Annotated in this window: 46 protein-coding genes (1 of these 46 running past the window's edge); 24 read left to right on the top strand and 22 right to left on the bottom strand. The window is 69.0% G+C overall.

Features of this window, described 5'->3' with window-relative positions; genetic code table 11:
• Both BN948_RS06865 and BN948_RS06860 read left to right on the top strand, forming a co-directional pair.
• On the top strand, positions 1-1,543 hold the 3' portion of the coding sequence (locus tag BN948_RS06865; protein WP_009517189.1) for a UvrD-helicase domain-containing protein. 821 nt of this gene lie to the left of the window's left edge; 1,543 of the gene's 2,364 nt are visible here — the last part of the coding sequence; its start codon lies off the left edge, out of view; it ends in the stop codon at positions 1,541-1,543.
• A gap of 6 nt (positions 1,544-1,549) precedes the next feature.
• On the top strand, positions 1,550-2,320 hold the full coding sequence (locus BN948_RS06860; protein ID WP_009517190.1) for an NUDIX domain-containing protein: 771 nt from the start codon (positions 1,550-1,552) through the stop codon (positions 2,318-2,320).
• A 10-nt stretch (positions 2,321-2,330) separates the two neighbouring features.
• Here the strand turns inward: BN948_RS06860 and BN948_RS06855 are convergent, their stop codons facing one another.
• Entirely contained in the window at positions 2,331-3,449 is a 1,119-nt protein-coding gene (locus tag BN948_RS06855) for a TIGR03364 family FAD-dependent oxidoreductase (RefSeq protein ID WP_009517191.1), read from the bottom strand.
• A 57-nt stretch (positions 3,450-3,506) separates the two neighbouring features.
• On the opposite strand from BN948_RS06855, the gene BN948_RS06850 reads away from it, so the two are divergent.
• On the top strand, positions 3,507-4,067 hold the full coding sequence (locus BN948_RS06850; protein ID WP_238327226.1) for an HD domain-containing protein: 561 nt from the start codon (positions 3,507-3,509) through the stop codon (positions 4,065-4,067).
• Between the two features lie 70 nt (positions 4,068-4,137).
• Here BN948_RS06850 and BN948_RS06845 read toward each other — a convergent pair whose 3' ends face one another.
• The 4 genes from BN948_RS06845 to asd form a co-directional block, all read right to left on the bottom strand.
• Positions 4,138-6,309 (bottom strand): PhoX family protein, encoded by a 2,172-nt coding sequence (locus BN948_RS06845; RefSeq protein WP_009517193.1) that lies wholly within the window; start codon positions 6,307-6,309, stop codon positions 4,138-4,140.
• A gap of 106 nt (positions 6,310-6,415) precedes the next feature.
• Positions 6,416-7,834 carry a HipA domain-containing protein gene (locus tag BN948_RS06840; RefSeq protein WP_009517194.1) on the bottom strand — a complete coding sequence of 473 codons (1,419 nt, stop codon included), beginning with the start codon at positions 7,832-7,834 and terminating at the stop codon, positions 6,416-6,418.
• On the bottom strand, positions 7,815-8,111 hold the full coding sequence (locus tag BN948_RS06835) for a helix-turn-helix domain-containing protein (protein ID WP_236953918.1): 297 nt from the start codon (positions 8,109-8,111) through the stop codon (positions 7,815-7,817). Before BN948_RS06835 ends, BN948_RS06840 begins: the two co-directional genes overlap by 20 nt.
• 164 nt (positions 8,112-8,275) lie before the next feature.
• Positions 8,276-9,193 carry an archaetidylserine decarboxylase gene (gene asd / locus BN948_RS06830; protein ID WP_009517196.1) on the bottom strand — a complete coding sequence of 306 codons (918 nt, stop codon included), beginning with the start codon at positions 9,191-9,193 and terminating at the stop codon, positions 8,276-8,278.
• A gap of 56 nt (positions 9,194-9,249) precedes the next feature.
• Between asd and BN948_RS06825 the strand changes: the two genes are divergently transcribed.
• On the top strand, positions 9,250-10,902 hold the full coding sequence (locus tag BN948_RS06825; RefSeq protein ID WP_009517197.1) for an aminotransferase class III-fold pyridoxal phosphate-dependent enzyme: 1,653 nt from the start codon (positions 9,250-9,252) through the stop codon (positions 10,900-10,902).
• Positions 10,903-11,220: 318 nt separating this feature from the next.
• On the opposite strand, the gene BN948_RS06820 is transcribed toward BN948_RS06825, so the two are convergent.
• Positions 11,221-11,823: a hypothetical protein gene (locus BN948_RS06820; protein ID WP_009517198.1), complete on the bottom strand. Its 603-nt coding sequence runs from the start codon at positions 11,821-11,823 to the stop codon at positions 11,221-11,223.
• 172 nt (positions 11,824-11,995) lie between these two features.
• On the opposite strand from BN948_RS06820, the gene BN948_RS06815 reads away from it, so the two are divergent.
• Positions 11,996-13,231 carry a glycosyltransferase family 4 protein gene (locus BN948_RS06815; RefSeq protein ID WP_009517199.1) on the top strand — a complete coding sequence of 412 codons (1,236 nt, stop codon included), beginning with the start codon at positions 11,996-11,998 and terminating at the stop codon, positions 13,229-13,231.
• 111 nt (positions 13,232-13,342) lie between these two features.
• A complete protein-coding gene (locus BN948_RS06810) occupies positions 13,343-15,292 on the top strand; it encodes a PhoX family protein (protein ID WP_009517200.1) in 1,950 nt (649 codons plus the stop codon).
• Between the two features lie 33 nt (positions 15,293-15,325).
• On the opposite strand, the gene BN948_RS06805 is transcribed toward BN948_RS06810, so the two are convergent.
• From BN948_RS06805 to BN948_RS06795, 3 genes are read right to left on the bottom strand one after another with little or no spacing between them, the layout of a single operon-like run.
• Entirely contained in the window at positions 15,326-16,138 is an 813-nt protein-coding gene (locus BN948_RS06805; RefSeq protein WP_009517201.1) for a BPSS1780 family membrane protein, read from the bottom strand.
• Positions 16,135-17,139, bottom strand: coding sequence for a homoserine kinase (locus BN948_RS06800; protein ID WP_009517202.1), 1,005 nt, complete (start codon positions 17,137-17,139; stop codon positions 16,135-16,137). Before BN948_RS06800 ends, BN948_RS06805 begins: the two co-directional genes overlap by 4 nt.
• 1 nt (position 17,140) lies before the next feature.
• Complete coding sequence (locus BN948_RS06795; RefSeq protein WP_009517203.1) at positions 17,141-17,464, bottom strand: DUF2782 domain-containing protein; 324 nt, start codon at positions 17,462-17,464, stop codon at positions 17,141-17,143.
• A 99-nt stretch (positions 17,465-17,563) separates the two neighbouring features.
• Between BN948_RS06795 and polA the strand changes: the two genes are divergently transcribed.
• From polA to BN948_RS06780, 3 genes are all read left to right on the top strand, one after another.
• Positions 17,564-20,353 (top strand): DNA polymerase I, encoded by a 2,790-nt coding sequence (gene polA, locus BN948_RS06790; protein ID WP_009517204.1) that lies wholly within the window; start codon positions 17,564-17,566, stop codon positions 20,351-20,353.
• Positions 20,354-20,430: 77 nt separating this feature from the next.
• Positions 20,431-21,330 (top strand): dienelactone hydrolase family protein, encoded by a 900-nt coding sequence (locus tag BN948_RS06785; protein ID WP_009517205.1) that lies wholly within the window; start codon positions 20,431-20,433, stop codon positions 21,328-21,330.
• Positions 21,331-21,467: 137 nt separating this feature from the next.
• Positions 21,468-22,277, top strand: a complete 810-nt coding sequence (locus BN948_RS06780) for a ZIP family metal transporter (RefSeq protein WP_009517206.1) — start codon at positions 21,468-21,470, stop codon at positions 22,275-22,277.
• A 30-nt stretch (positions 22,278-22,307) separates the two neighbouring features.
• On the opposite strand, the gene BN948_RS25500 is transcribed toward BN948_RS06780, so the two are convergent.
• Genes BN948_RS25500 through BN948_RS06760 form a run of 4 tightly spaced genes read right to left on the bottom strand, consistent with a single transcriptional unit; the run spans position 22,308 to position 27,856 of the window.
• A complete protein-coding gene (locus tag BN948_RS25500; RefSeq protein WP_051755960.1) occupies positions 22,308-24,905 on the bottom strand; it encodes a PAS domain S-box protein in 2,598 nt (865 codons plus the stop codon).
• Positions 24,905-25,756: a sulfurtransferase gene (locus BN948_RS06770; RefSeq protein WP_009517209.1), complete on the bottom strand. Its 852-nt coding sequence runs from the start codon at positions 25,754-25,756 to the stop codon at positions 24,905-24,907. The genes BN948_RS25500 and BN948_RS06770 overlap by 1 nt, the downstream gene beginning before the upstream one ends.
• Positions 25,757-25,801: 45 nt before the next feature.
• On the bottom strand, positions 25,802-26,692 hold the full coding sequence (locus BN948_RS06765) for a DMT family transporter (RefSeq protein ID WP_009517210.1): 891 nt from the start codon (positions 26,690-26,692) through the stop codon (positions 25,802-25,804).
• A gap of 3 nt (positions 26,693-26,695) precedes the next feature.
• Positions 26,696-27,856 carry an aromatic ring-hydroxylating oxygenase subunit alpha gene (locus BN948_RS06760; RefSeq protein ID WP_009517211.1) on the bottom strand — a complete coding sequence of 387 codons (1,161 nt, stop codon included), beginning with the start codon at positions 27,854-27,856 and terminating at the stop codon, positions 26,696-26,698.
• 261 nt (positions 27,857-28,117) lie between these two features.
• On the opposite strand from BN948_RS06760, the gene xseB reads away from it, so the two are divergent.
• From xseB to dut, 7 genes are all read left to right on the top strand, one after another.
• Positions 28,118-28,369 carry an exodeoxyribonuclease VII small subunit gene (gene xseB, locus BN948_RS06755; protein ID WP_035620911.1) on the top strand — a complete coding sequence of 84 codons (252 nt, stop codon included), beginning with the start codon at positions 28,118-28,120 and terminating at the stop codon, positions 28,367-28,369.
• Positions 28,366-29,349, top strand: coding sequence for a polyprenyl synthetase family protein (locus BN948_RS06750; RefSeq protein ID WP_009517215.1), 984 nt, complete (start codon positions 28,366-28,368; stop codon positions 29,347-29,349). The genes xseB and BN948_RS06750 overlap by 4 nt, the downstream gene beginning before the upstream one ends.
• A gap of 33 nt (positions 29,350-29,382) precedes the next feature.
• Positions 29,383-31,290 carry a 1-deoxy-D-xylulose-5-phosphate synthase gene (gene dxs, locus BN948_RS06745; RefSeq protein WP_009517217.1) on the top strand — a complete coding sequence of 636 codons (1,908 nt, stop codon included), beginning with the start codon at positions 29,383-29,385 and terminating at the stop codon, positions 31,288-31,290.
• Positions 31,291-31,461: 171 nt separating this feature from the next.
• Complete coding sequence (locus tag BN948_RS06740) at positions 31,462-32,541, top strand: TRAP transporter substrate-binding protein (protein ID WP_009517219.1); 1,080 nt, start codon at positions 31,462-31,464, stop codon at positions 32,539-32,541.
• A 147-nt stretch (positions 32,542-32,688) separates the two neighbouring features.
• Positions 32,689-33,285 (top strand): TRAP transporter small permease subunit, encoded by a 597-nt coding sequence (locus tag BN948_RS06735; RefSeq protein ID WP_009517220.1) that lies wholly within the window; start codon positions 32,689-32,691, stop codon positions 33,283-33,285.
• Between the two features lie 11 nt (positions 33,286-33,296).
• Complete coding sequence (locus tag BN948_RS06730) at positions 33,297-35,096, top strand: TRAP transporter large permease (protein ID WP_009517221.1); 1,800 nt, start codon at positions 33,297-33,299, stop codon at positions 35,094-35,096.
• Positions 35,097-35,109: 13 nt separating this feature from the next.
• A complete protein-coding gene (gene dut / locus BN948_RS06725; RefSeq protein WP_009517222.1) occupies positions 35,110-35,559 on the top strand; it encodes a dUTP diphosphatase in 450 nt (149 codons plus the stop codon).
• Positions 35,560-35,674: 115 nt separating this feature from the next.
• Here dut and BN948_RS06720 read toward each other — a convergent pair whose 3' ends face one another.
• Positions 35,675-36,214: an FKBP-type peptidyl-prolyl cis-trans isomerase gene (locus BN948_RS06720; RefSeq protein WP_050980624.1), complete on the bottom strand. Its 540-nt coding sequence runs from the start codon at positions 36,212-36,214 to the stop codon at positions 35,675-35,677.
• A gap of 38 nt (positions 36,215-36,252) precedes the next feature.
• Between BN948_RS06720 and BN948_RS06715 the strand changes: the two genes are divergently transcribed.
• Together BN948_RS06715 and BN948_RS06710 are read left to right on the top strand one after the other, a co-directional pair.
• A complete protein-coding gene (locus BN948_RS06715) occupies positions 36,253-37,401 on the top strand; it encodes a JmjC domain-containing protein (RefSeq protein ID WP_009517224.1) in 1,149 nt (382 codons plus the stop codon).
• 16 nt (positions 37,402-37,417) lie between these two features.
• Positions 37,418-37,942: a hypothetical protein gene (locus BN948_RS06710; protein ID WP_009517225.1), complete on the top strand. Its 525-nt coding sequence runs from the start codon at positions 37,418-37,420 to the stop codon at positions 37,940-37,942.
• Here the strand turns inward: BN948_RS06710 and bamC are convergent, their stop codons facing one another.
• The 4 genes from bamC to BN948_RS06690 form a co-directional block, all read right to left on the bottom strand.
• Positions 37,943-39,037, bottom strand: coding sequence for an outer membrane protein assembly factor BamC (bamC, locus tag BN948_RS06705; RefSeq protein WP_009517226.1), 1,095 nt, complete (start codon positions 39,035-39,037; stop codon positions 37,943-37,945).
• Between the two features lie 32 nt (positions 39,038-39,069).
• Positions 39,070-39,957, bottom strand: coding sequence for a 4-hydroxy-tetrahydrodipicolinate synthase (gene dapA / locus BN948_RS06700; protein ID WP_009517227.1), 888 nt, complete (start codon positions 39,955-39,957; stop codon positions 39,070-39,072).
• Between the two features lie 69 nt (positions 39,958-40,026).
• Positions 40,027-40,581 (bottom strand): class I SAM-dependent methyltransferase, encoded by a 555-nt coding sequence (locus BN948_RS06695; protein WP_009517228.1) that lies wholly within the window; start codon positions 40,579-40,581, stop codon positions 40,027-40,029.
• 121 nt (positions 40,582-40,702) lie between these two features.
• Complete coding sequence (locus tag BN948_RS06690) at positions 40,703-41,938, bottom strand: MFS transporter (protein WP_009517230.1); 1,236 nt, start codon at positions 41,936-41,938, stop codon at positions 40,703-40,705.
• Between the two features lie 168 nt (positions 41,939-42,106).
• On the opposite strand from BN948_RS06690, the gene BN948_RS06685 reads away from it, so the two are divergent.
• Genes BN948_RS06685 through BN948_RS06670 form a run of 4 tightly spaced genes read left to right on the top strand, consistent with a single transcriptional unit; the run spans position 42,107 to position 47,768 of the window.
• A complete protein-coding gene (locus tag BN948_RS06685) occupies positions 42,107-44,074 on the top strand; it encodes a DNA topoisomerase IV subunit B (protein ID WP_009517231.1) in 1,968 nt (655 codons plus the stop codon).
• Positions 44,074-46,419 carry a DNA topoisomerase IV subunit A gene (parC, locus tag BN948_RS06680; RefSeq protein WP_009517232.1) on the top strand — a complete coding sequence of 782 codons (2,346 nt, stop codon included), beginning with the start codon at positions 44,074-44,076 and terminating at the stop codon, positions 46,417-46,419. The genes BN948_RS06685 and parC overlap by 1 nt, the downstream gene beginning before the upstream one ends.
• Before the next feature lie 36 nt (positions 46,420-46,455).
• Positions 46,456-47,586, top strand: coding sequence for a DNA glycosylase AlkZ-like family protein (locus tag BN948_RS06675; protein WP_009517233.1), 1,131 nt, complete (start codon positions 46,456-46,458; stop codon positions 47,584-47,586).
• Positions 47,587-47,588: 2 nt separating this feature from the next.
• Positions 47,589-47,768, top strand: coding sequence for a hypothetical protein (locus BN948_RS06670; protein ID WP_009517234.1), 180 nt, complete (start codon positions 47,589-47,591; stop codon positions 47,766-47,768).
• Here BN948_RS06670 and BN948_RS06665 read toward each other — a convergent pair whose 3' ends face one another.
• From BN948_RS06665 to BN948_RS06650, 4 genes are all read right to left on the bottom strand, one after another.
• The gene (locus BN948_RS06665) at positions 47,769-48,239 is read right to left on the bottom strand and encodes a RidA family protein (RefSeq protein WP_009517235.1); all 471 of its coding nucleotides are present in this window, start codon (positions 48,237-48,239) and stop codon (positions 47,769-47,771) included.
• Between the two features lie 69 nt (positions 48,240-48,308).
• Positions 48,309-49,277: a transglutaminase family protein gene (locus BN948_RS06660; protein ID WP_009517236.1), complete on the bottom strand. Its 969-nt coding sequence runs from the start codon at positions 49,275-49,277 to the stop codon at positions 48,309-48,311.
• A 6-nt stretch (positions 49,278-49,283) separates the two neighbouring features.
• Positions 49,284-51,872, bottom strand: coding sequence for a circularly permuted type 2 ATP-grasp protein (locus tag BN948_RS06655; RefSeq protein ID WP_009517237.1), 2,589 nt, complete (start codon positions 51,870-51,872; stop codon positions 49,284-49,286).
• A 46-nt stretch (positions 51,873-51,918) separates the two neighbouring features.
• Positions 51,919-55,320, bottom strand: coding sequence for a transglutaminase family protein (locus BN948_RS06650; RefSeq protein ID WP_009517238.1), 3,402 nt, complete (start codon positions 55,318-55,320; stop codon positions 51,919-51,921).
• A 66-nt stretch (positions 55,321-55,386) separates the two neighbouring features.
• Between BN948_RS06650 and BN948_RS06645 the strand changes: the two genes are divergently transcribed.
• Both BN948_RS06645 and BN948_RS06640 read left to right on the top strand, forming a co-directional pair.
• Positions 55,387-56,217: a ComEC/Rec2 family competence protein gene (locus BN948_RS06645; RefSeq protein WP_081921892.1), complete on the top strand. Its 831-nt coding sequence runs from the start codon at positions 55,387-55,389 to the stop codon at positions 56,215-56,217.
• A 723-nt stretch (positions 56,218-56,940) separates the two neighbouring features.
• On the top strand, positions 56,941-57,228 hold the full coding sequence (locus BN948_RS06640; RefSeq protein WP_035620902.1) for a hypothetical protein: 288 nt from the start codon (positions 56,941-56,943) through the stop codon (positions 57,226-57,228).
• Positions 57,229-57,671: the final 443 nt, after the last annotated feature.

Genomic DNA, 57,671 nt, shown 5'->3' with positions numbered 1-57,671 from the left:
GGGCAACATGGCCGACTTCGTGCGCGAGTACCGCGTGCCCCAGAAGAACCAGATCAAGCTGGAGCAAAACTACCGAAGCGTCAGCAACATCCTCGACGCGGCGAACCACCTCATCGGCCACAACCAGCGCCGCCTGGGCAAGAACCTGCGCACCGAGGCCGGCGCGGGCGAGCTGGTGCGCATCAACGAATCGGTGAGCGACTTTGCCGAGGCGCAGTGGATCGTGGACGAGATCAAGGCGCTGGTGCGCGAGGAAGTGCCAAGGTCGGAGATCGCCATCCTCTACCGCAGCAACGCGCAGAGCCGCGTGGTGGAAACCGCGCTGTTCAACGCCGGCCTGCCCTACCGCGTGTACGGCGGCCTGCGCTTTTTCGAGCGCGCCGAGGTCAAGCACGCCCTGGCCTACCTGCGCCTGATCGAGAACCCGCGCGACGACACCAGCTTCCTGCGCGTGCTCAACTTTCCGCCGCGCGGCATCGGCGCGCGCAGCGTGGAGCAGTTGCAGGACGTGGCCCGCGCGGCTGGCTGCTCGCTGCACGACGCGGTGAGTGCGGTCACCGGCCGCGCGGGCACGGCCATCGCCGGCTTCGTGGCCAAGGTCGACGTGATGCGCGAGCGCAGCGAGGGCAGCAACCTCAAGGACATCGTCGAGCTGGTGCTGGAGCACAGCGGCCTGGTGGAACACTTCCGCCAGGAACGCGAGGGCCAGGAGCGTGTGGAAAACCTGGAGGAATTGGTCAACGCGGCCGAGAGCTTCGTGATGCAGGAAGGCTTCGGCCGCGAGGCGGTGGCGCTCACGCAGAGTCCGGCGAGCCAGGGGCTGGACCTGAACGCACCGGTGCTCGACCAGCCGCTGGCGCCCGACGCCGACACCGGCGAGACCCTGAGCCCGCTGGCGGCCTTTCTCTCGCACGCCGCGCTCGAATCGGGCGACAACCAGGCCCAGGCCGGTCAGGACGCGGTGCAGCTCATGACCGTGCATGCGGCCAAGGGCCTGGAGTTCGACTGCGTGTTCATCGGTGGTCTGGAGGAAGGTCTGTTCCCCCACGAGAACGCCATGAGCGACCGCGACGGCCTGGAAGAAGAGCGTCGCCTGATGTACGTGGCCATCACGCGCGCCCGCAAGCGCCTGTACCTGAGCCATTCGCAGACGCGGCTGTTGCACGGCCAGACGCGCTACAACCTCAAGAGCCGCTTCTTCGACGAGTTGCCCGAGCACTGCCTGAAGTGGCTCACGCCGCCGCAGGCCTCGGGCTGGGGCGGCATGGGCAGCGCCGGCTGGGGCGGGCACCGTGCGATGGGTGCGCCAGTGCCACAGCCCGCGTGGTCGCCGGCATGGAAGGCCACCAGCGCACCGCCGCCCGAGCCCGACCGCGGCACGCCCATCAAGAGCGGCATGGCGGTGTTCCACAACAAGTTCGGCGAGGGCAAGGTGCTGGCTGTGGAGGGCGCGGGCGATGACGCGCGCGCGCAGGTGAGCTTCCCGCGCCACGGCACCAAGTGGCTGGCGCTCAGCGTGGCCAAGCTCACGCCGATCGAATAAGCGTCGATGGACTCGGTAGACAAGGCACTGCCGAGTTGGCTGAGCGCATGCGCGGGCCGCTTCGCTCAGGTCGCGGACGCGCATCGCGTGCCGCTCGAGTGGCACGGCCGGCGCATCGGCTCGGTGCACCCCGCGCTGTGGCCGGACGTGGCGCCGCACTGGACAAACAGCGACGATGCCGTCGCCACCCTGCAGGCGCTGGCGCGGCACCTGCGCGGCATCGGCCGCACGGGCCCCTGGCGCGACGAGGCGGTGTCGGTGCGCGACGCCGAGGGCCTGGTGGTGGGCGCGATCGAACGCGGCGTGGTGCGCGTGCTCGGCATCGCCACCGAGGCCGTGCACCTGGTCGGGCTGGCGCCCGATGGCCGCGTCTGGTTGCAGCAGCGCGCGTTCGACAAGGCCAACGACCCGGGCCGCTGGGACACGCTGATGGGCGGCATGGTGGCGCACGGCGAATCGCTGGACGACACGCTGGCGCGCGAGACCTGGGAAGAGGCGGGGCTGCGCATCGCCGACCTGCGGGACCTTCGCTGGGGCCGGGCCTTCCGCATGGGCAAGCCCACCGAGGACGCCGGTGGCCTGGGGCAACTGGTCGAAACCATCCACTGGTGCGTGGCCACGCTGCCGGATGGTGTGGTGCCCGACAACCAGGACGGCGAAGTCGCCGGCTTCGAGTGCGTGGAGCGCGACGAGGCCGCGCGCCGCGTGCTGGCCGGTACCTGCACCGACGAAGCGGCCTGGGTGCTGGCGCTCGCGCTCGGCTGGCCGGTGCCCTGATCAGCCCCGGTCACCAGCCCGCGAACACGTCCTCGGCAATGCCGAACGAGGTGCTGGCGCCGGTGCCGCTGGTCACCAGCACCAGGCGCAGGTGGTCGGCGGGCGCGTGGATCAGCGCGTCGCTGGTGTGGCCCGTGGGGTAGACGCCCGTCCAGCGCTCCAGCACCTCGCAGTGGTCCAGGCCCACCACTTCGTGCAGGTGGCGCAGGATGCGATCGTCCACGGCCTCGCTGGCGAAGGGCTCGGGCGTGGCGTGTGGGTGGTGCGAGTCGCCCACCACCAGCGTGCCATCGGCGCTCTGCACGGCGATCAGGTGGATGCCGTCGTCCAGGCTCTGGCCGCACTCGGCGCGCAGTTGTTCGAGCAGCGGGGCCGAGCTCGCGAGGTCGGCGTAGCCGTGGTAGCGCACCAGGCTCAGGTCGCTCATCACCGCCGCGCCGAGCGTGAAGCCCGCGTGCGGGCGCACGCGCAGCATCTGCAGGCGCGTCAGGCGCAGTTCGTGATCGGGCAGCAGACGCCGCGCCACGCCGTTGAGTTCGGTGCCGGGGCAGACGACGATGCGTTCGGCCGTCCATTCACCGGTGGCACCGTGCACCGTGTGGCCCTCGATGCCCAGCACCTCCTGGCCCCAGGTGAATTGCACGCCCTGCGCCTGCAGCCAGCGCGCGATGGCGGGGATGGCCTCGCGCGATTCGACGCGCAGCTCGTGCGGGCTGTACAGCGCGCCGGCGGCACCGGCGGCCTTGAGGGCGGGCATGCGCGCGCCCCAGGCGGTGCCGCGGTGCAGCTCGCAGGCCGCGCCCATGTCGGTGCCCGCGAACTCGGCCAGCACGTCGAGCGCGCGCGGGCGCTGAGCCACCACCCACAGGCCGCTGTGCACGACGGGAATGCCCGCTTGCGGCGCCAGCTCGGCCCACAGGTCGCGCGAGCGGCGCGCGCGCCGCCAGGTGTCGCCGGCACGCTGCCCCGTGACGGTCACGAAGCCGAAGTTGCGGATGGAGGCGCCCACGCAGCGGTGGTCGCGCTCGATCACCGCCACGCGCAGGCCGCGGCGATGTCCCATCCAGGCGTGGGCCAGGCCGGCAATGCCGCTGCCCACGACGATCAGGTCGAAAGACGAGTTGCTCAAATCAGGTCTCGGGTGTGACTTCGAACCGTCATGGTCCTTGCACACAATGAAAGCCCGGTGACAGTCACATCGCACATGATCCCTTCCTTCGACGACCTCTGGGCCCTGCTGGGCGCGCGCGGCCACGAGCGCTACACGGGCGAATCCGTCACGCACCTGGAGCACGCGCTGCAGACCGCCGACCTCGCGCGCCGCGGCGGTGCGGGCGACGCGCTGGTCATTGCCGCACTGCTGCACGACGTGGGCCACCTGATCCACGGCATGGCCGGCACGCTCAGCGCCGAGGGCATCGACGACCGCCACGAGGCGATCGCGGCCGGCGCGCTGGAGCGCCTGTTCGGCGCCGCCGTGAGCGGCCCGGTCGGCCTGCACGTGATGGCCAAGCGGCGCCTGTGCGCCGACCCGCGCTACCTGCGCGCGCTGTCGGACGATTCACGCCGCAGCCTGGTGCTGCAGGGTGGCCCGCTGGACGCCGCGGGCTGCGAGGCCTACGACGCGCTCGCCCATGCGCAGGACGCTCTGCGCCTGCGCCGCTGGGACGACGCGGCCAAGCGCCCGGCGCGCGAGGTGCCGCCTTTGCAGAGCTACCGCGCGATGGCCGAGGCCCTGCTGCGCTGAACCGCGCGCGACAAGAAAAAGGCCCTCCGGCTCACGCCGAAGGGCCCGCAGGGTGCGATGGCGAGCGGCTTCAGGTGCCGATCACCCCGCCATCGTTCTTCGTGATCACGACCGTGGCCGAGCGCGGGCGCTGGCCAGCGCCATACCCCGCGCTGCTCGGCCAGCGGCTCTCGTACTTCGCCGGGTCGCCGACGTCGGCCATCTTCGTGTTCTCGCCCGCGTGCTGGATGTTCACGAAGATCGCGCGGCCGTCCGGCGTCTCGGTGATGCCCGTGATCTCGGCGCCCTTGGGGCCGACGAGGAAGCGGCGCAGCGTGGCCGGCGTCTGCGGCTTGCCGACGTGCGTGGTCACGTCCTTGTTGCCGGACTTCACCGTGCGCGCGCCGCCGTCGCCCACCTGGCCGGGCAGGGCGGCCAGCAGCATGCAGTTGGTCTTGTCGGTGTAGGCGCCGTCGTCGGTCTCGATCCAGCAGATGCCGGTGGCCGGGCTGAACACCAGGCCGTCGGGCGAGGACAGGTCGTTCTGATCGCTCAGGTTGGAGAGGTTGATGTTGGCCTTGTCCGCGTCGGCTTCGGACGCGAAGAGGTAGATGTCCCAGCGGAACGTCGCTTCGGCGGGCGTGGCCTCGGCCAGGCGCACGATGTGGCCGTGCACGTTGCCTTTCTGCTCCTTGCTGCCCTTCATGTCGCTGTAGGTGCGCGGGTTGGCGGCGTCCACGGTGGCCTCGGTGCGTGCGCTGTTGTTGGTCAGCGTGATGTAGACCTCGCCGTTCTTCGGGTTCACGCCGGTCCACTCGGGGCGGTCCATCTTGGTGGCGCCCGCCGCGTCGGCGGCCAGGCGGGTGAACACGCAGACGTCGGCCTGGGTCTTGAAGTCGAAGCCCTTGAAGCCGCTGATGGCGGGGTTCTTGGGCGAGAGCTCCAGCCACTCGCCGCTGCCGTCGGCGTTGAAGCGCGCCACGTACAGCGCGCCGGCGTCCAGGTATTTGTCGCCCGCGGCCAGGCGGTTGCGCGGGTTCGCGTCGGCCGGGTCCCACTTCTCGGCGGAGACGAACTTGTAGATGTACTCACCGCGCGCGTCGCAGCCCATGTAGGCCACCACAGGCTGGCCGGCCACGGGTTTGGCGAAGCTCACGTTCTCGTGCGCGAAACGGCCCAGCGCGGTGCGCTTGGTCAGCAGGGTGTTGGGGTTGTAGGGGTCGAGCTCGACCACGTAGCCGAAGGTGTGGAACTCGTTGCGGTAGTCCTCGCGTGCGCTCGCACCGGTGGCGCCGGTGTTCCAGCGCTGGAAGCGGTCGTCGCTGCCGCCCGATTCCCAGCCGTGGCGGCTGGCCGCGCCCGCGTTGCGGCCGTAGCGCTTGAAGGCGGCGGTGATCTTCGGGTCGTTGCGGCGCGCGTCGTCCTGCGCGTCGCGGAAGAAGTAGCCGTACCAGTTCTCTTCGCCAGACACCAGCGTGCCCCAGGGCGTCTTGCCGGTGCCGCAGTTGTTGACCGTGCCGCGGCCCTTGGTGCCGTTGGGGCTGTACTTGGTGGCCAGGTGCGCGCTGCCGGCGGCGGGGCCGGTGAAGATCGCCTCGCTCAGGGTGGTGATGCGGCGGTTGTACGGCGAGGCGGGCTGCGTGGCCCAGCGGCGTCCGTCGCGGCGCACCTCCACCACGGAGATGCCATGGATCATCAGCTCCTTGTCGATCTCGGCCGCCGGGCGCGGCAGCGTGGCCGTGCCGCCGTTGGCGTGGATGAAGAAGGAGGACAGCTTTTCGTCGGTGGTGGCCTCGTGGTTCATGGCCAGCAGGCCGCGCGAAGTGAAGCTGCCCGAGGGCTGGTTCTGCGCGTCCAGGCCGAACCATTCGATGCCGTCGTGGTGGTCGCCTGCGCGGCGGCCCCACTGCTCGTCGCTGCCGTCGTTGCGAAAGGCGGGCACGTCGGCGCCCAGTGGGTCACCACCGGCGTAGAGCACCTGCGCGGTGTAGCCGGGCGGCACGGTCACGGTGTCGGCGGTGGTGCGGGCCACGGGCGTGAAGCCGAGCTGGGTGGCCGCGCCGGGGGCGCCGCCCGACGAGGCCGGTGTGGCGCAGCCCGCGAGCGCGGCGCTGCCCACCACAGCCGCGCCAGCGCCGCCACGCAGCAGGTGGCGTCGGCTCAGGCGGGTGGCGAGCACGCTGTCGAAGTGGGGGTTGTCGCTGCGGTTGGAGTCTTCGTCGTTGAAGACCTCGCCGGGTCGGCGGGTGTTCTGTTCGCTCATGCCTGTCCTCGTGGGGTGTTGTGTGGCACCCCGAATCGTTCACACGCGGCGTGACGATCGCGTGACAGTCATGTGGCGAAGTCAGGCTTGTCGCGCATGCATGGGCCTAGAACAAGTCCTTGTCGAAACGCGGAATCGCATCGGCCATGGCGTCGAGCCGCTGCGCACGCGTGATCACCGCGTGCGCGATCGCGATCACGGTGTCTCGCTCGGCGTCGGTGTAGATCGGGTCCTGTGTCGCCACCATGGCTTCCTTCTGCGCCAGCCGACACAGTTGCCGGAGTTCCCGAGCGAAGAAGCGCCGGTCGATCCCGCACCGTTCGCAGTGGTCCGCCAACGCGAACGGCGCCACGTCCAGGAAGTGGAAGGCGTCGCCAAAGGCCATCGCGAACTCGTGGTCGATCTGGCCACCATCGAAGTGCAGCACGCTGACGAGGTCGTACAGCGGACATGGGCTCAGGCCCGCCGGCCCGACATGGAACGACAGGTTCTTGCCATGGGCGTCGCTGTTGCCCAGCAGCAGCGTGAGGATGGACCAGAAGCCCATGTGCCGCAGGCCGGTTGCCGGGTGTTCGAGCCGGGGGCGCAAGGCATGCAGGCGAGCGAAGCTGGCGCCATCCCGGATGTGGGCGACGTCCCTGCCACTGCCGATGTTGCGTTCGTATTTCATGGCCACCGGCAGGTCCAGCGCCTGGCAACCGTCGATGACGTGCCGGCGTTGCACGCGTGGCAGCGCGCTGTCGGCCACGCCGGCCGAGCCAGCCACTGCCAGCCCGGGCAGTTCAGCGCGATCGAAACGGCGCACGCACAGCACCGGATCGGGCACACGAAGAATGTCCACATCGGCCACCAAGGCCTGGCGATAGGCGAGCTGCCCCAGGCGGGCGGCCAGGCGCATGCAGTAGTGCTCATTGGCCACCATGTGCTTCAGGTAGGGCCTCAGCGGTTCTGGCTTGAGGATGTGTGTGGATGACAGCGAGCCATCCACCAGGAACAGGCGCTCGCCGACCTTCTGCACCAGCAGCTTGTCCTGCTGGCCCGCCACCGACAGGCGCACCTTGCCGTCCCAGACGGTGAAGGGCATTTGGTCGCGGCGAGTGATGCGGTCCTGCAGTTCCTCCCTGGTGATCTCGCGCGCACGGGGCGGGATGTCCCCGGGCGTCTGCCCCGGCGACAGGAAGCTGAGGGCGCCGGTGGTCTCGCGGCCCAGGTGGCGGATCAGGCCGAAGACATTGCCCTTGGAGATGGCTTCCACGCGCGACAGGTCGTCGAGCGCATCGCCCTCGGGCAGCAGGTTTTCCAGGAAGCGGCGAATGGCGGCCGACGCCGGTGGGGTCTGCAGGGGCAGACCGGGTGCCAGGGGAAAGCCGAGCCCGGAGTCCACCCAGTCGTGCCGGTAGTTCAGGCTGAAGCTGCCTTCCAGGGGGTTCTGGACGAGTTCACCAACGGGTGTGTCGCCTGCGAAAACATGCAGGGTGTAGTCGGCCTTGCGATAGACGGCCGCTTCACCCGTGATCGTCGCCATGGCGGGCCTCCGTCGGGTTCGCCGTGGTTTCCTGTTGCACCACGCGCAGCGCTTGCGACGCTTGGGCGTGCGGCATCACCAGCATGGTCAGGCCCATGGTGTCGAGCAGTTTGAACAGCTTGTCGGTCGTCACCGGCTTGCCGTTTTCGAGCCGCGAGACGAGGTCGCTGGACACGCCCGCGAGCTGGGCGGCGTCGTCGATCCGGAAGCCTCCGTGGGCGCGTGCGTTGCGCACGATGAGGCCCAGCGCGGAAACTCCCCCGGCCAGGGGGGACACATCGGGGTCAACGGGGGGGAGTTTTCTTGCCATAGTTCCGTCAAACCGAAATTAATCAAGCGCCAGGGACTGGGCCATGGATTTCTTCGGCAATACCGGAATTATTCAGAAAAAGACCGAATGACGCAATATAGTTCCGCTATTGCGTAATTATGGCGCCCGACTCAGGCCTGTGCGCGCAGCAGCAGCGGCCGGCCCATGCGGATGGGCTCCCCCGGCACCGCGCCCGCCGCCAGCGCGAAGCCCGGGGGCGCCAGCACGATGACCGTGGAGCCGTGCTCGAAGTGGCCCATTTCCTGTCCGCGCGCGTAGGCCGCGTCGCAGGGCAGTTCGTCCGGCCCGCGGTAGCGCGTGTTCAGCGCCTGGGGCAGCGCGCGCAGGCGCAGGCTGGCCACCAGAATGGCCGCCACCGGCACCAGCACCAACGGCGTGCCGTCGGCCAGCCGCGTGAACAGCGCGGCGCGTTCGTTGCGGCAGAACAGGCGCTCCACGCGCTTGAGCGCGATGGGGTTCACGTTCCAGGTGTCGCCGCTGAAGTGCGTCACGTGCTCCAGGCGCAGCGCCTCGGGCGCGTGGAAGCGGTGGTACATGGCCGAGGTCAGGCGCAGCGTCACGAACTGGCCGCCGCGCAGCGTGTCGATGGCGGCCTGGCTGCGCGGCGAATCACCGAGCAGATCGGTGAGCGCGTACGGGAAGCCCTTGGCCTGGAACACCTGGGCCTGCGCGTCCTCGCCGATGCGCCCGCTCGCGCCGACGATGGCGTCGCAGGGGCTCACCAGCACGGCGGGGTTGGGGTCGATGGGCCGCGCGCCTTCGCGCAGTTCGCGCGTGAAGCAGTCGTGCAGGCTGTCGAAGCGCTGTTGCTTCGCATCGCTCAGGTCGAGGTCGGTGAAGGCCTTCCACACGGCCATGGAGGCGTCGCGCACCAGCGGTTGGCGGATGCCGCTGAACCAGCCCATGAAGCGCGTGAGCGCCAGGCGCGGCACGCGGTTGGTGAGCAGGAAGTTCAGGTCCTCGCTGAGCGCCAGGCGGCGCAACTGGCGTTGCACGAAGCCGTGATCGTTCTGTCGCAATGTTTTCATCGTTGGGTCATCCGGGGGCCATACAAGTGCGGGAACACCACGACGCCCCGAACGCCATGTCCCTTCTGCCTTACGCCTTGCCCGCCGGTTCCCTGCTGCTGGCCCTGCCTTACCTCAGGCAGCGTCTGGCCTTGTCGCGCGCCAAACACCGCTCGCTCGCGGGCCACTCGCGCATGGCCAAGCGCCTGGCGGGCTGGCTGCCGGGCTACGCCTTCGACGAGTCGAGCTTTTTCCAGGCCGACGGCGCCGACGGCGCGCTCGCCGCGCAGCGCCGCGCCGCTTTCGAGACGTTGTGCGCCGGCTACGCCGAGCGCTATGCGAAGTCCCTCGCACTGACCGCCGAGGCGCGCGAAGGCCTGGCCGATCTGCAGCTCACCGGCGCCTACCGCGTGCCCTTTCCCTTTAGCCCCTACCTGCGTGAGCGCCTGAAGGTCGGCGCCTTCGTGCGATCGGCCGGTGGCGTGGAGGTGGAAGACCTCGACGGCAACCGCTTCCTCGATCTCACCGGCTCCTACGGCGTCAACGTCTTCGGCGTGGACTTCTACAAGGCCTGCATGGAAGAGGGTGCGGCCATCGGCCTGGAACTCGGCCCCGTGCTCGGCGCCTACCACCCGGTGGTGGCCAGCAACATCGCGCGCCTGAAGACCATCTCTGGTCAGGACCAGGTGTCCTTCCACATGAGCGGCACCGAAGCCGTGATGCAGGCTGTGCGCCTGGCGCGTTACCACACGAGAAAGAAGAACCTGGTGCGCTTCTGCGGCGCGTACCACGGCTGGTGGGAGGACGTGCAGCCCGGCCCCGGCAACCCCATGCCCCCGCGCGAGACCTACACGCTCAAGGACATGGACGACAGGAGCCTGCAGGTGCTGCGCACGCGCCGCGACATCGCCTGCGTGCTCATCAACCCCTTGCAGGCCCTGCACCCCAACCGCAACGCGCCGGGCGACTCCACCCTCATGAACGGCCTGCGCAGCGCCGGCTACGACCGCGCGGCGTACACGCAGTGGCTCAAGCGCTTGCGCGAGGTCTGCACCGAGCGCGGCATCGTGCTGATCTTCGACGAGGTCTTCCTGGGATTCCGCCTGGCGCCCGGTGGCGCGCAGGCGTACTTCGGCGTGAAGGCCGACATGGTGACCTATGGCAAGTCGGTGGCCGGTGGCTACCCGGTGGGCGTGGTGTGTGGCCGCGCCGATCTGATGAAGCGCTTTCGTGCCGACCGACCCGCGGACCTGTGTTTCGCGCGCGGCACGTTCAACTCGCACCCGCACGTGATGGGCGGCATGCACGCCTTCTTCCAGCGCCTGGACACGCCCGAGGTGCAGGCGATGTACGCCGGCAGCGACGAGCGCTGGAATGCGCGCTGCGAGCGCTTCAACGCGGCGATGGCCGAGGCGGGCCTGCCGGTGCGAGCGGCCAATCTGCACAGTGTGTGGACACTGGGTTACACACAGCCGGGGCGTTATCACTGGATGTACCAGTACTACCTGCGCTGGCATGGCCTGGCCTTGAGCTGGGTGGGCACGGGGCGTTTCATCTTCGCGTTGAACTTCGACGACGCGGCGTTCGATGAGGTGGTGCAACGCTGCGTGGCGGCTGGCAAGGACATGCAGGCTGCCGGCTGGTGGACGCTGCCTGAGGGCGTGGATGCCAAGGCCATTGGCAAGCAACTGCGCAAAGAGACCTTGTCGGCGTTTTTCGGGAAGCACTGAGTCTTTCTCCGTGGGGGCCGGTCGTCGGCGCTCGGGTGTCCGGCTCCGCGACTGTCCCCCGGAACGGAGCGCTGGCGCGCTCCGTTCCTCCTCCTTTATGTCGCTACGCCGGACACCCGAGCGCCGACGACCTCGTTGGCACTCGGTCTGTTGGTGCGCCACCGCTCCTTTTGCTCGCGGACGCTGGGTGCACTGCGTAGCGAAATAAAGGAGGAGGACGGCGCAGCCGTCCGGGGGACATTCGCGGAGCAGTGCACCCAGCGGCCGCGAGCTTCGCGAGGTGTTCGAGCGAAACGCATCGAACACCAAAAACCTATGTCAGCGATGCCCCACCCCAGGGTCGATGAGCTGACCGCGCAGCAGGAACAGCGGCGCCTTGTGGTACAGCTTGATGTCGTGGAACGGGTCGGTCAGGATCTTCGTTGCCCACACCAGCCCCGTCTGAATGTCCTGCAGGAAGAACAGGTGAATGGTGCGGAACAGCAGCCCGCCAATCCCCAGCCCCAGCCACAGCGTGCCCACGTGGCGGATGTACCCCCAGTTGTCGTGGTGTGGCTCGAACAGCCCCATCACCGCGGGGTCGATCCACACCAGCACCGGCGCCAGCGCCCACAGACTCATCAACACCACCTTGCGGCGCAGGTTGTAGCCAACCTTGATCTCTTCCTTGTACTCGTGCGTCGCCTGGTTCACGTGGTCGTAGCCCTTCGGCTCGAAGAAGAAGTGGCCGGCCTGGCGCGAGGTCATCGACACCAGCCACGCGATCAGCGCCGAGATGATCGGATCGAACCACAGCATCACGTACGCGATCACGAAACTGATCGCGCTGATCAGGTGCAACGTCTGGTTGATGCGGCTGTGGTGGTAGTAGCGGTGGTCGTCCCAGCGCTGGATCTCCAGGGTCTTGAAAAAGTCGTTCAAGGCAGACGCTCCATCGTCGAAGTGAAGGGAATCGGGCAGAAAACCCGCGCATGGTCGGACGGGTCTGTGAAATCACGGTGACAACAGCGCGCCGTCACCGGCGTGGCACGGGCTTGTCACCGCGTCGTCGCCCTGTCATGAAACTGCCGCGAAGCGGCATGAGCATGCGCCCATGAGCAGCGCGAACGCCGAACCCATACTGGTCGAGGAATTCCCGGCGGCAAGGCCGTCGCTTCGGCTGTCCGTGGTGACGGAAACCTGGCCACCGGAGATCAATGGCGTCGCGCTCACGCTCTCGCGGCTCGTGCAGGGCTTGTGCGCGCGCAACCATCAGGTGCAGTTGATCCGCCCACGCCAGGCGCGCGAAGAGGCGGCTCGCCATGACCTGGGCTTCCAGGAACTCCTGATGCGCGGCATGCCGATTCCGCGCTACCCCGACCTCAAGCTCGGTCTGCCGAGCAAGGGAGCGCTGGTGCGCGCCTGGACGCTGCACCGACCCGATCTCGTGCACATCGCGACCGAAGGTCCGCTGGGCTGGTCGGCCTTGCAGGCCGCGCGGCGCCTGCGCCTGCCCGTCACCTCCGACTTTCGCACCAACTTCCACGCCTACAGCCAGCACTACGGCGTGGGCTGGCTCAAGACGCCCATCGTGGCCTACCTGCGCAAGTTCCACAACCTCACGCGCTGCACCATGGTGCCTACGCAAGGCCTGCGGGCGGAACTTCAAGCCATCGGGTTCCAGAACGTGCAGGTCGTCGCGCGCGGCGTGGACACGCAGCTCTTCAGCCCGGCGCGCCGCGACGAGGCCTTGCGCCAGTCGTGGGGCGCCGGCCCGGATGACCTCGTGATGGTGGCGGTGGGGCGCCTGGCGGCCGAGAAGAACCTGGAGGTGGTCATCCAGGCCTACGAAGCGATGCGCGGTGCACGCGAGGACGTGCGCCTGGTCTTCGTGGGAGACGGCCCGCAGCGCGCCGCGCTGCAACAGCGATGTCCGGCCGCGCACTTCGCCGGCATGCGCCGCGGCGAAGACCTGGCCGCGCACTATGCCAGCGCCGATCTGTTCGTCTTTCCGAGCCTGACGGAGACCTTCGGCAACGTCACCATCGAAGCGCTGGCCAGCGGCCTGCCGGTCCTTGCGTTCGACACCGCTGCGGCGGGTGATTGGGTGAGCCCGGGACACAACGGCTGGCTCCTGCCCGTGGACGACGCGCGGGGCCTGGCGCAACAGGCGCTCGTGCTGGCCCGCGACCCTGCCCAGGTGCGGGCCGCGGCGGCCCACGCGCGCGCACAGGTCGCGCAGCTCGACTGGCAACAGATCGCGCGCCAGGTGGAAGACATCTTTCTGCGCACCGCCGGCTGGTCGAGCCCTCCGCCGGCCGCATCGCCGCAGCCGTCGCTCGCTGTCTGAACCGCGGTGATGGGCCGGGCCTGACATCGTCGCGTCACATCGGGTTCACGGATCGGTCACCTTGCGTGAATAGCCTTGCAGGCTCCCACGCAACCTCCCTGAAATCTTCCGATGAAACACGAGATCGACAGCGAAAACCTGCCCACCAATACCAGCCCCAACGAACACTTCCAGACGGTCGTGAACCGCGCGGTGAGCCGGCGCGGCTTTCTGCTCAAGACGGGTGTCGGCGCGGCGGCCGTGGGCTTCCTCTCGGCCGGCCTCACCGGCTGCGGCGGCGGTGGCGATGGTGGCGAGCCGGCCACTCCCGGCACGCCTGCGCCCACCCCGCCCGGCGAGCTGCTGGGCTTCACCCCCATTCCCACCGACACGGCCGATCGCGTCACCGTGGCACCGGGCTACACCGCCAGCGTGCTGGCCCCCTGGGGCACGCCGCTGTTCACCACTGGCCCGGGTTCGAACTGGGTGGGTGACGGCAGCGAAGACGCCGCCGCGCAGGCACGCCAGATGGGCGACAACCACGATGGCATCCACTACTTCGCCATCGCCGGCAAGAGCGACGAAGGCCTGCTGGTGATGAACCACGAATACACCAACGTGCAGTACCTGTTCACCAACGGCATGGTCGACAGCCTGGACGACGCCAACAAGGACCTCAACGCGCACGGCGTGTCGGTGGTGCACATCAAGCGCAGCGGTGGCGCCTGGAACATCGTGCGCGACTCGCTGCTCAACCGGCGCATCACGGGCAGCACGCTCATGCAGCTGACCGGCCCCGCGGCGGGTGACGCCCTGCTGCAGACCTCGGCCGACCCGACCGGCACGGCGGTGTTCGGCACGCTCAACAACTGCGGCAACGGCTGGACGCCCTGGGGCACCTACCTCACCTGCGAAGAGAACTTCAACCAGTATTTCGGCACCACCGACACCGCCAACCCCGGCCAGGTGCGCGACGCCAACATGGTTCGCTACGGCCTTGCCAGCGGCACCACCGCGCGCCGCTACGAGACCTACCACGACCGCTTCGACTGGCAAAAGGAACCCAACGAATCCAACCGCTTCGGCTGGATCGTCGAGATCGATCCCTTCGATGCTTCCTCCACCCCGAAGAAGCGCACCGCCCTGGGCCGCATCAAGCACGAGAACGCGGCCTACGCCATCGCCGCCGATGGCCGTGTGGTGATCTACATGGGTGACGACCAGGCCAACGACTACATCTACAAGTTCGTGACCACCGGCCACTACATCGCCGGCGATACGGTGAACAACCGCAACCTGCTGGACAGTGGCACCTTGTACGTGGCGCGCTTCAACGACGGCGCCGCCACGGGCGACATGATGGGCACCGGCGAATGGCTGCCCATGACCACGGCCAACCCCGCGCTGGCGGGCTTCGCTTCCCTGGCGGACATCCTGGTGCACACCCGCCAGGCCGCCGACGCCCTGGGCGCGACGCCGATGGACCGCCCCGAGTGGGTGACGGTGCATCCGCAGACCAACGAGGTCTATGTGACGCTGACGAACAACTCGGGACGCGCGGCCACCGACGACGCCAACCCCCGCCCGGCCAACATCTACGGTCAGATCGTGCGCTGGCGGGAGGCCGGCGGCGATGCCGCGGCGCTCACCTTCGAGTGGGACATCTTCGTGCTCGCCGGCAACCCCACCATCGCCCAGGCCAACCCGCTGGACAGGGGCACGTCCAACGTGAACGTGGACAACACCTTCAACAGCCCCGACGGGCTGGGCTTCGACAGTGCGGGCCGCCTCTGGATCCAGACCGATGGCAACTACAGCAACGCGGGCCGGTACGCCAACCAGGGCAACAACCAGATGCTGTGCGCCAACCCGGTGACCCGGGAGATCCGCCGCTTCTTCGTCGGTCCGGTGGAATGCGAGGTGACCGGCCTGACGTTCACACCGGATCACAAGACCCTGTTCATCAACATCCAGCACCCGGGTGAAGGCGGCAACAGCCACTGGCCTGAAGGCGGCAGCGCGCTGCCGCGCTCGGCCACCATCGTCATCACCAAGGACGATGGCGGTGTGATCGGTACCTGATGGGCCGCGCGGACGGCGCGAGCGCGGGGATCCTCAGAAGGGGTCCGCCGCGGAGGCTGGCTGGTCAGCGCCGTCCGCTCCCTCGAACCGGAAGCTGTCGCGGAAGGTGAACCACAACGAGGTGTGGAACATCGAGGCCATGAACAGCACGATCGGGTAGACCACGATCTGCATCACCTGAGGCCCGCCGACGATGGAGCCCAGCAGGCCGAGCAGCAGGCCGGTGATGATGAACACGCCCGCCCAACCCAGGGTGAACAGCAGCAGCGCGCCCTTGTTGTTCCAGCAGGCCACCAGGCTGAAAAACAGGCTCTTCACCGGCGACACGCCGTGCCAGAACACCAGCGCCGGTGCGTGCCAGAAGGCCATGAGCACAGGCAGATAAGCCAGTAGGGCCACGCCCATGCCAGGGCGGCCAATGGCGGCGCTCATCGCTTCGGGTGTGACCTCGGTGCCGTCGGCGATGGGGGCGGCCGCCGGCACGTCGCCCGCGAACAGCGCCGCGATGCCCATCACCAGGAACAGGCCCGCCGCGTATAGCGCGCCCAGCACCAGCATGTTGCGGGTGCGCGCGCTACCGCCTCGAAAGGCGGTGAGCAGCAGCGAGGGCATGGGAAAGCGTCCCTGCTCAGCTTCGCGCGTGGCGGCCATGAGGCCCAGCGTGGCCGCGGGCACCAGGGCGACCGCCACGGCCGTGCCCAGCACGGGCACGATGGACAGCACCGACACCAAAGCCATGAACATGAAGAACAGGCCCGACATGGCCAACGGCTGGCGCAGGAAGGTGCGCATACCCAGTTTGACCCATTGCCAGCCGGTGCCAGCCTTGTTGATCTGAACCCTCATGCGGGCACGGCCTCCTGCGCCATCGGTGGGTTCACGGAGATTGTGTTCGGCAGCCGCGCGCGCAGCACGCGCTCGAAATGGCCCGGGTCGTGCGCCTGCAGCATGGCGGCCTCGCGCGGCAGGTGCAGGTCCCACAGGCGCGAAAGCCAGAAGCGCAGCGCGCCCGCGCGTTTCATGGCCGGCAGCAGGCGCCGCTCGGGAGGGCTCAGCGGGCGCACGCTCTCATAGGCCTGCAGGAAGGCCTGCTCCAGCACCGGGTCGGGCTGGCCGTCGGTGTCACCGCCGTGGCGCACACACCAGTCGTTCAGGCACACGGCGATGTCGAACAGCCAGGTGTCCACGCCCGCGAAGTAGAAGTCGAAGAAGCCGCTGACGGCGCCGTCCTCGAACATGACGTTGTCGCGGAAGAGGTCGGCGTGGATGGGGCCGCGCGGCAGGGCCCGGTAGGCGCTGCTCTCGGCCACGTGGTTCTGGTAGGCGAGCTCGGCACGCAGCAGCGCGGCCTGTGCCTCGTCGATGAAGGGCAGCACCACGGGCACGGTTTCGTTCCACCAGGCCAGGCCGCGCAGGTTGGGTTGGTGGTGGTCGAAATCGCGGCCCACCAGATGCAGGCGCGCCAGCAGCGCGCCCACCGCGGCACAGTGCGCGGCCGTGGGCGCCAGTTCGCTCGCGCCGCGCAGCTTGTCCACCACGGCGGCGGGCTTGCCCTGCAGCGTGTGCAGGATCTCGCCCTTCGCGTCGGCCGCCGGCTCGGGCACCGGCACGCCGTGCGTGGCCAGGTGCTTCATCAGGTGCAGGTAGAACGGCAGTTGCTCGGCGCTCAGGCGCTCGAACACGGTGAGCACGTGCTCGACCGTCTGGCCGTCGCGTTCGCTGGTGACGAAGTAGTTGGTGTTCTCGATGCCGCCCTGGATGCCGCGCAGCTCGGTGAGGGTGCCCAGGTTCAGTCGTTCGATGAGGGCGGCGGCGTCGGCGAACGGGACCTCGGTGTAGACGGCCATGTCAGAAATCGAAGAGGCGCCAGCTGCTGCGGCCACTGTTGCCCGAGGGGCGGCCCGCGGTTTCACCGGGGGTGTTGGCCGCGCCGCGCGGCTGGATCTGGTATGCCGGCGCGCCGTTCTTGGGTTGCACCTGGATGGACTGGGTCTGGCCGTCCACGCGCAACTCGTCGATGCGGGTGAGCGCGTCCTCGTGCGTGATGCGCTCGATGCGGTCGCCCGGGGCGTGCTGCAGGGGCGCGGGGTCGGCCGGCGGCTGTTGGGCCAGGGCCGGCGCGGCCAGCGCAGCCAGCAGGGCGGCGCCGAAGAGGGAGGGGGTGGAGGCCATTCGCGCATTGTAGGCACCGGGGTGTTGGCAGCGCTGCCGCCGGGCCATGTCCGGCGCCGGCCGACGCCCGGCCTTCACGCCTTCCTACACAATGGCGGGATGACCCAGGACGCCGCCCGAACCCTGCTGCTGATCGACGGATCCAGCTACCTGTACCGCGCCTACCACGCCATGCCCGATCTGCGGGCCGTGCCCGGCGACCCGAACAGCCCCGCCACCGGGGCCATCCGCGGGATGATCAACATGATGCAGAGCCTGCGCAAGGAGGTGCCCGCGGTGTTCGCGGCCTGCATCTTCGACGCCTCGGGCCCGACCTTCCGCGACGCCCTCTACACCGAGTACAAGGCCAACCGCAGCCCCATGCCGGACGACCTGCGCGCGCAGATCCCGCCCATCCACGAGGTGGTGCGCCTGCTGGGCTTCCCGGTGATCGACGTGCCCGGCGTGGAGGCCGATGACGTGATCGGCACGCTCGCGCGCGCGGCGGCCGAGCAGGGCTTCGACGTGATCGTCAGCAGCGGTGACAAGGACCTGGCCCAGCTCGTCAACGAGCGCATCGCCATCATCGACACCATGAGCGGCAAGCGCCGCGACATGGCTGGCGTGCAGGCCGAGTTCGGGGTGCCGGCGAACCTGATGATCGACTACCAGACGCTGGTGGGCGACACGGTGGACAACGTGCCGGGCGTCGACAAGGTGGGCCCGAAGACGGCGGCCAAGTGGCTGCTGGAGTACGGCTCGCTCGACGCCCTGGTGGCGCGCGCGGGCGAGGTCAAGGGCGTGGCCGGCGAGAACCTGCGCAAGGCGCTGGACTGGCTGCCCACGGGCCGCCAGCTCGTCACCATCAAGACCGACTGCGACCTCAACGGCTTCGTGCCCGGCCTGCCCGCGTTGGACGCGGTGCGCATGAAAGAGCCCGACAACGAAGCCCTGCAGGGCTTCTACGAAAAGTACGGCTTCAAGACGCTTGCGGCCAAGGCGTCGGTAGGCAAGGAGGCGCCCGTGGCGCCGAACGCCACCGCGGTGGAGCCCGGCCTGACCGAGGGCCTGTTCGACGAAGCGGCAGCGCCGGCCGAGCCGCGCCCGGCGTTGAAGTACGACACCATCCTCAGCTGGGACCTGTTCGACACCTGGCTCGAACGCTTGCACGCCGCCGAACTGGTGGCGCTGGACACCGAGACCACCTCGCTCGACGAGATGGTCGCCGAGATCGTGGGCATCTCCTTCAGCGTGACGCCGGGCGAGGCCGCCTACGTGCCGCTGCGTCACACGGGCCCCGACGCGCCCGAGCAATTGCCCTTCGACGAGGTGCTGGCGAAGCTCAAGCCCTGGCTGGAAGACCCGACGAAGCCCAAGCTGGGCCAGCACGTCAAGTACGACCGCCACGTTTTCGCCAACCATGGCATCGAGGTGCGCGGCTACGAGCACGACACCATGCTGCAGAGCTACGTGCTGGAAGTGCACAAGCCGCATGGGCTGGAAAGCCTGGCCGAGCGCCACACCGGCCGCAAGGGCATCAGCTACGAGGACATCTGCGGCAAGGGCGCGCACCAGATTCCTTTCGCGCAGGTGGATGTGGCCAAGGCCGCCGAGTACTCCTGCGAGGACAGCGACCAGACGCTCGACGTGCACCGCGTGCTCTGGCCGCGCCTGCAGGCCGACGAGAAGCTGCGCTTCATCTACGAGCTGGAAATGGCCAGCAGCGAGACGCTTTACCGCATCGAGCGCAACGGCGTGCTGATCGACGCGCCCACGCTGTCGACACAGAGCCACGAACTGGGTCAGCGCATCGTTGCGCTGGAGCAGGAGGCCTACGCCATCGCTGGCCAGCCCTTCAACCTGGGCAGCCCCAAGCAGCTCGGCGAAATCTTCTTCGACAAGCTCGGCCTGCCCGTCATCAAGAAGACCGCCACCGGCGCGCGCAGCACCGACGAGGAGGTGCTGGAGAAGCTGGCCGAGGACTATCCGCTGCCGGCCAAGATCCTGGAGCACCGTGGCCTGTCCAAGCTCAAGGGCACCTACACCGACAAGCTGGCGCAGATGGCCAACCCGCGCACCGGCCGCGTGCACACGCACTACGCGCAAGCGGTGGCCGTCACGGGTCGCCTGTCCAGCAACGACCCGAACCTGCAGAACATCCCCATCCGCACGCCCGAGGGCCGGCGCGTGCGCGAGGCCTTCGTGGCGCCGGCGGGCAGCGTCATCGCCAGCGCCGACTACTCGCAGATCGAGCTGCGCATCATGGCCCACATCAGCGGCGACGAGGCCCTGCTGCGCGCCTTCCACGAGGGCCAGGACGTGCACCGCGCCACCGCGGCCGAGGTGTTCGGCGTGGAGGTGGCGCAGGTCAGCAGCGAGCAGCGCCGCTATGCCAAGGTGATCAACTTCGGCCTTATCTACGGCATGAGCGCGTTCGGGTTGGCCAAAGCGCTGGGCATCGACAACACGGCAGCGAAGAACTACATCCAGCGCTACTTCGAGCGCTTCGTGGGCGTCAAGCGCTACATGGAGCAGACGGTGGAGTCCGCGCAGAGCAAGGGGTACGTGGAAACCGTGTTCGGGCGCCGCCTGTACCTGTCGGAGATCAGAGGCGGCAACGGCCCACGCAAGAAGGCGGCCGAGCGGCAGGCCATCAACGCCCCCATGCAGGGCACGGCGGCCGACCTCATCAAGATGAGCATGGTGGCCGTGCAGGCCGCGCTCGACGACCAGGAGCGCCGCACCAAGATGATCATGCAGGTGCACGACGAACTGGTGTTCGAGGTGCCCGAGGCCGAGGTGGAGTGGGTGCGCAGCGAGGTGCCGCGCCTCATGGCCGCCGTGGCCGAGCTCAAGGTGCCGCTGCTGGCCGAGATCGGCGTCGGGCCGAACTGGGACAAGGCCCACTGACCCGCGGGCGGGCGCTTGAACTTCAGGCCCGCCCCGGAATCTGCATCACTTCCAACCACCACCCAAGGAGACCCGCGATGCTCGAACACGACATGACCCGCGATGCCGAAGCCCTGCTGGGCGGCAGCGCCGACCAGTCCGGCGCCACCCGCCGCACCGCCCTCAAGGCCGCTCTGGGCGTGGGCTACGCGGCCGCTGCGGCGCCGCTGATGGCGCAGACCGCCATCCGCACGCCCTCCGACGGCCTGACCGTGGGCGAGGTGATGATCGACGTGAACGGCTTCAAGATGCCGGCCTACCGCGCCGCGCCCGCCGGCAAGACGGGCCTGCCGGTGGTGCTGGTGCTGTCCGAGATCTTCGGCGTGCACGAGTACATCGCCGACACCGCACGCCGCTTCGCCAAGGCCGGTTACCTGGCCATCGCACCTGAGCTGTTCGTGCGCCAGGGCGATGCGCAGAGCTACGGCGAGGTCGCCAAGCTGATCTCGGAAGTGGTCAGCAAGGTGCCCGACGCGCAGGTGCTGGGCGACCTGGACGCCACGGTGAAGTGGGCGGCCGCCAACGGCGGCGACACCAGCAAGCTGGGCATCACCGGCTTCTGCTGGGGCGGGCGCCAGGTGTGGCTGTACACCGCGCACAACCCGGCGGTGAAGGCCGGCGTGGCCTGGTACGGCCGCCTGGTGGGCCAGCAAAACGAGCTGACACCGAAGAACCCGATCGACATCGCCGGCCAGTTGCACGGCCCGGTGCTCGGCCTCTATGGAGCGGCCGACACCGGCATCCCCCTTGACACTGTTGATAAGATGAAATCAGCTTTGGCGGCCGGCAATGCGGCGGCCAAGGCATCGACCTTCGTGGTGTACCCGGACGCGCCGCACGCCTTCCACGCCGACTACCGGCCGAGCTTTCGCAAGGAGCCGGCCGAGGATGGATGGAAACGCGCGCTCGCCTGGTTCAAACAGCACGGCGTGGGTTGACCGAGACACCCCCGCCGCGCTTCGCGCGTCCCCCGCGAGGGGGCGACACCTGCGGCCCGGCAAAGCCGGTTCCGCGGTGTCACTCGGTTCGACCACCCGTGCGCCGCAGGTCTTCTACCGAGTAACAGAGTACTGATATGACCTTGTTGGCGATCCTGATCGGCACCATTGCCGCCGGCGTGGGCAGCGTGTGGGTGGCGGCGCTGCTGGGCTACGCCATGATGGCGCGCTACACGCAGCACATGCTGAGTCTGGCGGCTGGCGCGTTGATGGCCACGGCCTTCATGCATCTGCTGCCCGAGGCCTTCGAGAGCGCGGCCGGTGCGCACGAGCTGTTCGCGCTGCTGCTGGGCGGCCTGGTGTTCTTCTTCCTGCTCGACAAGGCCGAGCTCTGGCACCACGGCCACGAGCACGGGCAGGAGGCCGACGAGGACCACGCCCATCACCACCACGGCCATGGGCACCACCATCACCACGGCCACGGGAACGAGCCCCGCGCCGGCGGCTGGGCCGTGCTGCTGGGCGACAGCGTGCATGCCTTCGGTGACGGCATCCTGATCGCCTCGGCCTTCGTGGCCGATGTGCGCCTGGGCGTGGTGGCCTCGCTGGCCGTGCTGGCGCACGAGGTGCCGCACCACATGGGTGACCTGGTGGTGCTGCGCCAGACCTCGCGCACACCACGCGCGGCGCTGCTCAAGGTGTCGCTGGCGGGCACGGTCACCGCGCTGGGCGGCATCGTGGGTTACCTGCTGCTGGCCTCGCTGGACGACTGGCTGCCGTACTTCCTGGTGGCGGCGTCCAGCAGCTTCGTCTACGTGGCCCTGGCCGACCTGATCCCGCAGTTGCAGAAGCGCCTGAGTCTGCGCGAAACGGTGGCGCAGATCGTGTGGCTGGCCGTGGGCATTGGCATGGTCACGCTGGTGAGTGGGCTGGCGCACGGGCACTGAGCCCGCGCGGGCCGCGCAGCCCGCGGCCGCTCACAGCTTCTGCGACTCGCTCTCGCTCCAGCGCGGCGGGCTGCCGAAGCTGAAGCGGAACGTGGCACCCTGGCCGACGACGCCCTCGGCCGAGATGCGGCCATCGTGCCGCTCGATGATGCGGCGCACCGTGGCCAGTCCGATGCCCGTGCCCTCGAACTCGCTGGGCCGGTGCAGGCGCTGGAAGGGCTTGAAGAGCTGGTCGACGTACTTCATGTCGAAGCCCACGCCGTTGTCGCGCACGAAGAAGTGCGGCACGCCGTCGTCGTCGACGCCGTCGAGGCCGAACACGACGTGCGCCTCCTCTCGGTCGCGCGTGTACTTCAATGCGTTGCCGATGAGGTTTTCCAGCACGATGCGCGCGAGGTGCGGGTCGCAGTCGGCCTCCAGGCCCTGCGCCAGTTCGGCGCGCACGCGGCGCTGCGGGGCACGCGCCAGTTCATGCTCCAGCACGCTGCGCGCCAGTTCGCTCAGGTCGATGGGGCCGCGCTGCAGCACACCCTGGCTGACGCGCGCCAGCGCCAGCAGGTCGTTGATGATGGCGCCCATGCGCTGAGACGACTGCAACACGCGGTCGAACAACTGCTGCGTGTCCTCGTCGAGTTTGCCGTCCAGTTGCTCCTGCATGAGGCGCGTGAAGCCGTCGATGGCGCGTAGCGGCGACTTGAGGTCGTGCGAGACGGAGTAGGCGAAGGCGTCGAGCTCGGCGTTGAGCTTCTGCAGTTCGGCGGTGCGCTCGCGCACGCGCTGCTCCAGGGTTTCGTTCAGGCTCACGATCTCGCGCTCGCGGCGCAGGCGCAGCAGCTCGGCGTTGGCGCGGCTGGCGAAGATGGAGATGAGCGCCTGGACGTCGGCCTTCACCTCCACCGGCGTGCGCCACATGGCGATCAGCATGCCGGTGGCCTGGCCGTCGGGGTCGCGCAGGGCCTGGCCCAGGTAGGCCTGGAAGCCCTGGGCGCGCAGTTGCGGCGCGTTGGGGTAGTTCTCTGCCAGGCCAGCCGTGCAGGTCATGAGCCCGTGCTGGCGCAGCGTGTCGGCGCAGGGCGTGCCCGCCACGCTGAAACGGAAGTTGCGCGCGGCGCGGCCGTCTCGCCACACGCCCAGGGTCTGCAGTTCGCCCTCGTCGGTGGTTTCGGCCAGGGCCACCAGGTTGGCGCCGATGGCGTTGCTCAGGGTTTCGGCGAGCGCGGCGAAGAAGGCCTCACCCGTCTCGGCGGCCACGCCCTTGGCCACGTCGAGCAGCAGGGCTTCGCGGCGTTTTTCCTCGCTGACGTTGAAGCTGGAGGACAGGATGCAGGGTTCGCCGTCGATGTCGATGATCTCGGCCCAGATGCGCGAGTCGACGAGGGTGCCGTCCTTGTGCCGCATCTGCGTGTCGTAGCCGTCCACGCGGCCGTCGCGCCGGATGCGCTCGACGAAGCGCTCGCGGTCCTCGGGCGTGAGCCAGGAGCCGACCTCCACCGAGGTGCGGCCCAGCAGTTCATTGGCCTCGAATCCCTGGGCCTTGTCCTCGGCGCGGTTCACTTCCAGGAATCGGCCATCGGACAGGCGCGTGATGGTGAGGTTGAGCGGCGCGAAGTGAAAGGCCTTGGAGAACAGCGCCTCGGAGCGCTGCAGGCGGCGGATGAGCTCCTCGCGGCCGGTCATGTCGCTCACCGTGGTGATGATCAGGCGATCCTCGTCGTCGTTGCCCATTTCGCTGGACACCATGGCGTCGAACTCGCTGCCGTCGGCGCGGCGGCCCCTGCCGCGGTGTTGGGCGATGTGGCGCTCGACGATGAGGCGCTCCATGTAGCGCTCGCGCTCCATCGGGTCGGCCCAGAGGAAGGTGTCCTGGCGCCCCAGCACCTGGCTGCGGCGGTAGCCGTAGCAGCGCTCGAAGGCGGGGTTGACGTCGAGGATGGCGCCGGTGCGCGCGGACTGCGCGACCATGGGGCTCGGGCTGGACCGGAAGATGCGCGTGAAGCGCTCCAGGCAGCGGTCGCGCTCCTGCTCGGTCTGGCGGCGCCGCTCCAGTTCGTGTCGCAGCCGCTGCAGCGCGCGGTGGGTGACGGCGCGGCTGTGCATGACGACCAGCCCGACCACCACGATGGTGGTGGCCTGGGTGAGCCACACCCGCACGTTGACGGAAAAATCCGGTGTGGGGCCGAAGCCTTCGCGCGCCTCGATCCAGTTCAGCAGGCCCAGCAACGCCACGGTGGCCAGCACCGCGAGCACCAGCGCGCGCCGGCCCAGGAAGATGCCCGCGCCGACCACCGCACCCACGAACAGGAAGTTGACCGCTGTGCGCACCGACCCATAGGTCACCACCGAGAGGGTGGCCGTGGCCAGCACGCCCAGGATCACCAGCGCGGCCACGGGTTCGGGCGAGAGACGGCGCGTGCGCAGCGCCAGCCAGCAAGCCCAAGCCACCGCAGCCAGGGTGCCGGCGATCAGCGCCTCGCTGCGTTCGGGCGCCGCCAGCAGCAGGTCCAGGACAGCAATGCCCAGTGCCGCGAAGCCGACCAGCAGGCAGACCCACAAGAGTGTCTTGCGCAGGTCGGCCGCGTCGGGGGTGTCGGCCTGCACCGACAGGCCAACCGATTCAGGCCCTTGCATCAGCCTCTCGCACGCGGCGTTCCTTCGGTGTTGCACCAGGCGCTCCAGCTGCCCGGGTACAGGGTGGTGGTGCCCAGGCCGGCGATGGCCATGGCCAACAGGTTGGGCACGGCGCTCACCCCGCTGCCGCACTGGTGCACCACGCCGGCGGGGGCGCGCCCGCCGAGCAGGGCCTCGAACTCCTGGCGCAATTGCGCGGCGGGCTTGAAGCGGCCATCGGCCTGCAGGTTGTCGTTGAAGGGGCGGTTGAGCGCGCCGGGCACGTGGCCGGCCACCGGGTCCAGCGGCTCGACCTCGCCGCGAAAGCGCGCACCCGCGCGGGCGTCGATCACCGTGGTGTCGGCGCGGCCGAGGCGGGCCAGCAGGCCGGCGGTGTCCAGCGTGGGCGCGAGCGAGGGGCCGGCGCGGAAGGTGCCGGCTGCGCGAGGCTGGGCGGGGCCGCTCTGCAGCGCGCCGCCCGCGGCCTTCCAGGCGGCCAGGCCGCCGTCGAGCACGGCCACGGCCTCGTGGCCGCACCAGCGCAGCATCCACCACAGGCGGCCACAGAAGTTGACGCCCTGGCGGTCCATCACCACCACCTGCGTTCCCGGGCTCAGGCCCAGTTCGGCCAGGCGGGCGGCGAAGCGCTCGCGCTCGGGCAGGGGGTGGCGGCCGTCGCTGGCGGGCCGGCCCTTCTGGCTCAGGTCTTGGTCCAGGTCCACATACACCGCGCCGGGCACATGCTCGGCTTCGAACTGCTCGCGGCCAGCGGCAGGGTTCATCAGGTCGAAGCTGCAGTCCATCACCAGTACCGGGGTGCCCGCATCGAGCAGGGCCTGCAGTTCGCGAGCTTGTATCAACAAGTTAAGCATGCACACATTGTGGAGCAGATCGCATGCGTTTCAGGAGATGCGGCACTAGGGTTCTTCCGCAGGCACCTGCGGCACCGTGCGCGAGCGAAGCACCGTGGCCGCGATGCCGCTGACGATGATCAGCCCCATGCCGACCCAGCCGATCAGCGGGATGCGGTCGCCGAACACGGTGAGGCCGAACAGCGCGGCAAAGACGATGCCCGAGTAGTGCAGGTTGGCCACGACCATGGTGGCGCCCTGTGCGTAGGCGCGCGTGAGGCACAGTTGTCCGCCCACCGCGAGCAGGCCGATCGGCAGCAGCCACAGCGCGCCGGGCCAGCGCAGCGGGCTCACGCCCACGAACAGCATGCCGATCAGCCCCGCAAGCGCCGAGCCCAACGAGAAGTAGAAGACCGTGCGGCTCTCGGGCTCACCCACCTTGGCGAGCGCGGCCACCTGAAGGTAGGCCAGGGCCGCGAACACGCCAGACAGCAGTCCCACCAGCCCCGCGAAGGCCTGCTCTTCGTTGAAGCTGGGGCGCAACAGCAGGGCCACGCCCAGGAAGCCCGCGATCACCGTCAGGAACAGGGGCGCCTGTTCGCGCATCTGCTCGCCGCGCGCCTGTGTGAGCACTGCGCCGCCGAGCAGGAAGGTGGCGATCCACACGCTGCTCATGTAGTTGAGCGTCATGGCCGTGGCCAGGGGCAGCAGGGCGATGGCGTAGAACCAGGCCGTGAGCGAGATGGTGCCCACCAGGCTGCGCCAGGCGTGCATCATGGGCACGCGCGTGGCGAGCGACACTCCCTGCCAGCGCGTCAGGCCCCACAGGAACAGCATGCCCACGACGCCGCGGTAGAACACGGTCTCGAAGCTGTTGAAGTGGGCGGCGGCGAACTTGATGCACACGCCCATGCTCGCGAAGAAGAAGGACGCGAGCAGCATCCACAGTGCTTGCATGGCTCAGCCGGTGAAGGTGTTCCCCATCGTCTTGCGGTACCACTCGTGGAAGTGTTGCATGCCGTCTTCCATGGGGCTCTGGTACGGGCCGACCTCGTTGTCGCCGCGCGCCAGCAAGGCCTTGCGGCCCGCGTCCATGCGCTCGGCAATCTCGTCGTCCTCGATGCAGGTCTCCATGTAGGCGGCGCGCTGCGCCTCGACGAACTCGCGCTCGAAGGCGGCGATTTCCTCGGGGTAGTAGAACTCGACCATGTTCAGCGTCTTGTCCACGCTGACGGGATGCAGCGTGGAGACAGTCAGCACGTGCGGGTACCACTCGACCATGATGTGGGGGTAGTAAGTGAGCCAGACCGCGCCATGCGCGGGCAGCTCGCCCTGGCGGTAGGCCATCAGCACCTCGTGCCAGCGCTGGTAGGTCGGGCTGCCGGCGGGCTGCAGCAGGTTCTGCGCGCCCACGGTCTGCACCGAGTACTCGGGCCGGAATTCCCAGCGCAGGTCTTCGCAGGTGACGAAGTTGCCCAGCCCCGGGTGGAAGGGACCGACGTGGTAGTCCTCGAGGTAGACCTCGATGAAGGTCTTCCAGTTGTAGTTGCACTCGTGCAATTCGACGTGGTCGAGCACCATGCCCTCGAAGCTCAGCAGCTCACGCGGGCCCATGCCGGCCAGGTCGGCCTCGATGTCGCGGCCGTTGTCCTCGAACAGCAAGCCGTTCCACTCGCGCAGCCGGTAGTTGTTGAGGTTCAGGCAAGGGTCCTGCTGGAAGTGCGGCGCGCCAAGCAATTGGCCGGCACGGCCGGCCCCGGCGGGTGTGTTGGTGCCGCTGTACGTCCAGCGGTGCAGTGGACACACGATGTTGCCGCCCGCGTGACCGGGCCCGTGGCCCTGCAGGTTGCCGCGCCCCTTGAGCATCACGGCCTGGCGGTGGCGGCAGACGTTGGAGACCAGTTCGATGCCCGAGGGCGTGTGCACCAGGGCGCGGCCCTCGCCTTCCTGAGGCAGGGCGTGGTAGTCGCCGACGTTCGGCACGGAAAGAGCGTGCCCCACGTAGCGGGGCCCGCGCTGGAAGATCGTCTCCAGCTCGCGCTGGAACAGCGCCTGGTCGAAGTAGCTCGACACCGGGAATTGGCTTTTGGCCTGCTGAAGTTGAAGACTCAAATCAGACATGCTTGTCCTGACCTAAAGACTCCCCCTATGAAGGGGCAGGGTAAGCGCTGTGCTCGTCAGACGAATTCGCGCGGGAAGGGTGAAGTGGTGCGTCCCTCCGGACCCGAAGGGCCCGTCGTTTGGGAAAAAAAGAGCGCGGATTGTACCCCCGGGGTGCATCACGCACGGGTCAGCGGAAATGCCTCATCGCTAAAATGCCTCATTTGGCCGGAATGCCCCCAGGGGGTTCCCTTGACCGCCGGCATTTCCCTCACGAGGCCCATGACGCCACCGCCCGCCCGTTCGGCCGCCGCCGACACACCGCCCGTGGCACCCAGCTACGAGGCTGCGCTGCAGGAACTCGAGCAGCTCGTCGCCCAACTCGACGCCGGCCAGTTGCCCCTTGATCAGTTGCTCTCGCGCTACCAGCGCGGGGCCGAGTTGCTGGCCTTCTGCCGCGACCGCCTGCAGGCGGTGGAACAGCAGATCCAGGTGTTCGAGGCCGGGCAAAGCAAGCCCTGGGTTGACGAATGAACATGGACCCCCACGCTCCGTCGCTGCGCGAGTCGATGCCCCCCGAGGGGGCTGAGCCGCCTTGGGGCGGCCCGGCGGCGGCTCGCCTCGTGCAGGAGCAGACCTTCGTGCAATGGCGCGCCGTGCAACAGGCCGCGGTGGAGCAGGCCCTCTCGCGCTGGGTGCCCAGCGACGCGCCCGCCGGCCTGGGCGACGCCATGCGCTACGCCGTGCTCGACGGCGGCAAGCGCCTGCGCCCGCTGCTGGTGCTGGCCACTTGCGAAGCCGTGGGCGGTCAGGCCGACGCCGCCATGCGCGCGGCCTGCTCGGTGGAGCTCATCCACGCCTACTCGCTGGTGCACGACGACATGCCCTGCATGGACAACGATGTGCTGCGTCGGGGCAAGCCCACGGTGCACGTGAAGTTTGGCGAGGCCCAGGCCTTGCTGGCCGGGGACGCCCTGCAGGCCCTGGCCTTCGAACTGCTGGTGCCCGGCGATGGCAGCCTGGCCGATGCCATGAGCGCGCGCCTGTGCCGCCTGCTGGCCCTGGCGGCTGGCGCCGATGGCATGGCCGGTGGCCAGGCCGTGGACCTGGCCAGCGTGGGAATCGCCCTCGACCTGGCGGCGCTGGAGGCGATGCATCGCCGCAAGACTGGCGCGCTGCTGCAGGCCAGTGTCACCATGGGCGCGGCCACCGGCGTGGTGGCGCGCGACACCCTGGCCGCGCTCACCGAGTACGGTGCCTGCGTGGGACTGGCCTTCCAGGTGGTGGACGACATCCTTGACGTCACCGCCGATTCCTCGACGCTGGGCAAGACGGCGGGCAAGGACGCCGCGGCGGACAAACCCACTTTCGTGTCGCTCATGGGTCTGGGCCCGGCCCAGGCGTATGCCGACAATGTGCTGGCGCGTGCCCACGCCGCCCTCGGGCGCAGCGGGCTCGAGCGGCCGGGCACGCTGCATGCCCTGGCCGACTGGGTGGCCCAGCGCGCCTCTTGATGCGCCAGCACCGTTCGTGAACGACGACGCCCCATGACCGTACCGATCACCACCTTGCTCGACAACGTCCACTCGCCGGTTGATCTGCGCCGCCTCGCGCGCCCGCAGCTCAAGCCGCTGGCCGACGAATTGCGCCAGTTCCTGCTGAACAGCGTGGCCCGCACGGGCGGGCACCTCAGCTCCAACCTGGGCACGGTCGAACTCACCATCGCGCTGCACTACGTGTTCAACACGCCCGAGGACCGGCTGGTGTGGGACGTGGGTCACCAGACCTACCCGCACAAGATCCTCACCGGCCGGCGCGATCGCATGGACACGCTGCGCCAGCTTGGCGGCATCAGCGGCTTCCCGCGACGCGACGAGAGCCCCTACGACACGTTCGGCACCGCGCACTCGTCCACCAGCATCTCGGCCGCGCTGGGTATGGCCATGGCCGCCAAGGCCAAGGGCGAGGACCGCCGCGCCGTGGCCATCATCGGCGACGGTGCCATGACCGCCGGCATGGCCTTCGAGGCGCTGAACAACGCCGGCGTGGCCGACGGCAAGCTGCTGGTCATCCTGAACGACAACGACATGTCGATCTCGCCCCCGGTCGGCGCGCTCAACCGCTACCTGGCGCAGCTCATGAGCGGGCAGTTCTACGCCGCCGCCAAGCACATGGGCAAGCAGGTGCTCAAGGGAGCCCCGCCACTGTTCGAACTGGCCAAGCGCTTCGAGCAGCAGGCCAAGGGCATGGTGGTGCCGGCCACGCTGTTCGAGAAGTTCGGCTTCAACTACATCGGCCCCATCGATGGCCACGACCTTGACTCGCTGATCCCCACGCTGGAGAACATCCGCCAGCTCATGGACGCGCACGAGGGCCCGCAGTTCCTGCACGTGGTGACCAAGAAAGGCCAGGGCTACAAGCTGGCCGAGGCCGACCCCGTGGCCTACCACGGCCCCGGCAAGTTCGACCCGGCCGTGGGCCTGACCAAGCCCGCCACGCCGCCCAAGACCACCTTCACCCAGGTCTTCGGCCAGTGGCTGTGCGACATGGCCGCGGCCGATCAACGCCTGGTGGGCATCACGCCGGCCATGCGCGAAGGCTCGGGCATGGTCGAATTCGAGCGCCGCTTTCCCGACCGGTACTTCGACGTCGGCATCGCCGAGCAGCACGCGGTGACCTTCGCCGCCGGCCTGGCCTGCGAGGGTTTGAAGCCCGTGGTGGCGATCTACTCCACCTTCCTGCAGCGCGCCTACGACCAACTCATCCACGACGTGGCGCTGCAGAACCTGCCCGTCGTGTTCGCGCTCGACCGCGCCGGCCTGGTGGGTGCCGACGGCGCCACGCACGCGGGCGCCTACGACGTCGCCTACCTGCGCTGCATTCCGCAAGTGTCGGTGGCCTGCCCGGCCGACGAGGGCGAGTGCCGGCAATTGCTGTCCACTGCCTTCGCGCAGAACCACCCGGTGGCCGTGCGGTACCCGCGCGGCGCGGGCGTGGGAGCGGCCCAGCCCGAGGGGCTGCAAGGCCTGCCCTTCGGCAAGGGAGAACTGCGCCGCAAGGGGCGGGGCGTGGCCATCCTCGCCTTCGGCACGCTGCTGTACCCGGCGCTGGCCGCGGCCGAGCGCCTGGGGGCGAGTGTCGCCAACATGCGCTGGGTCAAGCCGCTCGACATCGAGCTGCTGCGCGAGATCGCGCGCACCCACGTGGCCATCGTCACCGTGGAAGAGGGCTGCACCATGGGCGGCGCGGGCAGCGCCGTGATGGAGGCCCTGCAGGCCGAGGGCCTGCAACTGCCCGTGCTCGCGCTCGGGCTGCCCGACGACTTCATCGAGCACGGCGACCCGGCCAAACTGCTGGCCCTGCAGGGCCTGGACGCGGCGGGCATCGAACGCAGCGTGCGCGAGCGCTTCGGTGCGCTGCTGGATGGTGCCTCGGGCCTCAAGGTAGTGGCCTGATCCCTCGCGCCGGGCAAGCCTGACGCGAGGCTGAACGCCCCCCTGGGGCAAGCCCTCGGTTCAAGGGAAAACCCCCGCGAGGTCGCACCCACCGGTTCCTAGAATTTCGTGGCCTTCACGGGCGCCCGCACGCAGTGGCGGGCACACATAACCACCACGGAGTTGAAACACATGGACCGTCGCTCTCTCATCCGGCATGCCGGAATCGCCGGCGTGCTCGCCGCTGGCGTCGCACCCTCGGTGCACGCCCAGGCCGCCATCCGCTGGCGCCTGACCTCCAGCTTCCCCAAGGCCCTGGACACCATCTACGGCGCGTCGGACGTCTTCGCGTCCAGCGTGAAGGCGATGTCGGGCGGCAAGTTCGAGGTCAGCGTGCACGCGCCGGGTGAACTCGTGCCCGCGCTCGGCATCGTCGACGCGGTGCAGGCAGGCACCGTGGAGATGGGTCACACGGCACCGTACTACTTCTTTGGCAAGGACCCCACCTTCGCCATGGCCACGGCCATTCCCTTCGGCCTGAACAGCCGCCAGCTCACCGCCTGGATGTACGACGGCAACGGCATGAAGCTGTTCCGCGAGTTCTACGACCAGTACAAGATCGTGAACTTCCCCGGTGGGAACACCGGTGCGCAGATGGGCGGCTGGTACCGCAAGGAGATCAAGACCGCGGCCGACATGAAGGGCCTGAAGATGCGCATCGGCGGCTTTGCCGGCCAGGTGCTCACGCGCATGGGCGGCGTGCCGCAGAACATCCCCGGTGGCGAGATCTACCAGGCGCTGGAGAAAGGCACCATCGACGCCACCGAATGGGTGGGCCCGTACGACGATGAGAAGCTGGGTTTCCAGAAGGTCGCCAAGAACTACTACTACCCCGGCTGGTGGGAAGGCGGCGCGCAGCTCGAGTTCTACGTCAACAAGGACGCTTACAACGCCTTGTCGGCCGAGCACAAGGCGATGGTCGAGAACGCCGCCTCGCACGCGCACACGGTGATGCAGGCCCGCTACGACGCGCGCAACCCGGCGGCCCTCAAGCGCCTGGTGGCCGGTGGCGCAAAGGTGCTGGCGTTTCCGAAGGCCATCATGGACCTGGCCTACAAGGAATCCATGGCGCTGTACAGCGAGCTGTCGGCCAGCAACCCGCACTGGAAGAAGATCTACGCCGACTATTCCAATTTCCGCCGAGACCAGAACCTGTGGTTCCGCTTCACCGAGGCGCAGTTCGACCGGTACATGCAATCGGCTAAGCTCTGAGACCCGCTGGCCTTGCGCCGGCACCCCGCCGCGGCGGGGTTTTTTTCTCGGGCCTCGCCGGCCCGTGTCGCGTGGGTGACCCGCCCGCGCGGCACCCCGGTCGCACGGAGTCAGCCGCGCGGCCACACCCATACCCATGGGGTTCACATGCAAGCCTTACTCTCGATCTCCCGACTCATTGACGCCATCAACGACCGCATCGGCCGGCTCATGATGTGGTTCGTCCTCGCGGCCACGCTCATCAGCGCCGTCAACGCCATCATCCGCAAGGTGTTCGGCAACAGCTCCAATGCGTGGCTGGAGGTGCAGTGGTACCTCTTCGCCGCGGTGTTCCTGCTGGGTGGCGGCTACGCCTTCCTGCGCAACGCGCACGTGCGCATCGATTTCCTGTCGTCGAAGTTCAGCGCGCGCACGCGCAACTGGGTCGACATCGTGGGCGTCGTGGTGTTTCTCACACCCCTGTGCCTGTTGCTCATGATCGAGGGCTGGCCGGTGTTCGCGCGCGCCTGGGCGTCGGGGGAGATGTCCTCCAACGCGGGCGGGCTGATCCGCTGGCCGGTGTACCTGCTCATTCCGCTGGGCTTCGCCATCCTGCTGCTGCAGGGCGTCTCCGAGATCATCAAGCGCGCGGCCTTTCTCACGGGGCAGGGGCCCGACGTGCTGGCCCACAAGGAGCCTGAAGAGGCCGACTTCCTGGTGCGCGAAATGGCCGATGACCAACCGGCCTCCACGAACAAGGCCTGAGCGAGCGCACCATGATCGAGTTCCTCACCAACAACTTCGTGCCGCTGCTGTTCGGCGGCCTGCTGGTCTTCCTGCTGTCGGGCTTCCCGGTGGCCTTCGCGCTGGCCGCCACCGGCCTGTTCTTCGGCTACATCGGCATGGAGATCGGGCTCTTCCCCCCGAACCTGTTCCAGGCCCTGCCGCTGCGCGTGTTCGGCATCATGCAGAACGAGACGCTGCTGGCGATCCCGTTTTTCACGCTCATGGGCATCATCCTGGAGCGCAGCCGCATGGCCGAAGCCTTGCTGTCCACCGTGGCCCAGGTGTTCGGCCCCGTGCGCGGGGGCCTTGCCGTCGCGGTGATCCTGGTGGGCGCCCTGCTGGCGGCCACCACCGGTGTGGTCGCCGCCGCCGTCATCTCCATGGGCCTGATCTCGCTGCCCATCATGCTGCGCTACGGCTACAACCGCACCATCGCCATGGGCACGATCACGGCCTCGGGCACGCTGGCGCAGGCCATTCCGCCGTCGCTGGTGCTGATCGTGCTGGCCGATCAGATGGGCCGCTCGGTGGGCGACATGTACGCCGGTGCGCTGGTGCCGGGGCTGATGCTGGTGGGCCTGTACCTTCTGTTCGTCGCGGGCGTGGCCATCGCGCTGCCCAAGTGGGTGCCCGCGCTGCCGAAAGAGGCGCGCATCTATATCGAACCCAGTGGCGCCTCGGGCCACCGCTCGCTGCTGGTGCTGCTGGCCATCAGCGCGGTGGCTGGCTGGCTCTGGAGCCAGAACCACGCGGCCATCATCAACCCGCTGATCGAACGCCAGATGGCGCCCGGTGGCGATGAAGTGGTGATCATGTCCATCAGCGTGGCGTCCGTGCTGGCGCTGGTGCTGGCGCTGCTCAACCGCCTGTTCCGCCTGCGCCTGCTCTCGCGACTGGCCGAGCAGGTCACCTTCGTGCTGATCCCGCCGCTGGTGCTGATCTTCCTGGTGCTGGGCACCATCTTCCTGGGCGTGGCCACGCCCACCGAAGGTGGCGCGATGGGCGCACTCGGCGCGCTGATCATGGCTGCGAGCCGGCGCACGCTGAGCCTCAAGCTGATGCACGAAGCGCTGGAGAGCACCACCAAGCTGTCGATCTTCGTGCTGTTCATCCTGATCGGCTCCACGGTGTTCAGCTTCACCTTCAATGCGGCCGACGGCCATGTCTGGGTCGAGCACCTGTTCGACAAACTGCCCGGCGGGCAGATGGGCTTCCTGCTGGTCGTGAACATCCTGGTGTTCATCCTGGGCATGTTCATCGACTTCTTCGAGATCGCCTTCATCGTCGTGCCGCTTCTGGTGCCGGTGGCGCAAAGCCTGGACATCAACCTCATCTGGTTCGGCGTCATCCTGGCGATGAACATGCAGACCTCCTTCCTCACGCCGCCCTTCGGCTTCGCGCTGTTCTACCTGCGCAGCGTGGCCGCCCGCCAGGACTACACCGACAAGGTCACGGGCAAGCTGATCCCGGCCGTCACCACGGCGCAGATCTACAAGGGCTCGATCGCCTTCATCGTGCTGCAGCTCATCATGGTGGCGGTGGTCATGCTCAACCCGGGCATCGTGACGGGCAGCCTGGGCGCGCCGGTGAAGGTGGACAACGAGGCCGTGCAGGACTTGCTGCGCGACATGGCGCCGCCGTCCGAAGGGGGCGGTTATGGCACCGAAGAGGAGGAACAACCGGCCGAGGAGCCGTCGGCTGACGAACTCAAGCCCGAGGCCGAAGAGGCCGCGCCGGCCGAGGTCGACCCGAACAAGGCGCTGCAAGACGCGCTGAAACCCAAGAACTGAGCCCGAACGCAACATGCAGATCGACGTCAAGATCCTCGACCCGCGCATGGCGGAGCAGTTGCCCGCCTACGCCACGCCGGGCAGCGCCGGGCTCGACCTGCGCGCCTGCCTGGACGCGCCCTTGCGGCTGGAGCCCAACGCCTGGCAGCTCGTGCCCACCGGCCTGGCCATTCACCTGGCCGACCCGGGCTACGCGGCGCTGATCCTCCCGCGCTCGGGCCTGGGCCACAAGCACGGCATCGTGCTGGGCAACCTGGTGGGGCTGATCGACAGCGACTACCAGGGCCAGCTCATGGTGAGCGCGTGGAACCGCAGCGACGTGGCGTTCACCATCGAGCCCATGGAGCGTCTGGCGCAGATGGTCATCGTGCCCGTGGTGCAGGCGCGCTTCAACGTGGTTGAGGACTTCGCCGCCGAGAGCGCGCGCGGCGCGGGCGGCTACGGTTCAACTGGACGAGGTTGACACGTTTCTGGCGCGCCGACCACGCAACCAAGAGGTGCCGCGGAACCGGCTTTGCCGGGCCGCAGGCGCCGCCCCCTTGAGGGGGTGACGCGAAGCGGCGCGGGGGTGCTTCTTTTCAATGCAGGGTGGGGGGCACCGGCGGTGACTGCGCCGGGTCTGTCACGTCGAGCTGCGTGCGGAAGAAGCCCGTGCCCAACGTGCCCCGGCCGATCTCGTCCTCTGTGGCTTCGCGCACCGCGTGCAGCTTGAGCTTGATGCGGATCGCGATGCCCGCCAGCGGGTGGTTGCCGTCGAGCACCACGTGGTCGGGGTAGATGTCGCTGACGAAGAACAGGCGGTCGCGCGGTGCGGCCGGGTTGCAGCCGGGGGGCAGGCCTTCGAAGCCCATGCCTTCCTCGAGCTGCTCGGGAAAGCGCTCGCGCGGTTCCAGGAACAGCAGCTGGTCGTCGTAGTCGCCGAAGGCGTCGAGCGGCTCGAGGTGCAGCTCCAGCGTGTCGCCCGGCACATGGCCTTGCAGGGCCTCTTCGATCTTGCCGAGCAGGTCGCTGCCACCTACCAGGAACTCCACGGGCTCGTCGAGCGTGTCGAGCTCGTCGCCCAGCGTGTCCTTCAGGGTCCAGGTGAGTGCCACGACGCACTGGGGCGTCACGGCCATGGGGGAAGCGGCATCGGATTTCATCGGACAATTCTCCCATGAGCCCCATGACCAGCCTGTTGCCAGGCCTCCTGCCCGACGAACCGCTGGCCCTGCTCGGCGGCCTCAGCCCCATGCGCTTCATGCGCCGGCACTGGCAGAAGAAGCCTCTGCTGATCCGCCAGGCCATCGCCGACTTCCAGCCGCCGCTGGACCGCGGCGCCCTGTTCGATCTGGCCGGGCAGGAGGGCGTCGAGTCGCGGCTCATCGAGCACGCGCGCGCGGGCTGGTCCCTGCGCCATGGCCCATTCGCGCGGCGTGCGCTGCCGCCGCAAAGCCGCCCGCGCTGGACCCTGCTGGTGCAGGGTGTGGACCTGCACCACGATGCCGCGCACGCGCTGTTGCAGCGCTTCCGCTTTGTGCCCGACGCGCGGCTGGACGATCTCATGATCTCCTGGGCCAGCGAGGGCGGCGGCGTGGGGCCGCACTTCGACAGCTACGATGTCTTCCTGCTGCAAGCCACGGGCCGCCGGCGCTGGCGCATCGGCCGCCAGAAGGACTTCAGCCTGCAGCCCGATGTGCCGCTCAAGATCCTGCAGCACTTCGAGCCCGAAGAAGAGTTCGTGCTAGAGCCCGGCGACATGCTCTACCTGCCGCCGCGCTGGGCGCACGATGGCGAGGCCGTAGGCGGTGATTGCATGACCTGCTCCATCGGCTTTCGCGCCCCGCAGCGCGGTGGACTCGCCGGCGAGCTGCTGCAGCGCATGGCCGACGCGCTGGAAGACGACACGCTCTACCGCGACCCGCAACAAGCCGCCACCGTCCAGCCCGCGCGTCTGCCCGAGGGCCTGCAGGCCTTCGCGGCCGATGCCCTGCAGCGCCTGCTGGGTGAACGCGACGCGCTGGCGCTGGCATTGGGTGAGGTGATGACCGAGCCCAAGCCCCACACCTGGTTCGACGAACCGGCCGGGACCTGGGCGCCCGGCGCCTTGCGGCTCGATCGGCGCACGCGCATGATGTATGACGACCGCCACGTGTTCATCAATGGCGAGGGCCTGCGAGCCGGCGGCGCCGACGCGCGCCTCATGCGCCGCCTGGCCGACCAGCGCCACCTGAGCGCAGGCGAGGTGCGGCGCGCAAGCGCCGATGCCGTGGCCGTGCTGGGGGATTGGTTCGAGGCCGGCTGGCTGCACCTCGAAGCGGAGTGAAACCACAGGGGAGTCCATGTCCGACGCCGAATCCACCGACAACGCCGAGTCCGCCCCGGTCGAACTGCCCGAGGGCAGGCTGGTCGGCCGCGTGGCCTTCACGGATGCGGTGCGTCAGGCCATCGGCGCCGCGGCCTCGCGGGGCTGGCCCATGCTCTGGCTGGTGGACGACGACTTCGCGGACTGGCCGCTGGGCGAACGCGCGGTGATCGCCGGCCTGAACGCCTGGGCGCAACGGGGGCGCCGCTTGCGCCTGCTGGCGCGCGATTTCAGCGCCGTGCGCAGCCTGCACCCGCGCTTCGCGACGTGGTGCACCACCTGGTCGCACCTGGTCGAGGCGCACGCCGTCCCGCAGGCCTCACCGCACGAACTGCCTGGCGTGATCTGGACCGCGAGCTGGACGCTGGAGCGCCTGGACCCGGTGCGCAGCAGCCTGGTGGCCAGCCACGCGCCCGAGCGCCGCGTGGCGCTGCACGAGCGGCTGGACGAGTGGTGGATGAAAGGGCGGCCGGCCTTCGCGCCAACCACCCTGGGGCTTTGATCAGAGATCCGCGGCCAGCAGCTGCACGATGCGCTGCGCGTTGGCCGACCCATCCGGCTGGCCTTGCGCATCGAGCACCGACACCGTGGTCAGATCGGCCTCGCTCTTGACGACGATGCGGTAGCGCTGCGGCGTGGGCTGCTTGTCGTCGGCGCCGAACATGCGGCTGAAGAAGCCGGGCTTTTCACCGGGCTTGGCGGGTTCCACGTAGCGCACGAAGTAGGTGCCTTCGCTGCGGTTGCGGTCTTCCACCGTGAAGCCGCTGCGGTCGAGCGACAGGCCCACGCGGCGCCAGGCGCGGTCGAAGTTGTCGTTGAACTGCAGCGCGGGGCGGTTGTTCACCGTCGTGACGCGCGCGGCCTGCGACTGGGCCGGCGCCGTGGCCGCCACCGCCTGCGCCTGGGTTTCGCTCACGCCCAGCTTGACCATCAGGCGGCGCAGGAATTCGGCTTCCAGCTCCGGGTCGGACGGGCGCGGCTGCCACGCGGTCTGGTTCTCGCGCTGGTTGGCGTAGACCTCGACCATGCCGCGGTGGGTGATGTAGACCTCGGTGCCGCCGCTGGCGTTGCGCTCCAGGCGGGTGCGGAACTTGTCGTACTCGCCGGTGGAGTACAGGCTGTCGAACAGGCGGCCAATGGTGCGGCGGATGATGTCCTGCGGCAGCTTGGCACGGTTCTCGGCCCAGTCGGTTTCCATGATGCCCAGGGTTTCCTGGTCCGTCTCGAGCAGGAAACCGTTCTCCTGCCAGAAGTCGCGGATGGGGCCCCAGAGCTGGCCGGCCGGGCGGTTGACCACCAGCCAGCGCTGCGCGCCGGCGCGCTCGATGCGCACGTCGCCGACCTCCACCGTGGCGGTGCCGCTGCCCTGGGCGGCGGCGGCATTGGCCTGCCCCGCCTGATAGCCGCTGGCCGTGACGGCCGAGCCCGGCACCACGTAGCGCGATTCGCGGCTGAGCTGCGTCAGGTCGGGCGGCACGTCCAGCCGCTTGCCCTCCTGCGCGGTCTTGTAGTCGATCTTGTCCTCTTTGAGGATGGAGCAACCGGTGGCGAGCAGCGCGGCGCAGGCGATCAGGCCCAGGCGATGGAATTGACTCATGGAGGAGCGGGGCATCAGAAGTGAACGGAGGATCAGCTCAGCAGGCCGGACTCGCGCAGGGCGGCCTCGACTTGCGGCACGAGCTGGCGCGACATGGGCGTGAGCGGCAGGCGCATGGTCTCGCCGCACAGGCCCAGGCGGGCCATGGCCCACTTGAGCGGAATGGGGTTGGATTCGCAGAAGAGCTGCTTGTGCAGGGGCAGCAGGCGCTTCTGGATGGCCATGGCCTTCTTCGCATCGCCCGCGACGGCGGCCACGCACAGGTCGTGCATGGCGCGCGGCGCGATGTTGGCGGTGACGCTCACGTTGCCGTGGCCGCCGCAGAGCATGAGGGCCACGGCCGTGGGGTCGTCGCCGGAGTAGATGGCGAAATCGGCCGGTGCCTCGCGGATGAGCCACTGGGCGCGTTCGATGTTGCCGGTGGCTTCCTTGATGCCGACGATGCCCTTGACCTCGGCGACGCGCAGCACCGTGTCGACCTGCATGTCGGCCACGGTGCGGCCGGGCACGTTGTAGAGCACGATGGGCAGATCGCCCGTGGCCTCGGCGATGGCCTTGAAGTGCTGGTACTGGCCCTCTTGCGTGGGCTTGTTGTAGTAGGGCACCACCTGCAACTGGCAGTCGGCACCGACGCCGCGCGCGAACTTGGCGAGGTTGATGGCTTCGGCCGTGGAGTTGGCGCCGCAGCCGGCCATGATGGGCACGCGCTTGTTGGCCTGCTCCACCGACACGCGGATGATCTCGCAGTGCTCTTCCACCGTGACGGTGGGCGATTCGCCCGTGGTGCCCACCACGCCGATGCAGTCCGTGCCTTCGGCGATGTGCCAGTCGACCAGCTTTCGCAGGCCGGGGTAGTCGACACTGCCGTCGGGATTGAAGGGGGTGGCCAGGGCCACGATGCTGCCGGTGATCATTTGCATGGCGGATCGTTGTGTCAGCGGCCTCATGCGCGCGCTGGACGCCCTCCGGGGGCGGATAAGCGGAGCATTCTACCCAGCGGCATCGAGCCGATGCCGGGGCGGCGATGCGCCGTCGGAGCGGGATTCGCGCACCGCCGCCAGGCGCTGCACGAAGCGGTCGGGGTCGCCGCAGAAGCCGTCCTCGTAGGCCACGGTACGAAGACCGCCGGCGGCCGTCAGCAGTTCCCCGGGCCGCAGCAGGAAATCGGGCCGCGAGGGCTTGCCGACGGTGGCGTGGTCGATGGCGAAGGTTTCGTAGATCAGCACACCGCCCTCGGCCACGCTGCGCACGATGGCGGGCAGCAGCGGGCGCCACAGGTAGTTCGTGACGACAACGCCCGCGAAGCGCTGGCCCTCGAAGGGCCAGGGGCCGTTCTCGATGTCGGCCGTCACGGCGCGGCCCAGGCCCTGGACGGCGGCGATGGCTTCGGGGTCGCGGTCCACACCGGTGACGGGGTGGCCGCGCCCGGCGAACCAGCGCAGGTGCCGCCCGCGCCCGCAGGCCACGTCGAGCACCGCGCCGCCCTCGGGCACCAGGTGCGACCAGCGCCTCACCCAGGCCGAGGCCGCTTCGGTGCCGTGCATCAGAAGCAGCTCCAGACGCGGTCGGCGAGGTTCACGAGAAAGTCCGGGCGCTGGTACAGGGCAAACGTGGCCAGCAGGGCCGCCACGGCGGCGGCCCACACAGCGGCACGTCCCATCAAGCTCATGCGGGGGCCCCCACGCGCTGAGGCGCGCGCATGATCGGCGCCTCGCGCACCGGCAGGTTCACGATCGCCGCGAACACGCCCAGCGCGATGGCGATGTACCAGACGATGTCGTAGCTACCGGTCCGGTCATACAGGTAACCGCCCAGCCACACGCCCAGGAAACTGCCGATCTGGTGGCTGAAGAACACGAAGCCGCCCAGCATGGACAGGTGGGCCACGCCGAAAATCTGCGCCACCGTGGCGTTGGTGGGCGGGATGGTGGACAGCCACAGCAGGCCCATCACCGACGAGAAGACGTAGACGCTCATGGGCGTGAGCGGCGCCCACAGGAAGAGGGCGATGGCCACGGCGCGCGCCAGGTAAATGAACGCCAGGATGTGGCGCTTGGCCATGCGCTGGCCCAGCACGCCGGCCGCGTAGGTGCCGATCACGTTGAACAGGCCGATGAGCGCCAGCGCGTAGCTGGCCACCTGCGGGGACAGGCCGTTGTCCTTGAGGTAGCTGGGCATGTGCACGCCGATGAACACCACCTGGAACCCGCAGACGAAGTAGCCCGCCATCAGCAACTGGAAGCTGCGGTACTGGAAGGCCTCGCGCAGCGCCTGCCCGATGGTCTGTTCACGCCTGGCCGGCGCGCTGCCGGAGAAGCCAGGCTCGCGCAGGCCCATGGCCAGCGGCGCGATCAGCAGCACCGCCACGGCCAGCACCAGCAGCGCGTTCTGCCAGCCCAGGCCCTCGATCAGCCAGCCTTCCACCGGCACCATGAGGAACTGGCCGAATGAGCCCGCGGCCGCTGCCACACCCATGGCCCAGGAGCGGCGCTCGGCCGGGATGTTGCGTCCGATGACGCCGTAGATGACCGCATAGGTGGTGCCCGCCTGCGCCGCGCCGATCAGCACACCCGTGGTGAGCGCGAAGCCCAGGGTGGAGGTGGACAGGGCCATGCCCGCCAGGCCCAGGGCGTACAGGCCCGCGCAGACCAGCAGCACGCGGAAGGCGCCGAAGCGGTCGGCGGCCATGCCGGCAAAGATGCCGAAGACACCCCAGGCCAGGTTCTGCACGGCGAGCGCGAAGGCGAAGGTCTCGCGCGTCCAGCCCTGAGCCTGGGTGATGGGCTGCAGCCACAGGCCGAAGCCATGGCGGATGCCCATGGACAGGGTGACGATCAGGGCTCCGCAGAGCAGGACCTGGGTGGCGGAGAGGCGCGGTGCGCCAGGGGTGGCGGTGATCATCGGCGGATTGTGCCCAAGGGCCGTTCGCCCCGGGCGTCGCGGGGGTGGCTGGCCCGATTGAAATTTCTGCGTGTTTTTGTTGCCTGGCTGGCATCGATCCGATGCCGTGGCGCGAAGCCTGGGAATTCATCCAGTGGTTTTCGCCGCGCGCGCCTACAATCCGCGCCCATGGCAAGCACCCCCTCCACCTATTCGGAAGGCTCCATCCGCGTCCTCAAGGGGCTGGAGCCGGTCAAGCAGCGGCCGGGCATGTACACCCGCACCGACAACCCGCTGCACATCATTCAGGAAGTGCTGGACAACGCGGCCGATGAGGCGCTCGCGGGGTTCGGCAAAAAGATCAAGGTCACCCTGCACGCCGACGGTTCGGTGAGCGTGGAAGACGATGGCCGTGGCATCCCCTTCGGCCTGCACCCCGAAGAAAAGGCGCCGGTCGTCGAGCTGGTGTTCACCCGCCTGCACGCCGGCGGCAAGTTCGACAAGGGCAAGGGCGGCGCGTACAGCTTCTCGGGTGGCCTGCACGGCGTGGGCGTGAGCGTCACCAATGCGCTGTCCAAACGGCTGGAGGTCATCAGCTACCGCGAGGGCCAGGCCGCGCGCCTGGTCTTCTCGGGCGGCGACGTGATCGAGCCCCTGGCCGTGGCCCCGCGCGGCGAGGGCGACCGCAAGCAGGGCACCACCGTGCGCGCCTGGCCCGATGCGAAGTACTTCGAGTCCTCGGCGCTGCCGATGAACGAGCTGGTGCACCTGCTGCGCAGCAAGGCCGTGCTCATGCCCGGCGTGACCATGCAGCTCGTGGTCGAGAAGACGAAGGAGACCCAGACCTGGCAGTACAAGGGCGGCCTGCGCGACTATTTGCAGCAGACGCTCACCGCCGACCCGGTGATCCCCATGTTCGAGGGCGAGGGCTTCGCCGAGGCCGGCCACGACAGCTTCGCCGAGGGCGAGGGCGCGTCCTGGTGCGTGGCCTTCACCGAAGACGGCGCGCCGGTGCGCGAGAGCTACGTCAACCTCATCCCCACCAGCGCCGGCGGCACCCACGACAGCGGCCTGCGCGACGGCCTGTTCCAGGCGGTCAAAAGCTTCATCGAACTGCACGCGCTGCTGCCCAAGGGCGTGAAGCTGTTGCCCGAGGATGTGTTCGCGCGCGCCAGCTATGTCCTCTCAGCCAAGGTGCTCGACCCGCAGTTCCAGGGGCAGATCAAGGAGCGCCTGAACTCGCGCGACGCGGTGCGCCTCGTGTCGAACTACGTGCGGCCCGCGCTGGAGCTCTGGCTGAACCAGCACGTGGACTACGGCAAGAAACTCGCCGAACTGGCCATCAAGGCCGCGCAGACGCGCCAGCGCGCGGGCCAGAAGGTGGAGAAACGCAAGGGCAGCGGCGTGGCCGTGCTGCCGGGCAAGCTCACCGACTGCGAGAGCCGCGACCTGAACCACAACGAGATCTTCCTGGTCGAGGGCGACTCGGCCGGTGGCAGCGCCAAGATGGGCCGCGACAAGGAGTGCCAGGCCATCCTGCCGCTGCGCGGCAAGGTGCTCAACACCTGGGAGGTGGAGCGCGACCGCCTCTTCGCCAACAACGAGATCCACGACATCGCGGTCGCCATCGGCGTCGACCCGCACGGCCCCAACGACACGCCCGATCTGAGCGGGCTGCGCTACGGCAAGGTCTGCATCCTGTCCGACGCCGACGTCGACGGCTCGCACATCCAGGTGCTGCTGTTGACGCTGTTCTTCCGGCATTTCCCCAAGCTCATCGAATCCGGCAACGTGTACGTGGCGCGCCCGCCGCTGTTCCGCGTGGACATACCCGCGCGCGGCAAGAAGCCGGCGGCCAAGGTGTACACGCTCGACGAGGGCGAGCTGCACGCCGCCCTCGACAAGGCCGCCAAGGAAGGCGTGCCGGCCGACAAGTGCCAGGTGAGCCGCTTCAAGGGCCTGGGCGAGATGAGCGCCGAGCAGTTGTGGGACACCACGCTCAACCCCGACACGCGCCGCCTGCTGCCCGTGGTGCTGGGCGCGCACGACTTCGCCACGACGGAGGCCCGCATCACCCAACTGATGGGCAAGGGCGAGGCCGCGGCGCGGCGTGAACTCATGGAACTCCACGGTGACGCCGTGGAGGTGGATATCTGATGGCTGATGTGAACAACCCCGAACTGCCGCTGGAACAGCCGGCCGAACCCGATGACTCGCTGGCGGCCTACGCCCAGCGCGCCTACCTCGAATACGCCCTGTCCGTCGTCAAGGGCCGCGCGCTGCCCGATGTGTGCGACGGCCAGAAGCCGGTGCAGCGGCGCATCCTCTACAGCATGGAGCGCATGGGCCTGGGCTACAGCGGCAATGCCGCCGCTCGCCCGGTCAAGAGTGCGCGCGTGGTGGGTGACGTGCTGGGCCGCTTCCACCCGCACGGCGACCAGGCCGCCTACGACGCGTTGGTGCGCATGGCGCAGGACTTCGCGCAGCGCTACCCGCTGATCGACGGCCAGGGCAACTTCGGCTCGCGCGACGGCGACGGCGCGGCGGCCATGCGTTACACCGAGGCGCGTCTGGCGAAGATCAGTGGGCTGCTGCTCGACGAGATCGACGAGGGCACGGTGGACTTCGTTCCCAACTACGACGGCTCCACCACCGAGCCACGGCAACTGCCCGCTCGCCTGCCCTTCAACCTGCTCAACGGCGCCAGCGGCATCGCCGTGGGCCTGGCCACCGAGGTGCCCAGCCACAACCTGCGGGAGGTGGCCGAGGCCTGCGTGGCGTTGATCAAAAGCCCCAAGCTGAGCGACGAGGAATTGCTCGCCCTGGTCCCGGGCCCCGATTACCCGGGCGGTGGCCAGATCATCAGCCCGGCCGGCGACATCGCCGATGCCTACCGCACGGGCCGTGGCAGCCTGAAGGTGCGCGCACGCTGGAAGATCGAGGACCTGGCGCGCGGCCAGTGGCAGATGGTGGTGACCGAGCTGCCGCCGGGCACCAGTTCGCAGAAGGTGCTGGAGGAGATCGAGGAGCTCACCAACCCCAAGGTCAAGACCGGCAAGAAGGCGCTCACGCAGGACCAGAACCAGCTCAAGGCCAGCATCCTCGCGGTGCTCGACGGTGTGCGCGACGAGTCCAGCAAGGACGCGCCGGTGCGCCTGGTGTTCGAGCCCAAGAGCAGCCGCATCGAGCAGCAGGAACTCATCACGCAACTGCTGGCGCACACCAGCCTGGAAACGTCCGCGCCGATCAACCTCACGGTGATCGGGCTCGACGGCCGGCCGGTGCAGAAGTCGCTGCGGCAGATGCTGGTGGAGTGGATCGAATTCCGCCAGACCACGATCACGCGGCGATCGCAGCACCGCCTGAACAAGGTGCTGGACCGCATCCACATCCTCGAAGGCCGGCAGCTCGTGCTGCTCAACATCGACGAGGTGATCCGCATCATCCGCCACAGCGACGAGCCCAAGGCCGCGCTGATCGAGCGCTTCAAGCTCAGCGACCGCCAGGCCGAGGACATCCTCGAGATCCGCCTGCGCCAGTTGGCGCGGCTGGAGGCGATCAAGATCGAGCAGGAATTGAAGAACCTGCGCGAGGAGCAGGCCAAGCTGGAGGACATCCTCGCCAACCCGAACAGCCTCAAGCGCCTGATGGTCCGAGAGATCGAGGCCGACACCAAGGCCTTCGCGGACGAGCGCCGCACGCTGATCCAGGCCGAGAAGAAGGCCGTGGCCGAGATCAAGGTGGTGGACGAGCCGGTGACGGTGGTGGTGTCGAGCAAGGGCTGGGTGCGCGCGCGCACCGGCCACGGCCACGAGGCCTCGGTCTTCGCCTTCAAGGCCGGCGACGGCCTGTACGGCACCTTCGAGTGCCGCACGGTGGACACGCTGATCGTCATCGGCAGCAACGGGCGCGTGTACTCGGTGCCCGTGGCCAGCCTGCCCGGCGCGCGCGGCGACGGCCAGCCCGTTACCACGCTGATCGACCTGGAAAGCGGCACGCAGCCACTGCACTACTTCGCGGGGCCGGCCAACGCGGCGCTGCTGTTGTCCAGCAGCGGTGGCTACGGCTTCATCGCGACGGTGGAATCGATGGTGTCGCGCCAGCGCGGCGGCAAGACCTTCCTCAGCCTTGGCGACGGTGAAACGCCCTGTGCGCCCTCGCACGCGGCGTTCAGTTCGGGTGGCCAGCCGCTGGTGCCTGCTACCCACGTGTGCTGCGCGTCCACGGGTGGGCGCATCCTGACCTTCGAGATCACCGAGCTCAAGCAGATGGACAAGGGCGGTCGCGGCCTGATGCTGATCGACCTGGAACCCAAGGACACGCTGGCCGGTGCGGCGGCCTACACGCGCAGCGTGAGGATCGATGGCACCGGCCGCGGCGGCAAGGAGCGCGAGGAGACACTGGAGATCCGCAGCCTGAACAACGCCCGCGCCGCGCGCGGCCGCAAGGGCAAGGCGGCGGACCTGGGCTTCAAGCCCTCGCGTGTCACGCGGGTCGAGTAAGTCGCGCGGGCGCTCCGGCAAGGTTCACCGCTTCCGATGGCCACGCCACTCACGCTCGACGACCTGCGCCGCCACGCCATCGCGCGCAGCCTGTTCAAGCCGATGACCCTGCCGGCCGCGGTGCGCCGGCTGGGCTTCGTGCAGGCCGATCCGATGCGCGCCCCGGCGCGCGCGCAGGACCTGATCCTGTTCCAGCGCGTGCAGGACTACCGCGCCGGCGACCTGGAGCGGCGCTACGAGCGGCTCGGGCTGGAGGAAGACGCCTTCGTCAACTACGGCTTCGTACCGCGCGACATGCTGGCCCTGCTGCACCCACGCACGCCGCGCCAGGCCTGGGACGAGGACACCACCCAGCGCGCGCGGGCCGTGCTCGATTTCGTGCGCGAGCGTGGCCTGGCGCACCCGCGCGAGGTGGGCGAAGCCTTTGCCCACCACGGTCGCGTGGCCGGCTACTGGGGAGGCGACCTGAACGCCAGTACGCGCCTGCTGGACCACATGCATTACCACGGCTGGCTGCGCGTGCGCCGGCGAGAGGCCGGCACGCGCGTGTACGAGGCCATGAGCCACGCGGAACAGGACGACAGCCCCGCCGCGCGGCTGGCGCGCGCCCAGGCGCTGGTCGACGCCATCGTGGCCTTGTACGCGCCCTTGCCGGCGCCCAGCCTGGGCTACCTCGTCACGCTGCTGCGCTACGGCGCGCCGCACCTGGCGGTGGAAACGCGCGCCGTGGTGCAGGCGGCGCGCACGCGCTATGGCCATGCGGTGGTGGATGGCACCACCTGGTTCTGGCCGGCGGACGAGAACCCGGCCTCGCGTCGCCACAAGCCGCATGAGGGCCTGCGCCTGCTCGCGCCCTTCGACCCCGTGGCCTGGGACCGGCGCCGCTTCGAGATGCTGTGGGGCTGGGCTTACCGCTTCGAGGCCTACGTGCCCGCACCACGCCGCACCATGGGCCACTACGCGCTGCCGTTGTTGTGGGGTGAGCAGATGCTGGGTTGGGCCAACCTGCGCCTGGAGCGCGGGCAACTGCGGCACGAACTCGGCTTCGTGGCCGGCCGCGCGCCGCGCGACCCGGCGTTTCGGCGCGCGCTCGACGATGAACTGGCGCGCTTCACGGAATTTCTGACAGGTTATGGGCGCGCCGCGGGCAGCCCCGAGGAGCGATGAGCATGGAATCCGGCGACATCACCGGCGTGGTGATCGCGGTCGCGGTGGGGGTGCTGGCGTTCGCCGTGTCCCGCTATGCGACCCGGTACTTCGCGCAGCGGCGCGCTCAGCGGGAGAAGGCGAAGGAAGCCGCCGGCCAGAGCCGGCAGGTGCGGCGCGCGAATGCGCGCCGCCAGCGCTGATCAGGCCTTCAGTTCGGCGATCAGCTCGATCTCCACGCACGCCCCCATGGGCAGCTGCGCCACGCCGAAGGCGCTGCGCGCGTGTTGGCCGGCGTCGCCAAACACCTCGCCAAGCAACTCGCTGCAGCCGTTGGTGACGAGGTGCTGTTCGGTGTAGGTGGGGGTGCTGTTGACCAGGCTCAGTACCTTGACGATGCGCTTGACGTCGTCGAGTGTCTTGCCCGACGCCTCGCAGGCAGCCTGCAGCGTGCCCATGAGGGCGATGGCGATGCTGCGCGCGGCTTCCTTGCCCTCGTCGGTTTCCATGGTCAGGCCCAACTGCCCGACCCAGGCCTTGCCGTCTTTGCGCGCGATGTTGCCGCTGATGAAGATGAGTTGGCCAGTCTGAACGAAGGGCACGTAGGCGGCGGCCGGCGTGGCCACGGGGGGCAGGGTAATGCCCAGTTGTTTGAGTTTCGCGAGTGCGCTCATCGGTCGCTCCAGGTGAATGGCCAAAAGGAGCGGGCCATTCTATCGAGCGCCCCTGACGATCTTCGCGATCTATCGGCCGCTGGCGGGCGGCGGCTCGATGGCGGGATGGAGGTCACGGCCCTCCAGCTCGTCCGGCGGGGCCACGGTCACGGCCACGTCCAGTGTGTGCTGCGCGCCGCCCTGGATGACGCCGCGCATGGGCGAGACGTCGCTGAAGTCGCGGCCGATGGCCAGCGTCACGTAGTCCTCGCCCGGGCTGCCGCGGCCGCAGCGGTTGTTGGTGGGGTCGAAGTCGAACCACTCGCCCTCGGTGCCGCCTTCTCCAGGCACGTAGACGGCGGCCCAGGCGTGAGAGGCGTCGGCACCGATGAGGCGGGGCTGGCCCGGCGGCGGCTGCGTGAGCAGGTAGCCGCTGACGTAGCGCGCGGGCAGGCCCAGGCTGCGCAGGCAGCCGATCATGATGTGCGCGAAGTCCTGGCAGACGCCCTTGCCCTGCGCCAGTGCCTCCAGCGGGGGCGTGCTGACCTCGGTGCTGTCGGTCTCGTACTGCAGTTCGATGTGGATGCGCTCCATCAATGCCCGCACGGCCCGCAGCACCGGCAGGCCCGGCGCGAAGGCGGGGCGCGCCCAGGCGACGAAGGCCTCGTCGCGCGGCACCAGGGGCGAGGCGAAGAGGAACTCGGCCGCCGGGTCGTAGGGCGCGTTGACGCGGTAGCGGAAGTGCTCGCGCACGCGCTCCCAGTCCAGCGTGTGCCAGGGGCCGCTTTCGGGCAGGGGGCGGGGGGCGGCGGTGGTGACGGTGCTGTCGGCCAGCACGCTCAGGCTGTCGTGGGGCGCCTGCTGCGCGAAGAAAGTGCGCTGGTTGCCGAAGGCGTCGGTGCTCTGGTGCAGCGCGGCCGGTTCGGGCTCGATCGCCAGCCGGTGCGCCAGGACCTGTTGCAGCGCCGTGGTGCGCGGGCTCAGGTGCAGCATGTGCTGCGCCATGTCCACCGCGCTCTGGTAGCGGTAGGTGGTGCGGTGCAGGACGCGCAGTTTCATGGCGGTTCAGGTGGTCAGGGTCTGGCTGCGCCGGTCGGCGTGGCTGAAGTGCAGGCGCGTGATCTCGTCGGACAGGTCGATCGCCGCGGCCTCGCAGTCCTCCAGCAGTCGGGCCAGCGCGCCCCACACGCGGCGGCCGTCGGGCCCGCGCTGCCAGTTGCTCAGCTCGGCCAGTTGCCAGGTGGCGGGGTCGGGAAGGTCGCGCGCCAGCTCGGCGTCCTGCGGCGCCACGCTCTGGCCCAGGCGGGCCAGGCGCGCGCGCAGGGTCTGCACCACCCAGGCCAGGGAGCGCGGGTTGTCGCGATCGAGCACGAGCAGGTCGATCAGGGCCACCATGTCGCGGCGCTGCTGGTATTGGGCGTGGAAGGTGATGGTGCTGTCGAACAGGGCCACCATGGCCTCGAAGCCGGCAGGCTCGTGCAGGCTGCCGGTCTCCAGGCCCAACACCAGGGCGCGCGATAGCGTGGCCAGGCGCTCGATGTGGCGTCCGATGGACAGCAGGCGCCAGCCATCGTCGCGCACCATGCGGTCGGTCTGCGAGCCGGTGATGGCGGCGAGCTGCTGGCTCGCTTCCTGCAGCAGCAGTTGTGCCTCGCCGGTGGTGAAGTCACCGTCGTTGAGCAGGCGCGCCGCGCTGCTGGCGAAGCCCGCCTGCGCGCGTTCGATGAGGTTCCAGTGTTCGCGTGAGAGCCGCTCGCGCACCTGCGCGGCGGCGCTGGCGATGGCGCGCAGGTTGAAGCCCGCGCTGAACGAGCTGTCGGCCGCCGGGTGCTGCGGGTGCGGCGCCAGGTTGGCCATCAGGCTGCGCGCGAACACGCGGGGGGACTGCTGGGCGTCGGGCACGTCGGCCAGCACCAGCGCGTTCTCGCGCGAGACCTCGGTGAGCCAGGCCAGCAGGGCGAGCGTGCCGGGCTCCTCGCCGTCGAGTTCGTCCAGCACGATCTCGGCCAGGCGCACGCTGTTCTCGGCGCGCTCGGTGTAGCGGCCGAGCCAGAACAGGTTCTCGGCCGCGCGGCTGGTCACCGGCTGCTTCTGCTGTGCGATGGCGAAGGAACTGGGCTGGCTCTGCAGCAGGCTGGTGTGGTCCACCGCGCCATCGGTGAGCACCCAGCAGTCGGCGCTGCTGCCGCCGCGCTGCATGGTGGCCATCAGTTGCCCGCGCGGCGCCATGCGAACCAGGCCGCCGGGCAGCACGCGCCAGGAGCCCGCGCCGTCGGCCAGGGCGAACACGCGCAGCATGGCCGAGCGCGGCATGAGCCGGTCACCCGTCCAGGTGGGCGTCTGCGACAGCGGCAGCCACGACTGCACGGTGTATTGCTCGGGCTGGCGCACCAGGCGGCCGGTCCATTCGTCCAGTGCGCGCGCGCCCAGACTTTGGCCGATCACGGTCTGCGGCCCGCCCCCCGGATAGGTGGCCTTGATCACGCCGTCTTTCAGCAGCGGCAGCACGCTGCGCAGCGCGGCGTCTTCCCCGCACCACCAGGTGGCCAGCGAGGGCAGGGCCAGTGGTTCGCCCAGCAGGTGCTCGCTGATGGCGGGCAAAAAACCCAGCAGTGCGCTCGATTCGAGCGGGGCCGAGCCCGGTGCGTTGGCCAGCAGCAGGTTGCCGGCGCGCAGCACCTGCAGCAGCCCGGGCACGCCCAGGGTGGAATCGGTGCGCAGCTCCAGCGGGTCGAGCCACTGGTCGTCCACGCGCTTGATGAGTGCGTGCACGGGTTCGAGCCCGGCCAGGGTCTTGAGGAACAGGCGCTCGTCGCGCACGGTGAGGTCGTTGCCCTCCACCAGGGTGAGGCCCAGGTAGCGCGCCAGGTAGGCGTGCTCGAAGTAGGTTTCGTTGTAGGGGCCGGGCGTGAGCAACGCGATGCGCGCGTTGTCGCCCTCCGGCGCCATGGCCTTGATGCCGTTCATGAGCGCGCGGTAGCTCGCGGCCAGGCGCTGCACCTTCATGCCGGCGAAGGCCTTGGGGAACTGGCGGCTGATGGCGATGCGGTTCTCGAGCAGGTAGCCCAGGCCCGACGGGGCCTGCGTGCGCTGGCCCACCACCCACCAGCGCCCGTCGGGGCCGTGGGCGAGGTCGAATCCGATGATGTGCAACCAGGTGCCGCCGCGCGGCTGCATGCCCTGCATGGCGCGCAGGTAGCCGGGGTGACCCTGCACCAGCGCGGCCGGCAGCAGGGCGCGCTTGAGCAGTTCGCGCGGGCCATAGAGGTCGGCCATCATGGCGTTGAGCAGGCGCGCGCGCTGCAGCACGCCGGCCTCGATCTGTGCCCAGTCCTGCGGGCCCAGGATCATCGGGAAGAGGTCGAGCGCCCAGGGGCGTTGCAGGCCGCTCTGGTCGGCATAGACGTTGTAGGTGACGCCGTTGTCGCGGATCTGGCGCTGCAGCGCCTCGGCGCGGCGGTTCAGGTCGGCCAGGCCTTCGGTGCCGGTGTGGTCGAAGAAATCGCCCCAGGTGGGGGCCAGGCCATGCTGGCCCTCGCCCTGCAGTTCGTCGAGGTGGCCGGCGTCGGCCGGCACGGCCAGGGATGTCGCCCACTCGCCCGGGTGCTCGGGCTGCAGCGGGTCAAAAAGGGAATCGTTGGGATCGGCTGTCACGGCGCGAAGTATGCCCGCGCGACCGCGCCGGGACTGCCTTCCCGGCTCAGGTCCTCAGGTCGAGCGTGCACGGGAATTCACGGTTCACCTCGGCGGGCGACACGCGCAGGTGCCCGGGCGTGTGGCCCATCTGGAAGAAGCGCGACAGGCGCCGGCTTTCGGCTTCGTAGGCGTTGACGGGAAAGCTGTCGTAGTTGCGCCCGCCGGGGTGGCTCACGTGGTACCGGCCACCGCCCAATGAACGTTGCATCCAGGTGTCGACGATGTCGAAGGTGAGCGGCGCGTGCACGCCGATGGTGGGGTGCAGCGCCGAGGGCGGCGCCCAGGCCTTGTAGCGCACGCCGGCCACGTACTCGCCGGCGGTGCCGGTGTTGTGCAGGGGCAGGGCGCGGCCGTTGCAGGTGACGAGGTAGCGCCGGTCGGTCCAGCCGCGCACGCGCACCTCCAGGCGCTCGAGCGAGGAGTCGACGTAGCGCACGGTGCCGCCGGCCGCGCCTTCTTCGCCCATCACGTGCCAGGGCTCCAGCGCGCCGCGCAGGGTAAGTTCGATGCCGCGTGCGGCGATTTCGCCGATGAGGGGGAAGCGGAATTCGAGGTGCGGCTCGAACCAGGCCATGTCGAAGGCGTAGCCGCTGTCGCGCAGTTCGGTGAGCACGTCCTCGAAATCCAGGCGCAGCCAGGTGGGCAGCAGCCAGCGGTCGTGCAGCTCCGTGCCCCAGCGCGCCAGCGGGGCGCGGTAGGGTTGCTGCCAGAAGCGCGCCACCAGCGCGCGCAGCAGCAGTTGCTGGGCCACGCTCATGCGCGCGTGCGGCGGCATCTCGAATGCGCGCAACTCCAGCAGCCCCAGGCGGCCGGTGGGGCCGTCGGGCGAGTAGAGCTTGTCGATGCAGAACTCGCTGCGGTGGGTGTTGCCAGTGACGTCGATGAGGATGTTGCGCAGCGCACGGTCCACCAGCCAGGGCGGCATGTGTTCCCCGTGCACCTCGCGCGCCTGCGCGATCTGCGCCAGCGCGACCTCCAGTTCGTGCAACTGGTCGTTGCGCGCCTCGTCCACGCGCGGGGCCTGGCTGGTGGGGCCGATGAACAGGCCGCTGAACAGGTAGCTCAGCGAAGGGTGGTTGTGCCAGAAGGCCAGCAGGCTGCCCAGCAACTCGGGCTTGCGCAGGAAGGGCGAGTCGGCCGGCGTGGCGCCGCCGAGCACGAAGTGGTTGCCGCCCCCGGTGCCGGTGTGGCGGCCGTCGGTCATGAACTTCTCGGCGCACAGGCGCGTCTGGTGCGCGGCCTCGTAGAGGAACTCGGTGTGCTCCACCAGTTCGTTCCAGTTGTGCGCGGGGTGGATGTTGACCTCGATCACGCCGGGGTCGGGCGTCACCTGCAGCATCTTCAGGCGCGGATCGCGCGGCGGCGGGTAGCCTTCGAGCACCACCTTCACGCCCAGGCGCTCGGCCGTGGCCTCGACGGCGGCGAGCAGCTCGAGGTAGTCCTCCAACCGTTCCATGGGGGGCATGAAGACGTAGAGGTGCTGGCCCTTGCCGCCTTTCTCTTTCTCTGCCTTGGGGCCGTTCGCGCGTTGCGGGTCGCGCGCTTCCACGCACAGCGCGGTGCGCGTGAGCCAGCCGGCCGATTCGCCGCGCTGCGGAAAGTGCGCGGACAGGCCGTGGGCGGGCGCGCCGCTGGCGGGCCAGCCGCGCGATGGCCGGGTGCCGCCGGCCGGGGGCGCGGCCTGGGTGCGCAGCGGGGTGGTGCGCGGCAGCGCCGGGCGCGGGGCGAAAGGGTCCTGCTCGATGTGCTGTGGCCGCTCGCCCGCGCTGGCCCAGGGCAGCGAGTCCAGCGGCAGCCGGTAGCCCATGGGCGAATCGCCGGGGATCAGGTACATGCGCTCGTCGCGGAAGAACCAGGGGCCGGTGGACCACACGGTGCCGCCGAGGGCCGGGCTGCCGGCGTTGGCCTGCAGCGGCAGCACGTAGCCCACCACGCTGGACAGGCCCTGGTCGAACACGCGGCGCAGGCGGGTGCGCTCCAGTTCGTCGTCGAGCCGGCTGTTGAACGGGTCCACGTTCACCGGCAGGCGGCGTTCGCGCCACAGGTAGTACCAGGTGTCCTCGTAGCCCGGGGTGATGTACTGGGTGGACAGGCCCAGGCGGCGCGCCAGCGCCTGCACGAAGCGGCGCGCGTCGTCGCTGCTGTACTGGGCCGCGTCGCGCTCGTCGGCCAGCAGTTCGGGCTTGTGCCAGCAGGGCTCGCCGTCGGCGCGCCAGAACACCGACAGCGCCCATCGCGGCAACTGTTCGCCCGGGTACCACTTGCCCTGGCCCATGTGCACGAAGCCTCCCTGGCCGTATTGCTCGCGCAGGCGGCCCAGCAGCTCGGTGGCGTAGCCGCGCTTGGTCGGGCCCAGGGCGTCGGTGTTCCATTCGGCGGCGTCGCGGTCGCTGGTGGCCACGTAGGTGGGCTCGCCGCCTTGGGTGAGCCGCACGTCGTGCTTGACCAGGTCCGCGTCCACCTGGTCGCCCAGGGCGAGCACGGCGGCCCATTGCTCGTCGGTGTAGGGCCGTGTCACGCGCGGCGATTCGTGCACGCGCGTGACCGACATGTGGTGCTCGAACGCCACCTCGCTTTCGTCCACGCCGCCTTCCACCGGCGCGGCGCTGCCGGGCTGCGGCGTGCAGGCCAGCGGGATGTGGCCCTCGCCCGCGAGCAGGCCTGAGGTCGGGTCCAGGCCGATCCAGCCCGCGCCGGGCAGGAACACCTCGCACCAGGCGTGCAGGTCGGTGAAGTCGCGCTCGGGGCCACTGGGGCCGTCCACCGACTTCACGTCGGGCGCGAGCTGGATCAGGTAGCCCGAGACGAAGCGCGCGGCCAGCCCGACGTGGCGCAGCAGTTGCACCAACAGCCAGCCACTGTCGCGGCAGGAGCCGCGCCGGAGCTGCAGCGTCTGCTCGGGCGTCTGTACGCCGGGTTCCATGCGGATGGTGTAGGCGATGTCGCGCTGCAGGCGCTGGTTGATGTCGACCAGGAAGTCGATGGTGCGGCGCTTCGCGCGGTCGATGCCGTCGAGGTAGGCCTTGAGCAGCGGGGTCAACGGCTCGGTCGCCAGATACGGTGCCAGTTCGCGCCGCTGCGCCTCGGCATACTCGAACGGGAACTGCTCGGCCTGTGGTTCGAGGAAGAAGTCGAAGGGGTTGTGCACCGCCATCTCGACCACCAGGTCGATGGTGATCTTGAATTCGGTGGTGGGCTCGGGAAACACCAGGCGGGCCTGGTAGTTGGCGAACGGGTCTTGCTGCCAGTTGATGAAGTGCGTGGCGGGCTCGACGCGCTGCGAGTACGAGAGCACTTTGGTTCGGCTGTGCGGCGCCGGGCGCAGGCGGACCACCTGGGGTCCCAGTCGCACCAGGCGGTCGTACCGGTAATGGGTGATGTGGCTCAGGGCAACGTGGATGGCCATGCGACGGGCTTTCAGGGAGGGGAGATGACGCGGGACCTGGCGAGCGCTTTCAGGCGGCTGCGGGCCATGCTAGCAAGTCCTGCGCCATCGGGCGATGACGATTGCGTGCCGGAAACGCCGCGCGCCTGGCGCGGCGGCTGGGCGCTGGCGGGCGTGGTGCTGGGCTGCGCCTTGCAGCTGCAGCAGAGTGGCTTGTGGACGTGGTGGGGGTATGCGGCCATGGTGTTGGGCGGGCTCGCGGCCCTGGCCTGGCGCCAGCGCTTGGCGTGGTTGCTGGCGGGCGCGGCCCTGGCGTTCGGCGTCACGGGCCTGCGTGCGGCGGCACTGGCCGAGCAAGGCCTCGCGCCCGCGTTGGAGGGCCGCGACATCGCGGTGGTCGGGCGCGTCGCGTCCTTGCCGGTGATGGGCTTGCAGGGCGAGCGCTTCGAGTTTGTGGTGGAACGCGCGAGCCTGGACGGCCAGGCCGTACACCTGCCGTCGCGCCTGCTGCTGGGCTGGTATGGCGGCCCGCAGCGCGACGGCGACCGGCCCGGCGGCTGGGCCGTGGCCCACCGCAGCCCGGGCCTGGTGGCGGGCGAGCGCTGGGCTTTCGAGGTGCGGCTGAAGCGCGCGCACGGCAGCCTCAACCCGCATGGCTTCGATCGCGAGCGTTGGCTGTGGGAGCGCGGCATTCTGGCCACCGGCTACGTGCGCGCGGGCCCGCGGGACCCCGCGCCCGAGCGGCTGGAGCAAAGCGGGCGCCACCCGGTGGACCTGGCGCGCCAGCGCGTGGCCGGGGCCATGGTCGAGCGCCTGGGCGATTCGCGCGCCGCTGGCGTGCTCGCGGCGCTGGCCGTGGGAGAGCAATCGGCCATCGTGGGTTGCGATAAAAGAGTTGTTCGCCCGAAATTTCCGTGAAATCAAGGCGTTGATGAAAACTCCGATTTTTCAGCCGAAAAAAGAGTCGTTCGCCTTGTGTAGCGACTGCTCTTCCAGCTTCGAGAAAAGAGTCGTTCGCTTAGACCGCCAGGTTCAACTGGGTCGTAGGCTGTACTCGGTTGACTTGGAGGTTGAGCTGATGGCGCTGGCAGCGAGCTGACCAAGCGTGCGCAGGTACATCATCCAGGCCGGAGACCGGCACGCAGAGTTGAAGACTGACTTCAGAATCTTCCTTGCACTGGCACGAAGCGATGCGAAGGGCATGCGACGTTCACGTCTTAAGAAATGGACGTGCCTGTACCGCGTTAGCCTCGCTGGGCTACGAGTGCACGGAGGATGACTTCCCAGAGTTCAACCACAGCTAGCTCATGCCGTGTCACCCGGAGAAGCCTTGCTGTAGAGGGCGGTGCGTGCTGCATGCGGAAAAAAACTCGTTATAAATCAAGCAAATGGGCCGTATATCTGCACAAGATAAAAAAACTTATCTTAAACATCAGACTGGTCTTTCTACGGACGAACCGAGCCCCTCGACAGATTGAGCGGCCTCATCCACGACCTCGATTGGACTAGTGCGGGTTCCGTTGACTCCGACTTTGGCTTCTTGCGTTTGCTCGAGACTGAGATAGCCATGCGTCGAATGTCGACGCCTTGGGGTATGGACTCCCGCTACCCTGGTCCGAGCGATGAGCGCTTCTGACAGCCATGGACTTGAATCGCATAAATCCGACTGACCTACGTATCTCGATGCGACTGGCGCTAGACGTAGTCACGGCCCATCGCATCGCCAGAGGCCTTTCCCTGGACCAGGAGCGGATAACCGCAACGCGAGACCTCATAGAAGAGCGCGTACTTCTGGCCCTGGAGGAGACCGACGAGTCGACCATGCCGCTCGATTGGTCCTGGCAGCAAGCCGCAGAGAAAATATCCCTGCAAATTGCCATGGCCATCGTCCACGAACAGAAAAAGGAGCCTCCACCGTCCGCCTTGTGACTAGCGAGAGGCCAGCAAATTCTTAAGTCGGGTGACGACGTCGTCGCTCGTGTGCACTGCATCGAACACGTGCGAAGGCGCCTCTGGCATCCACGGCGGGAGTCGACTGAAGTTGTCCATGGTCATCAGGCTGAACGAAAGTGCACAGGGGCCATCGTCCATCTGGGCGAACAGCACCAAATCCGCCCGAGGATGAGTCTTCTTCAGAACGTGCCAGCGCTTGCCGCCGGGTGACCAATGGGGCCAGCTAAGCTGGAGTCGTAACCTTCGACCTTCCGGTAAGAGAAGGACGCGACTGCGTGGGTGGGGGCTGCACTCTACGCCACTGCTTCTCAGGAGCTCCAACACGTCGCGCTGAACGCGGTCTGAACCGCCCCGGGATTTGAGGAGGCTCTTTTCTCTGAGAGGATTGAGCCATGAACAAGAAGTCGAACAAGTTCTCA

The organism is Hydrogenophaga intermedia, assembly GCF_000723405.1.
Lineage (GTDB): Bacteria > Pseudomonadota > Gammaproteobacteria > Burkholderiales > Burkholderiaceae_C > Hydrogenophaga > Hydrogenophaga intermedia.
The sequence above is the reverse complement of the archived record's forward strand: the minus strand, read 5'-3'. Positions and strand labels throughout refer to the sequence as shown.

Coding starts and splice junctions, on each gene's coding strand:
- BN948_RS06720 (WP_050980624.1), bottom strand. CDS start 36,214: ATGGCCGTGACGCCCCAGTGCGTCGTGGCACTCACCTGGACCCTGAAG.
- dapA (WP_009517227.1), bottom strand. CDS start 39,957: ATGCAAATGATCACCGGCAGCATCGTGGCCCTGGCCACCCCCTTCAAT.
- BN948_RS06675 (WP_009517233.1), top strand. CDS start 46,456: ATGGCCACGCCACTCACGCTCGACGACCTGCGCCGCCACGCCATCGCG.
- BN948_RS06795 (WP_009517203.1), bottom strand. CDS start 17,464: ATGGCCTCCACCCCCTCCCTCTTCGGCGCCGCCCTGCTGGCTGCGCTG.
- BN948_RS25500 (WP_051755960.1), bottom strand. CDS start 24,905: ATGCAAGGGCCTGAATCGGTTGGCCTGTCGGTGCAGGCCGACACCCCC.
- BN948_RS06810 (WP_009517200.1), top strand. CDS start 13,343: ATGAAACACGAGATCGACAGCGAAAACCTGCCCACCAATACCAGCCCC.
- BN948_RS06670 (WP_009517234.1), top strand. CDS start 47,589: ATGGAATCCGGCGACATCACCGGCGTGGTGATCGCGGTCGCGGTGGGG.
- BN948_RS06860 (WP_009517190.1), top strand. CDS start 1,550: ATGGACTCGGTAGACAAGGCACTGCCGAGTTGGCTGAGCGCATGCGCG.
- BN948_RS06685 (WP_009517231.1), top strand. CDS start 42,107: ATGGCAAGCACCCCCTCCACCTATTCGGAAGGCTCCATCCGCGTCCTC.
- BN948_RS06735 (WP_009517220.1), top strand. CDS start 32,689: ATGCAAGCCTTACTCTCGATCTCCCGACTCATTGACGCCATCAACGAC.
- BN948_RS06665 (WP_009517235.1), bottom strand. CDS start 48,239: ATGAGCGCACTCGCGAAACTCAAACAACTGGGCATTACCCTGCCCCCC.
- xseB (WP_035620911.1), top strand. CDS start 28,118: ATGACGCCACCGCCCGCCCGTTCGGCCGCCGCCGACACACCGCCCGTG.
- BN948_RS06770 (WP_009517209.1), bottom strand. CDS start 25,756: ATGCTTAACTTGTTGATACAAGCTCGCGAACTGCAGGCCCTGCTCGAT.
- asd (WP_009517196.1), bottom strand. CDS start 9,193: ATGAAAACATTGCGACAGAACGATCACGGCTTCGTGCAACGCCAGTTG.
- BN948_RS06780 (WP_009517206.1), top strand. CDS start 21,468: ATGACCTTGTTGGCGATCCTGATCGGCACCATTGCCGCCGGCGTGGGC.
- BN948_RS06805 (WP_009517201.1), bottom strand. CDS start 16,138: ATGAGGGTTCAGATCAACAAGGCTGGCACCGGCTGGCAATGGGTCAAA.
- BN948_RS06715 (WP_009517224.1), top strand. CDS start 36,253: ATGAGCCCCATGACCAGCCTGTTGCCAGGCCTCCTGCCCGACGAACCG.
- BN948_RS06750 (WP_009517215.1), top strand. CDS start 28,366: ATGAACATGGACCCCCACGCTCCGTCGCTGCGCGAGTCGATGCCCCCC.
- BN948_RS06845 (WP_009517193.1), bottom strand. CDS start 6,309: ATGAGCGAACAGAACACCCGCCGACCCGGCGAGGTCTTCAACGACGAA.
- BN948_RS06760 (WP_009517211.1), bottom strand. CDS start 27,856: ATGTCTGATTTGAGTCTTCAACTTCAGCAGGCCAAAAGCCAATTCCCG.
- BN948_RS06660 (WP_009517236.1), bottom strand. CDS start 49,277: ATGAAACTGCGCGTCCTGCACCGCACCACCTACCGCTACCAGAGCGCG.
- BN948_RS06840 (WP_009517194.1), bottom strand. CDS start 7,834: ATGGCGACGATCACGGGTGAAGCGGCCGTCTATCGCAAGGCCGACTAC.
- BN948_RS06690 (WP_009517230.1), bottom strand. CDS start 41,938: ATGATCACCGCCACCCCTGGCGCACCGCGCCTCTCCGCCACCCAGGTC.
- BN948_RS06730 (WP_009517221.1), top strand. CDS start 33,297: ATGATCGAGTTCCTCACCAACAACTTCGTGCCGCTGCTGTTCGGCGGC.
- BN948_RS06785 (WP_009517205.1), top strand. CDS start 20,431: ATGCTCGAACACGACATGACCCGCGATGCCGAAGCCCTGCTGGGCGGC.
- BN948_RS06815 (WP_009517199.1), top strand. CDS start 11,996: ATGAGCAGCGCGAACGCCGAACCCATACTGGTCGAGGAATTCCCGGCG.
- BN948_RS06650 (WP_009517238.1), bottom strand. CDS start 55,320: ATGGCCATCCACGTTGCCCTGAGCCACATCACCCATTACCGGTACGAC.
- BN948_RS06740 (WP_009517219.1), top strand. CDS start 31,462: ATGGACCGTCGCTCTCTCATCCGGCATGCCGGAATCGCCGGCGTGCTC.
- bamC (WP_009517226.1), bottom strand. CDS start 39,037: ATGAGTCAATTCCATCGCCTGGGCCTGATCGCCTGCGCCGCGCTGCTC.
- BN948_RS06640 (WP_035620902.1), top strand. CDS start 56,941: ATGGACTTGAATCGCATAAATCCGACTGACCTACGTATCTCGATGCGA.
- BN948_RS06710 (WP_009517225.1), top strand. CDS start 37,418: ATGTCCGACGCCGAATCCACCGACAACGCCGAGTCCGCCCCGGTCGAA.
- BN948_RS06645 (WP_081921892.1), top strand. CDS start 55,387: ATGCTAGCAAGTCCTGCGCCATCGGGCGATGACGATTGCGTGCCGGAA.
- BN948_RS06800 (WP_009517202.1), bottom strand. CDS start 17,139: ATGGCCGTCTACACCGAGGTCCCGTTCGCCGACGCCGCCGCCCTCATC.
- dut (WP_009517222.1), top strand. CDS start 35,110: ATGCAGATCGACGTCAAGATCCTCGACCCGCGCATGGCGGAGCAGTTG.
- BN948_RS06765 (WP_009517210.1), bottom strand. CDS start 26,692: ATGCAAGCACTGTGGATGCTGCTCGCGTCCTTCTTCTTCGCGAGCATG.
- polA (WP_009517204.1), top strand. CDS start 17,564: ATGACCCAGGACGCCGCCCGAACCCTGCTGCTGATCGACGGATCCAGC.
- dxs (WP_009517217.1), top strand. CDS start 29,383: ATGACCGTACCGATCACCACCTTGCTCGACAACGTCCACTCGCCGGTT.
- parC (WP_009517232.1), top strand. CDS start 44,074: ATGGCTGATGTGAACAACCCCGAACTGCCGCTGGAACAGCCGGCCGAA.
- BN948_RS06825 (WP_009517197.1), top strand. CDS start 9,250: ATGTCCCTTCTGCCTTACGCCTTGCCCGCCGGTTCCCTGCTGCTGGCC.
- BN948_RS06695 (WP_009517228.1), bottom strand. CDS start 40,581: ATGCACGGCACCGAAGCGGCCTCGGCCTGGGTGAGGCGCTGGTCGCAC.